The sequence below is a fragment of the Selenomonas oralis genome, assembly GCF_051603425.1.
GTDB classification, from domain to species: Bacteria; Bacillota; Negativicutes; order Selenomonadales; family Selenomonadaceae; genus Selenomonas; species Selenomonas sputigena_A.
On record NZ_CP194411.1, the window covers coordinates 247672 to 303442 of the forward strand.

At 55.2% G+C, this 55771-nt stretch carries 58 protein-coding genes and 1 tRNA gene (2 of these 59 running past the window's edge); 3 read left to right on the top strand and 56 right to left on the bottom strand.

The features are described from left to right. From ACRTGH_RS01260 to ACRTGH_RS01285, 6 genes are all read right to left on the bottom strand, one after another. Positions 1-891: the 5' portion of a menaquinone biosynthesis decarboxylase gene (locus ACRTGH_RS01260; protein WP_368847276.1), read on the bottom strand. Its footprint begins 570 nt before the window's first position; 891 of the gene's 1461 nt are visible here — the first part of the coding sequence; its start codon is at positions 889-891; the stop codon falls past the left edge of the window. A 12-nt stretch (positions 892-903) separates the two neighbouring features. Next, the gene (tatC, locus tag ACRTGH_RS01265; protein ID WP_368847275.1) at positions 904-1836 is read right to left on the bottom strand and encodes a twin-arginine translocase subunit TatC; all 933 of its coding nucleotides are present in this window, start codon (positions 1834-1836) and stop codon (positions 904-906) included. Beyond that, positions 1833-2036 carry a twin-arginine translocase TatA/TatE family subunit gene (tatA, locus tag ACRTGH_RS01270; RefSeq protein WP_368847274.1) on the bottom strand — a complete coding sequence of 68 codons (204 nt, stop codon included), beginning with the start codon at positions 2034-2036 and terminating at the stop codon, positions 1833-1835. The genes tatC and tatA overlap by 4 nt, the downstream gene beginning before the upstream one ends. A gap of 3 nt (positions 2037-2039) precedes the next feature. Beyond that, on the bottom strand, positions 2040-2375 hold the full coding sequence (locus ACRTGH_RS01275) for a twin-arginine translocase TatA/TatE family subunit (protein ID WP_368847273.1): 336 nt from the start codon (positions 2373-2375) through the stop codon (positions 2040-2042). A gap of 51 nt (positions 2376-2426) precedes the next feature. Then, positions 2427-3401: a polyprenyl synthetase family protein gene (locus ACRTGH_RS01280; RefSeq protein WP_368847272.1), complete on the bottom strand. Its 975-nt coding sequence runs from the start codon at positions 3399-3401 to the stop codon at positions 2427-2429. Between the two features lie 112 nt (positions 3402-3513). Beyond that, positions 3514-3945, bottom strand: coding sequence for an RrF2 family transcriptional regulator (locus ACRTGH_RS01285; RefSeq protein WP_368847271.1), 432 nt, complete (start codon positions 3943-3945; stop codon positions 3514-3516). A gap of 201 nt (positions 3946-4146) precedes the next feature. Between ACRTGH_RS01285 and deoD the strand changes: the two genes are divergently transcribed. Next, positions 4147-4863, top strand: coding sequence for a purine-nucleoside phosphorylase (deoD, locus tag ACRTGH_RS01290; RefSeq protein ID WP_368847270.1), 717 nt, complete (start codon positions 4147-4149; stop codon positions 4861-4863). Between the two features lie 117 nt (positions 4864-4980). On the opposite strand, the gene ACRTGH_RS01295 is transcribed toward deoD, so the two are convergent. The 13 genes from ACRTGH_RS01295 to ACRTGH_RS01355 all read right to left on the bottom strand — a co-directional run bounded on the left by ACRTGH_RS01295 (position 4981) and on the right by ACRTGH_RS01355 (position 18253). Beyond that, positions 4981-5607, bottom strand: a complete 627-nt coding sequence (locus tag ACRTGH_RS01295) for a hypothetical protein (RefSeq protein WP_368847269.1) — start codon at positions 5605-5607, stop codon at positions 4981-4983. A gap of 80 nt (positions 5608-5687) precedes the next feature. Beyond that, positions 5688-6857 carry a cation diffusion facilitator family transporter gene (locus ACRTGH_RS01300; protein WP_368847268.1) on the bottom strand — a complete coding sequence of 390 codons (1170 nt, stop codon included), beginning with the start codon at positions 6855-6857 and terminating at the stop codon, positions 5688-5690. Positions 6858-6864: 7 nt separating this feature from the next. Further along, complete coding sequence (locus ACRTGH_RS01305; RefSeq protein ID WP_368847267.1) at positions 6865-8259, bottom strand: aminopeptidase; 1395 nt, start codon at positions 8257-8259, stop codon at positions 6865-6867. Between the two features lie 81 nt (positions 8260-8340). After that, on the bottom strand, positions 8341-9297 hold the full coding sequence (gene dusB, locus ACRTGH_RS01310) for a tRNA dihydrouridine synthase DusB (RefSeq protein ID WP_368847266.1): 957 nt from the start codon (positions 9295-9297) through the stop codon (positions 8341-8343). Beyond that, a complete protein-coding gene (locus tag ACRTGH_RS01315; RefSeq protein ID WP_368847265.1) occupies positions 9294-10064 on the bottom strand; it encodes a type III pantothenate kinase in 771 nt (256 codons plus the stop codon). The genes dusB and ACRTGH_RS01315 overlap by 4 nt, the downstream gene beginning before the upstream one ends. 47 nt (positions 10065-10111) lie before the next feature. Then, positions 10112-11092: a biotin--[acetyl-CoA-carboxylase] ligase gene (locus ACRTGH_RS01320; protein WP_368847264.1), complete on the bottom strand. Its 981-nt coding sequence runs from the start codon at positions 11090-11092 to the stop codon at positions 10112-10114. An 80-nt stretch (positions 11093-11172) separates the two neighbouring features. After that, the gene (gene ftsH, locus ACRTGH_RS01325) at positions 11173-13164 is read right to left on the bottom strand and encodes an ATP-dependent zinc metalloprotease FtsH (RefSeq protein WP_368847263.1); all 1992 of its coding nucleotides are present in this window, start codon (positions 13162-13164) and stop codon (positions 11173-11175) included. A gap of 230 nt (positions 13165-13394) precedes the next feature. Next, positions 13395-13934, bottom strand: coding sequence for a hypoxanthine phosphoribosyltransferase (hpt, locus tag ACRTGH_RS01330; protein ID WP_368847262.1), 540 nt, complete (start codon positions 13932-13934; stop codon positions 13395-13397). A gap of 13 nt (positions 13935-13947) precedes the next feature. Continuing rightward, positions 13948-15384 (bottom strand): tRNA lysidine(34) synthetase TilS, encoded by a 1437-nt coding sequence (gene tilS, locus ACRTGH_RS01335; protein ID WP_368847261.1) that lies wholly within the window; start codon positions 15382-15384, stop codon positions 13948-13950. Between the two features lie 62 nt (positions 15385-15446). Further along, positions 15447-15896 (bottom strand): S1 domain-containing RNA-binding protein, encoded by a 450-nt coding sequence (locus ACRTGH_RS01340; RefSeq protein ID WP_368847260.1) that lies wholly within the window; start codon positions 15894-15896, stop codon positions 15447-15449. Between the two features lie 142 nt (positions 15897-16038). Beyond that, positions 16039-16938, bottom strand: coding sequence for an Rpn family recombination-promoting nuclease/putative transposase (locus ACRTGH_RS01345; RefSeq protein ID WP_438474507.1), 900 nt, complete (start codon positions 16936-16938; stop codon positions 16039-16041). A gap of 19 nt (positions 16939-16957) precedes the next feature. After that, entirely contained in the window at positions 16958-17833 is an 876-nt protein-coding gene (locus ACRTGH_RS01350; protein WP_368847258.1) for an Rpn family recombination-promoting nuclease/putative transposase, read from the bottom strand. Between the two features lie 183 nt (positions 17834-18016). Continuing rightward, positions 18017-18253, bottom strand: coding sequence for a PTS sugar transporter subunit IIB (locus tag ACRTGH_RS01355; RefSeq protein ID WP_368847257.1), 237 nt, complete (start codon positions 18251-18253; stop codon positions 18017-18019). Between the two features lie 109 nt (positions 18254-18362). Here ACRTGH_RS01355 and ACRTGH_RS01360 point away from each other — a divergent pair, with 109 nt between their 5' ends. Beyond that, positions 18363-18791: a cupin domain-containing protein gene (locus ACRTGH_RS01360; protein ID WP_368847256.1), complete on the top strand. Its 429-nt coding sequence runs from the start codon at positions 18363-18365 to the stop codon at positions 18789-18791. 88 nt (positions 18792-18879) lie between these two features. On the opposite strand, the gene ACRTGH_RS01365 is transcribed toward ACRTGH_RS01360, so the two are convergent. From ACRTGH_RS01365 to fsa, 10 genes are all read right to left on the bottom strand, one after another. Beyond that, positions 18880-19686, bottom strand: coding sequence for an HAD-IIA family hydrolase (locus ACRTGH_RS01365; RefSeq protein ID WP_368847255.1), 807 nt, complete (start codon positions 19684-19686; stop codon positions 18880-18882). Positions 19687-19700: 14 nt separating this feature from the next. After that, positions 19701-20057 (bottom strand): PTS glucitol/sorbitol transporter subunit IIA, encoded by a 357-nt coding sequence (locus ACRTGH_RS01370; protein ID WP_368847254.1) that lies wholly within the window; start codon positions 20055-20057, stop codon positions 19701-19703. Between the two features lie 12 nt (positions 20058-20069). Beyond that, the gene (gene srlE, locus ACRTGH_RS01375) at positions 20070-21059 is read right to left on the bottom strand and encodes a PTS glucitol/sorbitol transporter subunit IIB (protein WP_368847253.1); all 990 of its coding nucleotides are present in this window, start codon (positions 21057-21059) and stop codon (positions 20070-20072) included. Between the two features lie 46 nt (positions 21060-21105). Continuing rightward, positions 21106-21657 carry a PTS glucitol/sorbitol transporter subunit IIC gene (gene srlA / locus ACRTGH_RS01380; protein ID WP_368847252.1) on the bottom strand — a complete coding sequence of 184 codons (552 nt, stop codon included), beginning with the start codon at positions 21655-21657 and terminating at the stop codon, positions 21106-21108. A gap of 125 nt (positions 21658-21782) precedes the next feature. Further along, complete coding sequence (locus ACRTGH_RS01385) at positions 21783-22187, bottom strand: transcriptional regulator GutM (protein WP_368847251.1); 405 nt, start codon at positions 22185-22187, stop codon at positions 21783-21785. Between the two features lie 30 nt (positions 22188-22217). After that, the gene (locus tag ACRTGH_RS01390) at positions 22218-23606 is read right to left on the bottom strand and encodes a sn-glycerol-1-phosphate dehydrogenase (protein ID WP_368847250.1); all 1389 of its coding nucleotides are present in this window, start codon (positions 23604-23606) and stop codon (positions 22218-22220) included. A gap of 65 nt (positions 23607-23671) precedes the next feature. Beyond that, on the bottom strand, positions 23672-24130 hold the full coding sequence (gene rpiB / locus ACRTGH_RS01395; protein WP_368847249.1) for a ribose 5-phosphate isomerase B: 459 nt from the start codon (positions 24128-24130) through the stop codon (positions 23672-23674). Positions 24131-24155: 25 nt separating this feature from the next. Further along, a complete protein-coding gene (locus tag ACRTGH_RS01400; protein WP_368847248.1) occupies positions 24156-25103 on the bottom strand; it encodes a transketolase family protein in 948 nt (315 codons plus the stop codon). Continuing rightward, positions 25091-25933 (bottom strand): transketolase, encoded by an 843-nt coding sequence (locus ACRTGH_RS01405; RefSeq protein ID WP_368847328.1) that lies wholly within the window; start codon positions 25931-25933, stop codon positions 25091-25093. Before ACRTGH_RS01405 ends, ACRTGH_RS01400 begins: the two co-directional genes overlap by 13 nt. A 10-nt stretch (positions 25934-25943) precedes the next feature. Next, positions 25944-26597 carry a fructose-6-phosphate aldolase gene (gene fsa, locus ACRTGH_RS01410; protein WP_368847247.1) on the bottom strand — a complete coding sequence of 218 codons (654 nt, stop codon included), beginning with the start codon at positions 26595-26597 and terminating at the stop codon, positions 25944-25946. A gap of 512 nt (positions 26598-27109) precedes the next feature. Here fsa and ACRTGH_RS01415 point away from each other — a divergent pair. Continuing rightward, complete coding sequence (locus ACRTGH_RS01415; protein WP_368847246.1) at positions 27110-27757, top strand: PilZ domain-containing protein; 648 nt, start codon at positions 27110-27112, stop codon at positions 27755-27757. Between the two features lie 141 nt (positions 27758-27898). On the opposite strand, the gene ACRTGH_RS01420 is transcribed toward ACRTGH_RS01415, so the two are convergent. The 27 genes from ACRTGH_RS01420 to nirJ1 form a co-directional block, all read right to left on the bottom strand. Next, on the bottom strand, positions 27899-29239 hold the full coding sequence (locus ACRTGH_RS01420) for a M18 family aminopeptidase (protein WP_368847245.1): 1341 nt from the start codon (positions 29237-29239) through the stop codon (positions 27899-27901). Positions 29240-29368: 129 nt separating this feature from the next. Beyond that, entirely contained in the window at positions 29369-30217 is an 849-nt protein-coding gene (locus ACRTGH_RS01425; RefSeq protein ID WP_368847244.1) for a LapA family protein, read from the bottom strand. Positions 30218-30268: 51 nt separating this feature from the next. Beyond that, positions 30269-32245: a putative bifunctional diguanylate cyclase/phosphodiesterase gene (locus tag ACRTGH_RS01430; RefSeq protein ID WP_368847243.1), complete on the bottom strand. Its 1977-nt coding sequence runs from the start codon at positions 32243-32245 to the stop codon at positions 30269-30271. A 298-nt stretch (positions 32246-32543) separates the two neighbouring features. After that, a complete protein-coding gene (gene folK / locus ACRTGH_RS01435; RefSeq protein WP_368847242.1) occupies positions 32544-33143 on the bottom strand; it encodes a 2-amino-4-hydroxy-6-hydroxymethyldihydropteridine diphosphokinase in 600 nt (199 codons plus the stop codon). Beyond that, a complete protein-coding gene (folB, locus tag ACRTGH_RS01440; protein WP_368847241.1) occupies positions 33140-33502 on the bottom strand; it encodes a dihydroneopterin aldolase in 363 nt (120 codons plus the stop codon). Before folB ends, folK begins: the two co-directional genes overlap by 4 nt. Then, the gene (gene folP, locus ACRTGH_RS01445) at positions 33486-34433 is read right to left on the bottom strand and encodes a dihydropteroate synthase (protein ID WP_368847240.1); all 948 of its coding nucleotides are present in this window, start codon (positions 34431-34433) and stop codon (positions 33486-33488) included. Before folP ends, folB begins: the two co-directional genes overlap by 17 nt. Positions 34434-34437: 4 nt before the next feature. Continuing rightward, positions 34438-34995, bottom strand: coding sequence for a GTP cyclohydrolase I (folE, locus tag ACRTGH_RS01450; RefSeq protein WP_368847239.1), 558 nt, complete (start codon positions 34993-34995; stop codon positions 34438-34440). A gap of 75 nt (positions 34996-35070) precedes the next feature. Next, positions 35071-35145, bottom strand: a tRNA-Arg gene (locus ACRTGH_RS01455). A 174-nt stretch (positions 35146-35319) separates the two neighbouring features. Next, positions 35320-35958, bottom strand: a complete 639-nt coding sequence (locus ACRTGH_RS01460; RefSeq protein WP_368847238.1) for a DUF421 domain-containing protein — start codon at positions 35956-35958, stop codon at positions 35320-35322. Between the two features lie 13 nt (positions 35959-35971). After that, complete coding sequence (locus ACRTGH_RS01465) at positions 35972-36424, bottom strand: DUF3290 domain-containing protein (protein WP_368847237.1); 453 nt, start codon at positions 36422-36424, stop codon at positions 35972-35974. A gap of 66 nt (positions 36425-36490) precedes the next feature. Next, positions 36491-37330 (bottom strand): metal ABC transporter permease, encoded by an 840-nt coding sequence (locus ACRTGH_RS01470; RefSeq protein WP_368847236.1) that lies wholly within the window; start codon positions 37328-37330, stop codon positions 36491-36493. After that, positions 37321-38196: a metal ABC transporter ATP-binding protein gene (locus tag ACRTGH_RS01475; RefSeq protein WP_368847235.1), complete on the bottom strand. Its 876-nt coding sequence runs from the start codon at positions 38194-38196 to the stop codon at positions 37321-37323. Before ACRTGH_RS01475 ends, ACRTGH_RS01470 begins: the two co-directional genes overlap by 10 nt. Positions 38197-38218: 22 nt before the next feature. After that, positions 38219-38956 (bottom strand): ABC transporter permease, encoded by a 738-nt coding sequence (locus ACRTGH_RS01480; RefSeq protein ID WP_368847234.1) that lies wholly within the window; start codon positions 38954-38956, stop codon positions 38219-38221. Beyond that, entirely contained in the window at positions 38956-39822 is an 867-nt protein-coding gene (locus ACRTGH_RS01485) for an ABC transporter ATP-binding protein (protein WP_368847233.1), read from the bottom strand. The genes ACRTGH_RS01480 and ACRTGH_RS01485 overlap by 1 nt, the downstream gene beginning before the upstream one ends. A 138-nt stretch (positions 39823-39960) precedes the next feature. After that, on the bottom strand, positions 39961-41133 hold the full coding sequence (dnaJ, locus tag ACRTGH_RS01490) for a molecular chaperone DnaJ (protein WP_368847232.1): 1173 nt from the start codon (positions 41131-41133) through the stop codon (positions 39961-39963). A 98-nt stretch (positions 41134-41231) separates the two neighbouring features. Next, positions 41232-43088 carry a molecular chaperone DnaK gene (dnaK, locus tag ACRTGH_RS01495; protein WP_368847231.1) on the bottom strand — a complete coding sequence of 619 codons (1857 nt, stop codon included), beginning with the start codon at positions 43086-43088 and terminating at the stop codon, positions 41232-41234. 87 nt (positions 43089-43175) lie between these two features. Beyond that, positions 43176-43826, bottom strand: coding sequence for a nucleotide exchange factor GrpE (gene grpE / locus ACRTGH_RS01500; RefSeq protein ID WP_368847230.1), 651 nt, complete (start codon positions 43824-43826; stop codon positions 43176-43178). A gap of 64 nt (positions 43827-43890) precedes the next feature. Beyond that, complete coding sequence (hrcA, locus tag ACRTGH_RS01505; RefSeq protein ID WP_368847229.1) at positions 43891-44919, bottom strand: heat-inducible transcriptional repressor HrcA; 1029 nt, start codon at positions 44917-44919, stop codon at positions 43891-43893. A gap of 177 nt (positions 44920-45096) precedes the next feature. Next, a complete protein-coding gene (locus ACRTGH_RS01510; protein ID WP_368847228.1) occupies positions 45097-45279 on the bottom strand; it encodes a YjfB family protein in 183 nt (60 codons plus the stop codon). Positions 45280-45387: 108 nt separating this feature from the next. Continuing rightward, positions 45388-47259 (bottom strand): glycosyltransferase, encoded by a 1872-nt coding sequence (locus ACRTGH_RS01515; protein WP_368847227.1) that lies wholly within the window; start codon positions 47257-47259, stop codon positions 45388-45390. Further along, positions 47246-48409: a radical SAM family heme chaperone HemW gene (gene hemW / locus ACRTGH_RS01520; protein WP_368847226.1), complete on the bottom strand. Its 1164-nt coding sequence runs from the start codon at positions 48407-48409 to the stop codon at positions 47246-47248. The genes ACRTGH_RS01515 and hemW overlap by 14 nt, the downstream gene beginning before the upstream one ends. Before the next feature lie 95 nt (positions 48410-48504). Next, a complete protein-coding gene (gene lepA / locus ACRTGH_RS01525) occupies positions 48505-50301 on the bottom strand; it encodes a translation elongation factor 4 (RefSeq protein ID WP_368847225.1) in 1797 nt (598 codons plus the stop codon). 39 nt (positions 50302-50340) lie between these two features. After that, entirely contained in the window at positions 50341-51264 is a 924-nt protein-coding gene (locus ACRTGH_RS01530) for a hypothetical protein (protein ID WP_368847327.1), read from the bottom strand. A gap of 537 nt (positions 51265-51801) precedes the next feature. Next, a complete protein-coding gene (locus tag ACRTGH_RS01535) occupies positions 51802-52650 on the bottom strand; it encodes a histidinol-phosphatase (RefSeq protein WP_368847326.1) in 849 nt (282 codons plus the stop codon). A 92-nt stretch (positions 52651-52742) separates the two neighbouring features. Beyond that, positions 52743-53543 (bottom strand): HAD family hydrolase, encoded by an 801-nt coding sequence (locus ACRTGH_RS01540; RefSeq protein WP_368847224.1) that lies wholly within the window; start codon positions 53541-53543, stop codon positions 52743-52745. 53 nt (positions 53544-53596) lie between these two features. Then, positions 53597-54589 carry a putative heme d1 biosynthesis radical SAM protein NirJ2 gene (nirJ2, locus tag ACRTGH_RS01545; RefSeq protein ID WP_368847223.1) on the bottom strand — a complete coding sequence of 331 codons (993 nt, stop codon included), beginning with the start codon at positions 54587-54589 and terminating at the stop codon, positions 53597-53599. Then, positions 54586-55771, bottom strand: partial view of a putative heme d1 biosynthesis radical SAM protein NirJ1 gene (gene nirJ1, locus ACRTGH_RS01550; protein WP_368847222.1) — the 3' portion only. It continues 14 nt past the right edge of the window; 1186 of the gene's 1200 nt are visible here — the last part of the coding sequence; its start codon lies beyond the right edge, outside the window — the gene reads right to left on this strand; it ends in the stop codon at positions 54586-54588. The genes nirJ2 and nirJ1 overlap by 4 nt, the downstream gene beginning before the upstream one ends.

The window sequence follows — 55771 nt, forward strand, 5'->3', positions numbered from 1 at the left end:
ATAATCGTCCGCAAGCGAATAATATCCTGTGTGATCGCCGAAAGGCCCCTCGCGCCTGCGCTCGCTCTCAAGCACATATCCCTCGAGAACGATCTCGCTCGTCGCCGGCACCTCGATATCGACCGTCTTGCACTTGACCATCTCCACCGATTTATGGCGCAGGAAGCCCGCAAAGACCATCTCGTCAATATCGCGCGGCAGCGGCGCCGTTGCCGCATAGGTCAGCACGGGATCGGTCCCGATGGCAACGGCGACTTCGATGCGGTCCTTGCCCTGCGCCTTTGCCTCGCGGAAATTCTCCGCACCGTTCTTGTGAATGTGCCAGTGCATACCCGTCGTATTCTTGTCGTACTTTTGCAGGCGGTACATGCCGACGTTGCGCTTGCCCGTCTCCGGGTTCTTCGTAAAGACGAGCGGCAGCGTGATGAACGGCCCCCCGTCGTCAGGCCAGCACTTGAGGATCGGCAGGATGTCGAGCGACGGGTTCTCCATCTCCACGACTTCCTGGCACGGTGCTTTCTTCACATATTTGGGGAAATTTATCGCCTTGCGCATCTTTGGTATGAGCGTCACGAGATCCATCTTGTTCGCGAGCGAAATCTTCGGCAGGCGCATGAAAGCGCGCAGGTCCTCGGCGATATCGTCGAGCTTCTCCACGCCGAGGGCGATGCACATGCGTTCCATGCTGCCGAAAGCGTTCATGAGCACGGGCATGTTATAGCCCTTGACGTTCTCAAAGAGCAGCGCGACGTTCTTTTCGCCCTCCATCTTCGAGACGCGGTCCGTGATCTCCGTGATCTCGAGCTCGGCATCGACCTCCGTACGAATACGGTGCAAAAGGCCGCGTGCCTCAAGCTCGGCGATGAACTCACGTAAATCCTTGAAAGCCAAAATGATTCCTCCTTATTTGCGCAAGACAAAACGAACGATGAGATAGCTTGCCTCATAGAGCAAGATCATGGGAACGGCGATCATCGTCTGAGAAAAAACATCGGGCGTCGGCGAGATGACGGCTCCGATGACGAAAGACAGGAACACCACGACGCGCTGCTGCCGCCAGAGAAAGGCCGAACCCACGAAGCCGAGCTTGGCGAGAACGACGATGATGAGCGGCAGCTCGAAGACACAGCCAAAAGGCAGGATGAAGGCAAGCACGAAGTCGAGGTATTTGCCGAGGGAAAACAGCGGCTCTAGGGAGTCCGTGCCGAAGCCGACAAAAAACCGAATGGCGGCGGGCAGCACGATGAAAAAGGAAAAAAGCAGCCCCGCAAAAAAGAGCACGACGGATGTCGGCACGATGAGGAGCAGCGCCTTTCGTTCGCGCATGGTCAGCGCCGGCAGAATAAAGCGCCAGATCTGGTAAAAAACGATGGGCACAGCAAGCAAAAAACCGCCGAACACAGCGATTTTCAAATACGTGAAAAACGCCTCGGCGGGCTGCATGTAATAGAGTTTGCCCGCCGGGGCCGTCAAACAGCGCATGATATCGTCGATGTAGAAATAGGCGACGCCGCTGCCGACAGCAACGGCGATCATGGAATAGATGAGCCGCTTTCTGAGTTCCTCGAGATGTGCAATGATGGACATGCTGCCATCCTTGCGCTCCTCCTGCGGGGACGCCGTCAAAGGAGCGGCGTCCGGGAGCGCCGCCCCCGCTCCCGCCGTCCGCTGCAAACCCGCGGCTGTTGTTTCCGCCCCGGAGCCGGCGCCTTCTGCTGCGGCATTTTCCTGAGCCGCAGCGCCTGCACGCGCCAAAAAAGCGGCTTCTTCCGCCGTGCCGGGCTCCAGTGCAGCAGCACTTTCATTCAGCGGCTGCTCGTTCTTTTCATATGTCATTTTTCGCCCGTCTCATCTTTTTTTCCCATGGCCGGCAGCTCCGGTGTGACATCCACGGTATTGTTCTCCACCTCGGCCTTGCCCTCCTTGAATTCCTTCACGCTCCTGCCGAGCGCCTTGCCGATTTCCGGCAACTTGCGCGGGCCAAAGATGATGAGCGCGACAAGAAGGATCGCTCCGAGTTCATATATGCCTATCATCCGCTACCTCCCTTGCCCGTCTTCAGACTTCACGGCCGTATTCTGCTGCGCCTCGGCCGTCTTTGCGGCCCCTTCTTCCATCGGCTGCGGCGGCGCCGGCTCGGAAGCGAGCGGCTGCTGGCCTGCAGGCGGCTGTGCCGGCGGCGGCTGCACGGACTGCGGAGGAGCGCTGTTCTCCAGCGGTTTGTTCACATCGGACATCAAACTGTTCGTCGCTTTTTTGAACTCGCTGAGCCCCTTGCCGACAGCGCGGCCGATCTCGGGCAGCTTGCCCGGCCCGAAAACAACAAGGGCAATGACAAATATCAGAATGAGCTCCGGAAAGCCCAGATTAAACATAGCTTTTCCCCCTTACGGAAAGTCTGCTTCAACCCAAGCAGAAAGGACCCTCTAGGATTCGCGCTTGGCGATATAGTCAGCCGCCTGACAGAAGGTTTCGCGCACCTTCTTCGGCAGCCCGGCAGGCAGCGCCTTCTTGGACTCGCCCAAAAACTCCTGCACCTTCCCCTGTGCATAATCGATGCCGTCCGATGTCCGTACGATTTCCAGAGCACGCTCGACATCGGTGCGCGTCATCTTCTCATTCGTCACGATGGAAAGAAGCTCCTCCTTGCAGGTGCTTACCTCAAGGGCACGAATCACCGGCAGTGTCACGATTCCCTCGTGGATATCGTTGCCCGCCGGTTTGCCGATCTTCTTCTTGTCCGAGGTCAGATCGAGCAGATCGTCCGTAATCTGAAATGCCATGCCCAAATACTTTCCATAGGTATGGAGACCTCGCTCGGCCTCCTCGCCCAAGTCTGCGACAATCGCACCGAGCTCACAGCACGTCGCAAGGAAATTTGCCGTTTTCTTCGCGATGCGCTCGTAATACTCGTCAAGATCGCATGAGGCGTGATAAAGTTCCTTGTTCTGGATGAGCTCACCCGCGCTCAGATCCATGATGAGCCGCGCGACGCGGCCTGACACGCGGTCGCCGTAGCCATTTTCCACGATGAGCAGAAACGCGCGGGCAAACAGGTAGTCACCCGAGAGAATCGCCTGCTGGTTGCCCCACATAGAATTTGCCGTAGCCGCCCCGCGCCGCGTATCCGCATGATCGAGCACGTCGTCATGCACGAGCGAAGCCATATGGATGAGCTCAAGCGCCACAGCCAACGGCATCAAGCGGCGTATGTCGAAATCCTTTCCGCTCCGCGCCGCCAGGAAAAAGAGCGCCGGCCGCAGCCTCTTGCCGCCGGATTTCACGAGATGCGTGCCGATTTCCGTAATGCGTCCCACCGGCGAGACAACCGCCTGCAAAAGCTCTTCCTCCAGAAGCGCAAGATCTTTCTTTATCACATGAAACATCGAATTGATGAACATTCCATCACCTACACGTTTACGATTTCATAATGCTTTCATAATACACCATTCATGCTCTTTTGTCATGAACTTTCTTTGACCGCCGCCCTTTTCTCCGCACAAAAAATCATGCTCAAAGAAGCTTCTTGTCGAGTTCTTCCTGCCAGGCAACAAGATCCGAGAGCCGCACATGATCGATGACGTCCTTGAGCGCCTCATGCAGCTTCTGCCAGAGCAGAAGCGTCGCACATCGCTCGTGGCGCGAACAGTCGTTGATCTCCATATCCATGCAGGCAACAGGCGCAAGGCTCCCTTCGATAAGACACAGGATGCTGCCGACCGTATATTCCGACGGATCCCGCATCAGCCGGTAGCCGCCCTGCGGCCCACGGCTGCTCTTGACAAAGCCGGCCTTGTTGAGCACAGAAACAATCTGCTCGAGATACTTCTCCGAAATCTCCTGCCTGCGTGCGATGTCCTTGATGCGCACCGGCTCATCCTGCCCTTGCAGCGCAATATCCATCATGAGACGCAGCGCATATCTTCCCCTCGTTGAAATCTTCATATATTTTCCCCCGCTTGGTTAAAATTTTTCCGTATACCATTATATCATTCCTATATGATATATTTATATATTACCATTATAGCGCATTTTCGGCAAACCGGAAAAGTCGAAAAGAATGCGCGCCGCCCTTTGCAAACTTCCTTGAACCCCGTATAATACAAAGAGACATTTCATCCAAAAACACGCAAGGAGGAAAAGATCATGCCAACACCACATAATTCCGCCCAGCCCGGCGATATTGCCGAGCGCATCCTGCTGCCCGGCGACCCGCTGCGCGCAAAATACATCGCTGAAAACTTCCTGGAGGACAGCCGGGAATACACGCGCGTGCGCAATGTGCTCGGCTATACGGGCAAATACAAGGGCGTGCCCGTTTCCGTCCAGGGCACGGGCATGGGCATGCCGTCGATCGCCATTTATGCCCACGAGCTCATCCATGTCTACGGCGTCAAAAAACTCCTGCGCGTCGGCAGCTGCGGCGCACTGGCAAAGGACATCCACATCCGCGACATCGTCATCGCCCAGGGCACGACAACGGATTCTTCCATGCCGCGCAATATCTTCGGCGCTTCCGTCAACTTCGCGCCGCTCGCTGACTTTTCCCTGCTCGAGCGTGCCGTCAGCCGGGCGCGTGAAAAGGAACTTCCCGTACGCGTCGGCAATGTGCTCTCGCAGGATCGCTTCTACGATGATGAAATCGATTTCCAGAAGCTCCTTTCCTACGGCGTTCTCGCCGCCGAAATGGAAACAGCGGCGCTCTACCTGCTCGCCGCCAAATTCGGCGTGCAGGCGCTCGGCATTTTCACCGTCAGCGACCACATCACCTGCAAGGAAAAACCTTCAACGCCGGAGGAACGCGAGACATCGTTCAACGATATGATCACCCTCTCACTCGAAACCATCATCGCGGAAGAATGATCCGCAGCCCTCGTTGGCTGAGGCCCCCATCGCACATACGAAAACAACCCTGCGGAACCATTACCGCAGGGTTGTTTTATGCGAATCACCGCAAGTTTTTCATTTTCAGCATACCGCTTACTGATGCAGGGCGTCGTAGACCCAGTCGGAGTTCAGCTTGCGCATGGAGATGCGAAGCCCGGCGTCCGTCCTGTTCATGGACAGTGCGAAGAATTTCTCCGTGCCGTGGTCGTTGATCTTGAAAATGCTGTCGAAATGGTTGCCCCTGCCGTAGAAGCTCAAAAACGTCATCGGATAGGTATTGAACGTTCCGTTGCGGAAAAACGCCACCAGGTTGTTGTCGGAATCGTACCAATGTCCGTCGAGGTAATCATAGGCGCTGTCGGGTACAATAAAACGTTCCTTATGCACGGCAACGCCGTTCAGGCGGACGGACGGGCGAAAGAACGGATTGTTCTTTTCCTTGTCATTTTTCGCTTCGTTCGAGTACTCGACGGGAATGTTGCGGAAGCCGCCGGGCTCCTGCACCTGCACAGCCGCTGCGAAGTTGCCGGGCGTGCCCGTCATCGTGATCATTTCCATTTCATACGTGTTGAGATTGCCGTTGCGAACGATGGCGAACAGCGTGCCGTTCTCGTCGTACCAGCTGCCCTCGAGATAATCAAGCTCCGAATATGCCTCTGCCTGCGGTGCCGCAAGGAACAGGGAACAAGCAAAAAGAGCCACGGCCAGGAATTTCTTCATTTTTTCTGCCTCCTTAAATAACATTGCATGTCTATATTCTTCGTCTGGGCTTAAACTCCTGCTTTTAAGACCTAATTTCCTTAACAATAAAACCGGTCGATTTGGATAACGGGATAATAGCGTGCGTTCAGCTTCTTGATCTCGCGTTGGAGGAAGAAGCGAAGAGCCTCATCCGTCATCTTGCAGTCGGGCGCAACCTGTACATCAAAGATGAGCTTCCTGCCGCCTCCCTTTGCCGTCGTCATGCGGAAATCGTGAATGGAGCTGCCCAGCTTCTCCCGCTGCACCAGCGCCTCGATTTCCTCGCGCACGCGGTTTGTCTCCGGGTCGTCGACAACAACGGGATCCATATGCACGGTAACGATGATGCGATATTTCCTGCGCAGGAGCTCCTCGAGCCCATCCACGATCTCGTGCGCCTTGAGGAAATCCATCGAAGCCGGCACCTCGGCATGAACCGAGGCAAAGATACGTCCCGGTCCATAGTCATGGATAATGATGTCATGGACGCCCGTGATACAGCGATGCCGAAGGACTGTCTTCCCGATGCCTTGGACAAGCGCCTTATCGGGCGGCTTGCCGAGGAGCGGCTGCAGCGTATCGCGTGCCGACTCCCAGCCGCTGTGCAGGATGAAAAGGGCTACGAGGATTCCTGCCCAGCCGTCGATATCAATGCCGCTCAAGTAGTAGAGGGCAAGGCTCACGACGACGACAATCGTCGCAACGCAGTCGTTCAGGCTGTCTGCGGCAGCAGCACGGATGGCGGCCGAATCAATGCGCGCACCGATCGTCTTGTTGAAGCGTCCGAGCCAGAGCTGCAGGCCGATGGATGCCGCGAGGATGACAAGCATGGGCAAATCGACTTCGGGTGGACTCGGCTCTATGATTTTTTCAACGGATGCTTCCAGAAGCTTGAAGCCAATCAGAAGAATCAGGCCTGCGATGCAGAAGCCGGCCACATACTCAACGCGCCCGTGCCCGTAAGGATGCTCGGCATCCGCCGGCTTTGCCGCAAGGCGGAAGCCCAGCAGCGTCGCAATCGACGCTGCCGCATCCGCGAGGTTATGAATGGCGTCGGCAACGACGGAAACGGCACCGCTCATAAGCCCTAAGAGGAGTTTTACACCGCTGAGGATGAGATTTACTGCGATGCCGACGCGTCCGCTGAGGCTGCCGTAGGCATAGCGCACTTCGGGCAGCGTCGTTTTTTCATAATCTCGAATAAAACGACGGAAAAGAAATTCATACATCCCGTCTTTACGCCTCCGTCAAAAACGCCGTATAGCCTTTCTTCACTTCATAGACGTCGACCTTGCTCGTGACTTCCCACGGGGCATGCATCGAAAGGACGGCCACGCCGCTGTCGATGACCTGCATGCCATAGAGCGCCATGATATAGGCGATCGTACCGCCGCCGCCGAGATCGACCTTGCCAAGCTCGGCGGATTGGTAATGCACGCCGTGTTTATCCAGCATGGCACGCAGCTCGCCGAGGTATTCGGCGTTTGCATCGTTCGAGCCCGACTTGCCGCGTGCGCCCGTGAACTTGTTGAACACCATGCCATGCCCGAGATGCGCTACATTCCGCTTATCAAAGGCCTCTGCATAGAGCGCATCGTAGCCCGAGGAAACATCGGAGGAAAGCATCTTGGAGTTCGCAAGCGCACGGCGCACGGCAAGCTCGGAATACTGCCCGAGCGTGTTCATCAGTTCGGCCAACATATTCTCGAAGAAGTGCGACTGCATCCCCGTCGCACCGACACTGCCGATTTCCTCCTTGTCGACGAGCAGGCAGCAGGCCGTGCGCTTGAGCCTTCCCGTTTCGAGCATGGCGGCAAGCGAGGTGTAGGAGCAAACGCGGTCATCCTGCCCGTAGCCAAGGATCATGCTGCGATCGAGCCCCATTTCCCGCGCCGGCCCTGCCGGTACGAAGGAGAGCTCCGCCGACAGAAAATCCTCTTCCTCCATGCCGTACTTCTCCTTCAGGAGATGCAGCACATTTTTCTGCGCCGCCTCCTTCTCCTCGCCCTGCAGCGGCAGCGTGCCGACGAGCACGTCGAGCTTTTCGCCCTCGATCACTTTCGCCGCCGGCTTCTTGAGCTGTTCCTGCGAAAGATGCACGAGGAGATCCGTCACGCAAAAAGCCGGCTCCGACGCATCCTCACCGATCGTCACATCAAGCACCGTGCCGTCCTTCTTCACGACAACGCCGTGCAGCGCCAAAGGCACCGTAACCCACTGGTACTTCTTGATGCCTCCATAGTAATGCGTGTCGAGGTAGGCAAGACCGCTGTCCTCATAAAGCGGGTTCTGCTTCACATCAAGACGGCAGGTGTCAATATGCGCACCGAGAATCGCCATGCCGTTTTCGATGGGTTCCGTACCGACATTGAAGAGTGCAAGCGCCTTCTTCATATAGACGGCATAGACCTTTGCTCCCGGCGCGAGCTGCCTGCCCGACTGGATGACGGTGTCGAGGTTCTCATAGCCTGCAGCCTCAGCCCGGCGCACGATCTCCCTGACGCTTTCGCGTTCCGTCTTGCATTCCGACAGGAACCGGATATAGCCTTGGGAAAGCTTCTCCAGCTCCGCTTTCTCGGCTGCAGAGTAGGTAGTCCAAGGCAATTTCTTCTTGTCTTTTTCTTTTGCCATTTTTTATCACCTATTTTCCGGGATGACGAATTTTTTTCGCATCCCCGCCCTAAAACCGCCGCTCACTTCCCGGCGATTTTCCTATGCCAACTTTTCCAGGATCGAGGAAAAATCTTCCCTTGTCTCCGCACGGTTGAAGAGTTCCCGCAGCCGTGCGCTGTTTTTCATGCCCCGCGTGTACCAAGTCGCATGTTTGCGCATCTCGCGCGGCCCAATATGGCTCCCCTTCGTCTCAATGAGCATATCGAGATGACGCAGGATGAGCGCCCGCTTCTCCTCCACGGTCGGCGGCGCAGGCGTCTCACCCGTCTTGACGAATGTCGCCAATTCTCTGAAGAGCCAGGGATTCCCCTGTGCGGCGCGGCCGATCATCACGCCGTCTGCCCCCGTTGCCGCCAGGATGCGCGAAAGGTCTCCGGCATTCCGCACATCACCGTTCGCTATGACCGGGATGCGGACGCCCTGCTTCACAGCGCGGATAATATCCCAGTCCGCCTGTCCGCTGTAGAACTGCTCGCGCGTCCTGCCATGCACGGCAACGGCATCGACGCCGGCATCCTCCGCCAGGCGTGCGATTTCCACGGCGTTCACATGCGCCTCGTCCCAGCCCTTGCGAATCTTCAGCGTCACGGGAAGGCGTACGGCTCGCCGCAGCGCCCGGAGAATTTCCCGTGCGCGCTTTGGTTCGCGCATCAAGGCCGAGCCTTCGCCGTTTTTCACAATCTTCGGCGCAGGACAGCCCATATTGAAATCAATAACATCCGCCACGCCAAGGCTCTCGACATAAGCCGCCGCACGCGCGACGGCCTCCGGCGCATTGCCGAAAAGCTGCAGCGCCAGAGGCCTTTCGCGCGCGTCCGTCCGAAGCATACGGAGCGTCCTCTCATTGCGGTAATTGATGCCGTTCACACTGACCATTTCCGTATAGACAAGCGGGCAGCCAAGCTCATGCGCGAGGATGCGGTAAGCCATGTCCGTCACCCCCGCCATCGGCGCGAGAAAGACGGGCACGGGAAAATCAAATGCGCCGAGCCTCATTCCGAATTCCTTTCGTAGAGCACGCGCAGCCCCGTGAGCGTCAGAAAGTGATCGATCTTGTCGATGGTCTTTGATTCACGCGCCACCATGCGCGCATAACCGCCCGTCGCGACGACCTTGGTTTCATCCCAGCCCATTTCCTTCTTCATGCGCCGCACAATCTCGTCAATCTGTCCGACATAGCCATAAATGATGCCCGCCTGCATACCGCTGACCGTATTGCGGCTGATGATGCGCTTCGGCGTCACGAGCTCGATGCGCGGCAGCTTTGCGGCACGCTGGAAAAGGGCGTCCGCCGAGCTTGAAAGCCCCGGCGCAATGACGCCGCCCATGAAATCGCCGTCCGGCGTGACGGCATCGAAAGTCGTCGCCGTACCGATATCTATGACAATCAAGGGACCGCCGTACTGCTCAAAAGCACCCGCAACATTCACGATGCGGTCGGCGCCAATCTCGCGCGGATTTTCATAAGAAATGCGGAACCCCGTTCGGATGCCGGGCCCGACGACAAGCGGACGGATGCGGAAGTAGCGCTCACACATCTTGATCATCGGCACCATCAAAGGCGGTACAACGGATGAAATAATGATGGCCTCCACCTCGTCCATGCGGATGTTCTGATAGGCAAAGAGATTGTTGATGAGCATACCGTATTCGTCGCCCGTCTTCTGCCTGTCCGTGGAAATACGCCAATGCCGCAGCAGCTTTTTTCCTTCATAAGTGCCCATAACGATATTGCTGTTGCCAATGTCAAAAACCAGTAACATGCTCCATCCTCCCAGGTCTTCTCCGCCCAGCTGCAGCCGGCGGCGCCTCACCCTTGTTTTGGCCTGATCGATACATCGCCGGCAAGCACCCGGCGCATCCCTTCCTCCGTCTCGACGAGCAGGGCGCCCTCCTCGTCGATGTCAACGGCACGCCCATCGAAGGTCTCCTTCTTCGCGGCGCCGATTACATGAACCTCCTGTCCAAGCGTCACAGCATACTTTCGCCAGCGCTCGACGATGGGTGCGAATCCCTCGCGCTCCAAAAGTGCCCAAAGCTCATCCATCGCCTCGAGTACAGCTTGGAAAACCGCGATGCGCGGCAAAGGCTCCCCCTTCATCTGGGAAAGCGAGGTCGCCTTGTCCCGGATATCCTCCGGAAATTCCTCCGCAGCGATATTGACATTGATGCCCGTCCCAATCACGATATAGTTGATGCCGTCGAGTTCGGCGCTCATCTCCGTCAGGATGCCCGTAAGCTTCCTGCCCTCGTGCAGGATATCGTTCGGCCACTTGATTTCCGCCCTGAGGCCGAAGCGCTCCATGGCCATGGCAACGGCCACAGCCGCAAGAAACGTGCACTTCGGCGCTTCCCGCGGCAAGAATTGCGGCCGCAGGATTACGGAAAACCAGATGCCCTTGCCCTTGGGGCAGAAATAGGGACGTTCCAGGCGGCCGCGTCCTTTCCCCTGTTCCTCGGCCACGACGACGGTTCCCTCAGCAGCGCCCTGCGCCGCAAGCTGTTTGGCAACATTGTTCGTCGAATCGATTTCCTCGAGAAAAACGATGTCCCGACCGATCCGTTTCGTCCGGAGGCCGTTCTTGATTTCTTCGGGCAGCAGACGGTCGGGCGCAACCTTCAGGGCATAGCCGTTCCTCGATTGACTGACGATGTCGTAGCCCGCCTCACGCAGTTCCCTTATATGCTTCCAGACCGCCGTGCGTGAGACGCCAAGCCGCTTGGCAATCTCCTCGCCGGAAATATACGAGGCTCCCGCCTTGCGCAGGATTTTCAGAATCGTGGAGCGCAAAATCATCCCTCCTGACGAAAAGGGCTGTTTCCGTGAAACAGCCCTTTTCTTTGGAATCGCTGACCGGAGGCAGCTTTCCCTTATCCGTCATGCCGCGTCACATTGAGCTTGGGCGCGATTTCCTTCTCTTCCGCCTCTTCTTCCGCCGGCTCTTCCTCCGGTTTTGTGAGGTTCGTCAAAACCGGCGTGTGCAGCGGCTCAAGAATCACTCCGTCCCGATCGTCCGGGTCGTCCTCATCCGCCTCATCCTTCGCAGGCTTCTCCGTAATCTTGCCCGTCTCGACAAGCTCCTCAAGCTCGGAGGCGTCAAGGGTCTCGCGTTCCATCAAGGCCGCGGCGATAAGATCGAGCTTATCGCGGTTGTCTATGATGATCTTGCGGCAGGCCTCATAGGCCTCGTCGATATAGCGGCGAACTTCCTTGTCAATCTCGCTCGCGACTTCCTCCGAATAGTTGCGCTGGTGATTCAAGTCACGACCGAGGAACACTTGGTGCTCGGCTCCCTCACCGTAAGAAATCGGTCCGAGCACCTCGCTCATGCCATACTGCGTGATCATGCTGCGCACAATGCGCGAGGCATGCTGTATATCCTGCGAGGCACCCGTCGAAATCTCCTTGAGGACGACTTCCTCCGCAACGCGTCCGCCCATAGCGACCTTGAGCTTATCCATCAGTTCCGAACGCGTCGCATAGGAACGATCTTCTTTGGGCAGCATCAGCGTATAGCCGCCCGCCCTGCCGCGGGGAATGATCGTGACCTTGTGCACGGGATCGGCGTTCGGCAGGAGCATGCCGACGAGCGTATGCCCGCCCTCGTGGTAAGCCGTGAGCTCCTTTTCCTTGTCCGTCATGACCTTGGAACGGCGCTCGGGGCCTGCCATGACGCGCTCAATCGATTCTTCAAGCTCATTCATGCCTATGCGCTTCTTGTCACGCCGCGCCGTCAAAAGCGCCGCTTCATTCACAAGATTGGAAAGATCTGCGCCCGTGAATCCCGGCGTGCGCCGGGCAAGAATGTCGAGATCGACATCGCCCGTCATCGGCTTGCCCTTAGAATGAACCTGCAAAATCGCCAGACGCCCCCGCACATCCGGTTTGTCGACGACGATCTGCCTGTCGAAGCGGCCGGGGCGCAAAAGCGCCGGATCGAGAATATCGGGACGGTTCGTCGCCGCCATGATGATGATGCCCTCGTTCGCCGCGAAACCGTCCATCTCGACGAGCAGCTGATTGAGCGTCTGCTCGCGCTCGTCGTGTCCGCCCCCGACGCCTGCACCGCGCTGACGTCCCACGGCATCGATCTCGTCGATGAAGACGATGCACGGCGCATTCTTCTTGGCCTGCTCAAAGAGGTCGCGCACACGCGATGCACCGACGCCGACGAACATCTCGACGAAGTCCGAGCCGCTGATCGTAAAGAACGGCACACCCGCCTCCCCTGCGACAGCGCGCGCGAGCAGCGTCTTGCCCGTACCCGGCGGCCCGTAGAGCAGAACACCCTTGGGAATGCGTGCGCCGAGATCGTTGAACTTCTTCGGATGCTTGAGGAACTCAACGACCTCCTCAAGCTCCTGTTTCGCTTCATCCGCACCCGCCACATCCGTAAACGTGACCTTCATCTTGTCGCTCGCCGTCATGCGTGCCCGGCTCTTGCCGAACGACATCACTCGGCCTCCGCCGCCCTGCGTCTGCTGCATGATGAAGAACCAGACGCCGATCAGGAGCAGAATGGGCAGGATGGACGAAAACATCGTCGACCACCACGGCGTCTCCGGCGGACGCTCCGCTTTGATTTCCACATTCTTGTCCTGCAGCGTCTTGAGGAGATTCGTATCCTGGTTCGGCGCGTCGGGCGTGATCGTCAGGAATTCCGTGCCGTCCGCCAACGTGCCCTTCACAATATTATTCTCCAGCGTGACCTTCGCGACCTCGCCCTTTTGAACCTGCTGCAGGAATTCCGTATAGTTGACCTCCTGGCTCGTCGTTTCCCGCGTCTGGAAATAATCAATCGCGGAAATAGCGATCAAGATGATCAGCAGATAGAACACCACGCTGCGAAAAAGTTTATTCAATCGGTCATCCTCCTGTTCCAAAACGATGCCCTAAAGAAACGCCGTCCGCCCATGCGGCGGCGTTTTCCTGGTTTCCCCATAGCTGTGTCGGCAAAAAACTTCCCTTTTCCTGCCAACAAAAAAACCTCTACAGCGTTTCATTATAACATCATTCCGGGCGTTAGACAAATCATTTGCAGGCATTTGTGAATCATTTCCGCAGCCGGCAGCGCTTTGCTGTACAGGGGCGGTTATTTCTCGTAAACCTCGGGTTTCAAAACGCCCAGATAAGGGAGGTTCCGATACTTTTGATCGTAGTCGAGACCATAGCCGACAAGGAAAGCGTCCGGCACCTCGGCGCCGCAGTAATCGAGCTGCACAGCAACCTTGCGGCGCGACGGCTTGCTTAAAAGCGAACAGAGCTTCACACTCTTCGCCTTGCGATGCCGGAAATTTTCCATCAAATAGTGCATGGAAAGCCCCGAATCCACGATGTCCTCTACGAGAAGGATGTTGCGTCCCGCAACACTCTTCGCCAGGTCGAGGAGGATCTGCACATCGCCCGACGAATCCGTACCGCTCCCGTAGCTTGAAAGCTGCATGAAATCAAGCGTCACGGGAAGATCGATGGCACGCACGAGATCGGCATAGAAAAGCACCGCGCCCTTCAGGATGCCGACGGCATAGATCTCTTCGCCCGCGTAATCGCGTGTGATTTCGCGACCCAGGCGGGTCACCATCTCCGCCAGCTGCTCCTCGTTGAAGAGGATTGTTTCCAAATCTTTATGCATGGTACCTGCTCCTTTATATCGAAGTTGTCGTTTTTTCGTCATCCGGCAGAGGATCAGCGCGCAGCCGCACAATGCGCCCCGAGGCGCTTTCCACCCGGGCAGCAGCGAAGCGGCGCAGGCCGACAGCCCAAAGGACAGCCCCCGCTTCCGTACAGACGAGCGGCACCTGGTCGCGTTCCCTGCGCGGCACATGAGCGGCGATAAAAAAATCCTTGAGCTTCTTGCCGTCCTGTGCGGCTCCTATGCGGTCACCCGGCTTTCGCGTGCGCACGACAGGCGTGCCGAGAGACGCCGCATCCGCATAAACCTCCGTGATTCCGTCTGTGATGCGGCGCTCCTCAACAAACTCCGCCTCGATCACAAGGCCGAACTGCGGCAAAAGCGTCCTCCCGGGGACAGCAAGCAGCACGGGGCAATCCTCCGCTCCAGGGGCGCCCTGCCTCTCATCTTTCACGGAAAGACTCCGTGCAGAAGACGCAGGAAAAAAATGCGCCCTTTCCCAATCGATCTCCAGATGAATCCGTCCCGGCAAATCCCGGGAAAGCCCGCTTTTCTCGCCGATCAGCATACGGCGCACCGTTTCCACCTGTCCATAGTCCCAAGTGTGCGCCGGATTGGTAAAAAATCGGCCCGCCCTTTGCACCATGCGCCTCTGCACGGCCACAGGCTGTTCACGAAAACCGCTGCGGCAAATGCTGAGCCGATTCCCCTCGCGCCTCGTCATCCGCGCAAAAGCTCCTGCCGTCCATTCCTCGAGCGCCTCATCGTCGGCACGGCTCGTCTCCGCAAAACGCACAAGCGCGTTCCCCACGGCACTGTTGACCTGCGCCTCAAGGCGCGGCACGATCTCAAGGCGCAAGTAATTGCGCCGTCCATCCGCCGCATCATTCGTTGCATCGTGGCGCACTTCGATGTCACGCGCCGCACAATAAGCAACAAGCTCTGCCTTCCGCAGGCCGAGAAGCGGACGCACGATATCGCCTGCACACGGCCGCATGCCCGCCGCGCCATGCAGTCCCGCCCCCCGCAAAATATGCAGGAGCACCGTTTCCGCCTGGTCGTCCGCATGATGCGCCGCAGCGATGGCCGAAGCGCCGAGCGTCGCCTTCAGGCGGCGCAAAAAACGGTAGCGCATATCGCGCGCCGCCGTCTCGAGCGAAAGCTTCGCTGCCCGCGCATAGGCAGGCACATCCGCCGCCTCCACGGTGCAGGGAACGCCGCGCGCCTCGCAGAAGGCAGCAACATAGCGAGCATCCTCGCGCGAGGCCTCGCCCCGAATACCATGCTCAAAATGCGCCGCATGAAGCGAAAGGCGCAGTCTCTCCCGCAGGCGCAACAGGATGTCGAGCAGAGCCATCGAGTCCGCCCCGCCTGAAACGGCGACAACGAGAAACGCATCCGAAAGCCCTATGCCGTTTTCCGTGCAAAAACGCAAGACTCTGTCCAGCATCCCGCTCTCCTTTTTCCCATGAACAAAGGAAAAGCACTCCGATGAAAGAGTGCTTTTATCAATCAGTCCCTGCGCGAACCGCGTCCGCCGCGTTTCGAATCCGTCTTGCGGCGCAAATCCGTCAAACGCTCATCGCTGTCCTTGAGGAAGCGCGAGAGCTTGTCCTCAAAAGAGGCGCTGCCCGGGCTGAAGCGCCCCTGGCGTCTGAAATCGCCGCCCCGGCGCGGCGGCATCGGACGGCGCGGCGCTTCCGCCGGCCTTGCTTCCTGCGGCTTCTTTTCCTGCAGCTGTTTGATGGAAAGGCCAATCTTGCCGCGATCATCAACCGTCAGCACCTTGACCTTCACCTTATCTTTTTCTTTGAGGAAATCATGCACGTCCCTCACGTACTCGTCCGCAACCTCAGAAATATGGACGAGACCGACCTTCCCCTCAGGCAGTTCGACGAACGCCCCAAAAGGCGTAATCCCCGTCACAACACCTTCAACAATACTGCCTACTTCAATGGACAAATTATTTCCTCCTTAAATATACTTGTAGAAAAGCCCCCATAGCGCCTTTCCTTCTGTGCCCGGCAAATTCGCATCCGCCAAGCGTGCATTCCTATTATACTCTTGCGGCTTTCGCGCTGTCAAGGAATTCACAGCTTTTCTGCTATCGCAGCACCGCCTGCAGCTGCTGCAGGTACTCCAGCGTGCAGCCCGTCCGCCTGCTGATTTCTTCCAGGGGAACACGATTCCGGAGCAAAGGGAAGATTTCCAGCATCATCTGCTGGGTTTCCGTCCGTCCTTTATGTTCGCCCTCGGCACGTCCTTTGCGTTCGCCCTCGGCACGGCCCTTACGCTCGCCCTCGGCAATTCCCTCAAGTTTTCCTTCCCGAAAGCCTTCCTTGCGTTCTTCCATCATTTTCATAGCAAAGGTCATGTAGTTCACCTTCTCTCCTTCCTCGCGTCTGACTTTCTCAATCTCCTGCTCGATTTCCTGCACCAGCCTGTCCTCGCTGCTCACTCCGTTGACGTATTGCAGGAATGCCTTAACGGAACGGTCTACCTCCCCCACGCTGCCCTTGGTGTTGAGAAATATCTTTGTCGTACCGTCCTCCAGTTTCACTTCCTTATCTTCCAGGCAAATATTTTCAAAGGTATAGATATACCGGCCTTCTCCAAACGGATCGAACGGGCAGATGAAGATGATGATGCTCTTGTTCAGGTTGTCATAGTCCGCTCCCGCCGCCAGAAGATCCGCGTCCATCATCGACTGGTAGTATCGCGTCCTCTTGCTCAGCCCGTCCCCTTCCAGCTGCCTGACCTGCATCTCAATGTTATAGACGGTGTCTTTCTCATCCTTCACGTAGATGTCCAGACGGATTCCTTTCCCTTGGTATCGCGCTGTCATCGTTTTTTCCGCTTCAAGATAGACGATATCCCGAATTTTCATGCCGAGCGTACATTCCAGCATGCTCTTGCAGATGGGCTTGCGGCTCATGATGAGCTTGAACATGTAGTCATCTCGAATGGTCAGCTCTTCCCACGGTTTGATTCGATACTCCTTCATGCGCCCCACCTCTTTGCTTTTACTGCAGCACCGCCTGCAGCTGCTGCAGGTACTCCAGCGTGCAGCCCGTCCGCCTGCTGATTTCTTCCAGGGGAACACGATTCCGGAGCAAAGGGAAGATTTCCAGCATCATCTGCTGGGTTTCCGTCCGGCCTTTATGTTCGCCCTCGGCACGGCCTTTGCGTTCGCCCTCGGCAATTCCCTCCAGTTTTCCTTCCCGAAAGCCTTCCTTGCGTTCTTCCATCATTTTCATGGCAAAGGTCATGTAGTTCACCTTCTCTCCTTCCTCGCGCCTGACTTTCTCAATCTCCTGCTCGATTTCCTGCACCAGCCTGTCCTCGCTGCTCACTCCGTTGACGTATTGCAGGAATGCCTTAACAGAACGGTCGATCTCCCCCACGCTGCCCTTGGTGTTGAGAAATATCTTTGTCGTGCCGTCCTCCAGTTTCACTTCCTTATCTTCCAGGCAAATATTTTCAAAGGTATAGATATACCGCCCTTCTCCAAACGGATCGAACGGGCAGATGAAGATGATGATGCTCTTGTTCAGGTTGTCATAGTCTGCTCCCGCCGCCAGAAGATCCGCGTCCATCATCGACTGGTAGTACCGCGTCCTCTTGCTCAGCCCGTCCCCTTCCAGCTGCCTGACCTGCATCTCAATGTTATAGACGGTGTCTTTCTCATCCTTCACGTAGATGTCCAGACGGATTCCTTTCCCTTGGTATCGCGCTGTCATCGTTTTTTCCGCTTCAAGATAGATGATATCCTGAATTTTCATGCCGAGCGTGCATTCCAGCATGCTCTTGCAGATGGGCTTGCGGCTCATGATGAGCTTGAACATGTAGTCATCTCGAATGGTCAGCTCTTCCCACGGTTTGATTCGATACTCCTTCATGCGCCCCACCTCTTTGCTTTTATTTTACGGTCTTTTCCCGTGCAAAGCAAGAAAAACCGCAGCAGATTCTTTCTCCGCTGCGCTTCATTTCCACATAAGGTCACTTCAGTATCCAAAAACAAAAAGCGCCGTATATCCTGCTGTTTCCAACATGAATAAACGACGCTTTTCAACTATAATTTTTTATTCCTTGATCGTGTCGAAATACGCAGCGATATCTTCGATTACTTTGTCCATCCCAACGCCCGTGATAAACGGCAGTCCTGGGAAACGCTGTATTCCCCGAAGCACGGAATCAGAAATCGTTGTCGTCGGCACCACAACATGCGGCAGAAAAGTATCCAGCTTTGCAGGGACATCCAAAGCATTACACTCTACCACATCTACATCATATCCCTTGTCATTGAGCATCTGACGCATTTTTATTGACATTCACGGTATAATATACTTATTGAATATATACCTTATTGCTTCAACGATGTGCAACTTACAATACACAACATCTTCGTCAGAAAGGATTACACTCTTCATGAAATCATTTTCCATCTTGCAAAACAGCGAAATCATGAATGCCCTTCGAAATCATCATAGACAGTACCTTGTAGGAACTCTCCAAAACCCACAAGATCTTAATCATATTTCAGATACAGAAATTGAAGTCGGTATTACTTCATATCAGGAATGGGCGATTGAACCAACACATTTTCACACACGAAATACCGAATATATGTATATGCTTGAGGGTGAAACAAAGTACCTTAATTTGGAAACAGGCGAGGAACATCATTTTACGCAGGGAGATTTCTTTGTTATACGAAAAAATATTCGTTATGCACAAAAATCTCTGCCTCATACCAGTCTGATTTTCTTTAAGTATCCAGGGGGAAATGATAAAGTTATTACAGAATTAGATGAAAAAACTCGTTCTTGGTTAGCTTCTTGGCAAGCCGATATTTAGACAAAATATCAGTTCTCTCCATAATCTATCAAAACATCAAAAGTTGAAAGCCCCAGGCAAAAAGCGTGGGGCTTTCAACTTTTGATATTTAGACATGTGTCTTATCATATTCAACCAGCGCCTTGTAGATATCTCCCACTCCATCAACAACAAAAGTTGCTTCGATACCATTGCTTTTCAAATCATCCACTGTCGATTCTCCTGAGAGAACCAGAATGGATGTAATCCCTGCATTAACACCTGTGCGAATATCTGTGTAAACACGATCGCCAACCATAGCAAAATCCTTCTGTTTAAATTTTTCACGTCTCTTGAAAGCGCAGGCGATAATCTCGGCATTTGGTTTGCCAATGACTTTAGGAACTTTTCCCGTCGAGGCTTTGATGAGCTCAATCATCGAGCCAGTGTCAGGAATGAATCCATTCTCTACCGGACAGTTGAAATCCGGATGTGTCGCGATATATGTCACTCCATCACGTACAAAATCACATCCTTTACGAAGCTTTTCATACGTCAATGTCATATCAAATCCCAAAACAACAAAATCAGGATTTTGATCTGTCAACGTAATGCCAGCCTTACGAAACGTCGCTTCAAGTTCCGGTGTCCCCATAAGATAAACGCGCGCATGTTCTTTTTGTTGGTTGAGGTAAATGACCGTTGCATCCCCTGATGTGAGCACATGATCCGCATCACATGGAATCCCCAAGTTCGTCATCTTCTTTACATAATGAGAACCATCTTTAGAGGAATTATTTGTCAGAAAAAGATACTCCCTACCGCTTTCAATGATGTAATCCATGAACTCTTTCGCCCCAGGCAAGAGCACCTGCCCGAGATTAATTGTCCCATCCATATCCAACAAGAAACAACGGATTTCTCCCATTTTCCTCATACCGAACCTCCTTTCTAGAAAATAACAATCTTGTCCCCTATGGTAAGAGCTTCTGGGGCTTCTTCGCCCTTGAGAGAGATTTGTCCAGGCAATTCGACATCTGTTCCGCCATGAAAGCAAAAGGTGCAATGACCGAGTTCTGCGAGTGTCTGCAAAGCCTCTTCTCCAATAGCTGTAATCACAAAATTTTTCTGTCCGAGAACAACTGTATCGCCAACTTCAATGTCCCCGCAAATCTCTCCATGCGTATGCATAAAGCAAACTTCTGCCAAAACCTCATTTGGGGTATCACCAAAGATGATCAGATGGCCGCCCGCAAGCAAATCAGCGGCCATCTCACCAACACGAATAACTTCAACTTCAAATTTCATGGCTTCCACCTCTTAGGCGAAGAGTCCAATACCAACAAAGTAGGCAATAACCACAGCGACAGGACCAGCAATCGCACGGGAAATCAGAATGGCGGGCACACCAATCTCTACCGTTTCCGATTCTGCCTCCATCAGGCTCAAACCAACTGGGAGGAAATCGCAGCCAACTTGCGTATCAATCGCAAAGAATGCCGGCAGTGCAAAGCTCGGTGGAATAGCACCTGCCGCAATCTGTGTTCCAAGAAGCACACCGATAACCTGTGCAATAACAGCACCAGGCCCCAGAAGTGGAGAAAGCACTGGTAATCCGCAAATAATCGAGATTACGACGAGTCCAACGAGACTTCCCGCATAAGGAGAAATAGTCTGAGCAATGAAGTCGCCCAATCCAGTCTGAAGGATGATCCCAACAATCATGCTGACGAATGCCATAAACGGCAGAATCGTCTTAATGCACATATCGATGGTATCCCTGCCTGCCTGGAAAAAGATGTTGATGACACCGCCAGCAGCCTTACCAAACTTCGCCAAAAAACTTGTAGACTGTGGTGCTTGCTCCGGAACACTCGATTCCGTTTCGCTTTGTACAGAAGCAGCTGATGCAGCAGAAGTTACTGCAGCCTCTGCAGCCTCGCCTTCCAGTAAGAACATTGTATTTTCTTTCACATCAGAAACATAAATATCCTCGTGGATAAATTTCGCCATAGGTCCAGATTTACCAACAGGTGTAAGATTGACCGTTGGTATTCCCTTCTTTGGATAAATGCCGCAGCGAAGCGTACCGCCACAATCGATAACAGCTACGGCAACTTCATCATCAGGAACACCTGTCTTGAAACCGTCAACGACCTCTGCGCCCAGAAGTTGCCCCAGTTTCACAGCAACCGGACTCAATCCGCCGCCTGTAATGCAAACAACCTTCGTTCTCTTTCCTTCAACCTTTACTGTAAGCGGGCCGCCCCATCCATTTGGTCCCTTTTCTATTTTTACCAAATTTGCCATTTTCGCACCTCTTTCTTAGTTTTCCGCTGCATGGTTGAGATGAAAATTATCCATGAATCGTATCATCGGTCAGAAGTTTGCTATTATTTTTCTTCAGCATATAAAGTGTGATACGTTCAGTGAGAAGCCCACGGATAAAGATGGCTATGACACCTGCCAAGAAATAGCGAACTGCAAGTTCTGCCGTTGGCAGCCCCAGCGCAGCCACACCCTGTGCAATTCCCAGCCAAACAAAAAGTTCTGCTGGATTCGCATGTGGGAATAAACCTGTAATCGGATGACAAAAACTAATAGCAGAGTCCATATAGGCCGGCTTGTAGCGTTCCGGAAGAAAGCGCCCCAAGGTATAGGCCATCGGATTTCCCAAGAAGAACATCGCCAATACAGGAAGAACCGTATAGCGAAGCAAAATATTGCGGGCAGTAAATTTCGCAATAATGTTGATCCGTTCTTGTCCAATGATATTGATCAAAGCGTTGACAGCTGTAATCAACACGATAATCATCGGTAACATTCCTGTCACCATGCCAGTGAAGCTTTCACCGCCTCTCTGGAACAAAGAAATAAATCCTGCCGCCCAATTCCCTAACATTTCCATTTGATAACAACCCCTTCTTTTTTAGATTTTTATGAAAACATTTCCTGTTTTCATAATAAGACAGGTGGGCATGAAACATGCCCGAGGATCTTGTTGCATATCATAAGAAACACTCGATCGTGAATTCACATCACCTCCAAAGGAACCGATGTATTACCCGCAATATCTTTCTTCTGGAGTTTTTCACGTATTTGTGTCAATGCTTGCTGTATTGCTTGTCTCTCATTTTTGCTCTTGAAGTCTCTATTGTAAAGCTCTTCAATCTCATAGCCACAAAATTCTTTTTTTTCTCGGAATCGAGCGAATACACTGATACCCGACATCATGCGTGCGATGATAATCTTACCCGTCTCATCACTGACAAGCACAACGACCTTGCCTGGGCCAAGCTTGCTTTTTTTGACGCCAAGACCAGGAATCCCCTTGTCTTTAACTTCGAGAATCGTTCGTTTGAAGTGGTTCATCTGTCGATAAGCCATAAAAGACTGCAAGATGTAAAAAGCAACAAGAATAGCAACATATTTCCACATAAACGTCAGCTCCTGATTTCAAAACGACTCTTATTTCTCTTCATGCAAGAACGCATCAACTTTTTCCGCATACTTTTCGAGCATTCCTAAATCATGGAGGAGATTCAAGATCGTATACCGCTGGCGAACTTCGTGTGCTACAAGCACACTATTGTGAACAATCTCATCCGAAATCCCTACTTCAATGGGACGAAGCGGTGCTCCAGCTTTCTTCATGATATTTTCCACGACCGTATATGGTTGTGCCGATGCAGCAATCTCTTGAATTTTTGCTATATTCTCCTTAATGAAGGACAATCTTTTCAAGCGTAAATCCACATCATTGCGCTTATCCTTCGCTGCATTCGCAATAATGCCCGGCGCAGCCTGTTGATAAAAGCATCTCATCTTATCTTCCCATGCTACCTGATCGAAGGCTCGAATTTCCTTTTCAGCATGTGCAAAATCAAAGTCTTTCTCTTTGGACAGCCACTCGTATATCTTTGCAATAATGATGCTCGTCAACCCAACCTTCGTGCCATGCAGCAAAGCCTCTTTCCCTTGGAAAAGAAACATTGTTTCCCAATAGTGGGACATGTGATGTTCTGAACCAGATGCCGGACGCGAATTACCGACATAGCTCATGGCAATCCCCGTACGAATAAGGCCATCCATGATATCCTCGATACCCTCATCATCAAAATTTCCATCAGCGGGTAAGCGATTGACACTGTCAACACATTTCTCAATAGCCTTAACAGAAAGATGTGCTGACGGTTCGCAGAAGTATTCACCATTGATGAATTTGCTCAGATTCCAATCCGTCAATGCCGAATACTTGCCAATCATATCACCAAGACCAGCAAGAATCATCCTCTTAGGAGCTTTTTTCAGAATATCGATATCACCTATAATAACCTTAGGCAAATCACATCTGACACTCGATTTCAGATTGTTCAGCGTCAACGCTGACGTATCAGAAACAAAACCATCCATCGAAGGTGCTGTAGCCACAAGAATTTCCGGCAACTTCGTCTTACGCGCAACGAATTTCGTTACATCATTGATAACGCCCGATCCCACTGCCAAAAGGAGATCTGTTGAATCCTCAATCTGAGCCAAAAGCGTTCCCAATGCCGCTTCATCCGGCACCAAACTAGCTTTTGTTTTATAACAATAGGCCGTGTAGCCGACGCCTGCTTCTTCAAGAATCTTGAGAACCTGTTCCCCTGCTGCAGCGAAAGTATTCGCGTCACTAATGACAAGAGGTTTCTTGTAGCCGCGCTGTTTTACAACCTCAACAACGCGTTTTAAGGCACCCTTGGCAACAACGACTGAGTCAACATCCATGCAATGTTCCTTGCCACAAGAGCATTTCAGTGATACACCCAAAAGATCATTTAAGCCTAGCTGATCCACATTTTCCATTGATAAATCCATGCTTTTGGCCTCCAATCACCACGAAAAGCATTGACAAAAATCAGGTGCGCCCGAGAGAATTGCATTTACTTTCTCAAATGTTCTTGCTCCAATTCAATGATGCGCTGAACCTTAGGTTGGGAGCGTGACTTCTCCGAGAATTCCGCCTCGAGCCAAACATCGACAATTTTTTTGGCCAGTTCAACGCCGATGACGCGTTCTCCCAGGCAAAGAATCTGAGCATTGTTGCTCATTCTTGCCCTCTCTGCCGAGAATGGATCGTGGCATACTGCCGCACGCACGCCGGGAACCTTATTTGCACATATGCACATACCGAGACCCGTACCGCAGAAAAGAATGGCTCGTTTGTACTTTCCCTCGGCCACCGCATCCGCTACCTTGAAGGCAACATCCGGGTAGAGAATGACTTCGCCTGCGGCGGCGCCGAAATCGTCGCACTCAATCCCTTTCTCGTTCAAATACTTTATAATCTCGACCTTTAAATTATACGCCGCTTCATCACATCCAACAGCAATTTTCTCCATAGATATACCCCCCGTCAATTTTTCTTCACATTTTCAAGCCTTCCCGTATCTGCTCATAGACCCCGACATCATCCAGCCTGTATTTTTTCAGCAGCTCCACGGCCGGACCCGATTCGCCGAATACGTCGCGAACGCCGATGCGCAGGATGCGTTTTGGCGCTTTTTCGGACAAGAGTTCTGCCACCGCACCGCCGAGTCCTCCCAAGATGGAATGTTCCTCAGCTGTCACAACGAGCTTCGCATCCTTTGCCTTCGCCAAGACAAGCTCCTCATCCAGCGGCTTAATGGTATGGATGTTGACGACACTTGCCTCAACATGCTGCTCTGCCGCAAGTTTTTCAGCCGCAGCAAGCGCCGGGGCGACCATAAGGCCTGTAGCAAAAACAGTGATATCGCCGCCTTCACGGAGCGTCTTGCCTTTGCCCCATTCGAAGCGATAGGAGGCGGGATCATTGACCGCAGGCACGGCAAGACGGCCAAAACGCATGTAGACAGGACCTTCGTGGGCGTAGGCGGCCTCTACCATTGCTCTCGCTTCCACATCGTCTGCCGGGCACATGACCGTCATGCCCGGAATCAAGCGCATGAGTGCAAGATCTTCCAAGCATTGGTGAGAAGCGCCGTCCTCGCCGACGGAAATGCCCGCATGGGTCGCCGCAATCTTGACGTTCAGATGCGGATAGCCGATCGTGTTTCTGACCTGCTCATAAGCGCGCCCCGCCGCAAACATCGCAAACGTGCTTGCAAAAGGGATCCTGCCCGTCAGAGAAAGCCCCGCCGCTATACCCATCATATTAGCCTCAGCAATGCCGCAGTCGATATGCCGCTGAGGAAACTCCTTGCGAAAAAGACTCGTCTTTGTCGCTTCTGCAAGATCCGCATCGAGAACAATGAGATCATCATGCTTCCTGCCGAGCTCCACAAGAGCATGGCCGTAGCTTTCACGCGTCGCGACTTTTTTCAGTTCCGGCATAGTGCCCTGCCCTCCTCTTCCAGCTCTTCCATGGCCACACGATACTGCTCATCGTTCGGCGCACTTCCATGCCACGCCGCCTTGTTTTCCATAAAGGAAACACCCTTTCCCTTGACGCTTTGCAGGATGATGGCCGTCGGCATCCCTTCCGTCCTGCGCGCCTCGTCGAAGGCCTTGCCCAAGGCTTCGAAATCATGCGCTGGAGCCTTAATAACATGGAAGTTAAACGCTTTGAATTTATCGCCGATCGGATACGGCGAGCAAACATCTTCAACGAAGCCGTCAATCTGAAGCCCGTTGTTGTCCACGATGGCCACAAGATTTTCAAGATTGCGCGCCCCGGCAAACATCGCTGCTTCCCAGATCTGCCCTTCTTGAATCTCGCCGTCGCCCAAAAGCGCATAAGTGCGATAGCTGCGCCCGGAAAGCTTGGCCGACAGCGCCATGCCGACAGCCACAGAGAAGCCTTGCCCTAGCGAACCGGAGCTCATGTCGACGCCGGGAATGTGCTTTCTGTCCGGATGCCCCTGCAAATAAGAACCCGTATGGCGAAACGTCTTGAGATCTTCCACCGGGAAGAACCCGCGTTCCGCGAGAACGCCGTAATAGCCGGGAGACACATGGCCTTTGGAAAGAACAAAGCGGTCGCGCTCCTCCATATCCGGATTTTTCGGATCGATTTTCATTTCCGCAAAATACAGATAGGTAAGAACGTCCGCCGCCGACAGAGACCCGCCTGGATGACCAGACTTCGCGGCATGGACGGCTTCGATGATGTTTTTGCGCACGCGGTTTGCCGCCTGCTTCAGTTCCTGGATTTCCACTTCCATCCCGTCCTTTTCATGCGCCGAAAACGGCTTCATAGTCTTTGCGGAATTTTTCAATCCCCTGTTCCGTTAGCGGATGCAGCGTCATCTGCTCAATGACCTTGTAGGGAACCGTCGCAATATCCGCCCCCGCCAAAGCGCAGTCAATGACATGGACCGGGTGGCGCACGCTGGCCGAGATGATTTCCGTCTCGATTCCATGCGTATGAAAGATCTCCGATATGGTGCGCACGAGATCGATTCCCGGCACGGATATATCATCAAGACGTCCCAGGAAGGGAGATACATACGAGGCGCCGGCCCGCGCAGCCAAAAGCGCCTGCGCCGCATTGAAAATCAAGGTCACGTTCGTCCGGATTCCTTCCGCCGAGAGCACCTTCACAGCTTTCAGACCTTCGACGGTCATAGGGATCTTCACAACCATGTTCTTATGGATGGCAGCAATCTCCCTTCCTTCAGCAATCATGCCCGCAGCATCCGTCGTCGTCGCCTTGACCTCGCCGCTGATCGGGCCGTCGACGATCGAAGCAATCTCTGCGATGACCTCCTTGAAATCCCTCCCTTCCTTGGCGATCAGCGACGGATTCGTCGTCACACCCGCAATGACCCCCATATCATTCGCCTTGCGAATATCCTCGACTTTCGCCGTGTCAATAAAAAATTTCATCAACATCCCCCCTGTTGTTTATGATTAGATAGAACTTTTATATATCGTATTATATCATTTGATATTCTTTAAAGCAATATATCTTTTGAAAAATCTTACAATTCATCATATTGTCCTAAATCAGCAGAAAAAGTTTGCTTAATTCCTATGGAATTACCATCCTGTATGAAAAATCTCCCAAAAAATCATCAATAAACAATATCAGAATCTCTGTTTCGTAAAAGAACATCAATAAACCATATAATAGGACAGGATGGCAGCTTCCCCCTTCTCGATATAAACCACACCCTGCCGTTTCTTTACATAACAGAGGGCAATTGATTTGTGCCCTTGAGGCTTGGCCTTTTAAGCTTCCAGAAAATCGTTTCTACGTTAAATAGGACAAAGACATTTTTAATGATATTGACAGGACTTTTTATCTATGGTACTATAGGTTCAGATGAACGGATATGAAAAACGGTTCCCTTTTTAAAATTCCCGGAACTTGAACTGCTTTTTGGAGGAAATGTCACATGATTTGCACCATTGTGCCGGAGGCGGCGCTGGAAGCGGGACAGATGCTTTATTTTCAGGAAGAGAATCGCCCGCATCTATGGGAAGGGCGGCTTCTTGAAATCACGGAGGATAAACTCCTCGTCAGCATCTGTCCCGCTTCCGATTCCTCGTCCCACGACATTTCTCCTCGGACGCGCCTGCGCTGCTCCGCCCCTCTGGAGAACTGCACCTACCGCTTCTCTGCTGCCTTTTGCGGCAATGCGCCGCTTGACGGACGCATCTGGTACGTCGAGAAGCCCACGACGATTGTTTGCCAACAGCGTCGTTCTTGGCGGGTTCCTGTAACTCTGCCCATAAACCTGCAGCCGAAAGAACAGGAAGCTTTCCCGGTGCTGCCGCAAAAGGCGACGCTCGTCGATATCGGCGGGCACGGCCTCTGCTTTGTCTCGCCTATTCCATTCCCTGAGGGCATGCGCCTTTCCATCGAGATTCCCGCCCTGCCCTGGGAGAGCAAGCAGGCTGTCGTCCGGCGCTCCGCTGCACTCAACAGCCTTGCAGGTCCCATCCACCATATCGGGGCGCTTCTGGAGCAGCCCCTTTCCCGACAGGAACAGGAGGAGCTCTTGCATCATGTCCACTCGCTCCAAAAAGAATATCCCATATAAGACCGCGGGCTTTTACCTCTTCTGCACAAAAAAATCCCCCGGAAGCAGTCCATGACTGTACCCGGGGGATTTTTATTACAGTTTTACGACGCACGGTGAAAAGGCGCTTCCCGCAAGACGAACACCGCACCCACCACTTTTTCAGGCAAAAAATGCCTGCAGCAGCTTTTCGAGCGCGGCCTGGTCGCCAATGCCCATGGTCTCGCATGCCGAATGCATGGCGAGCACAGGGAGGCCGATGTCCATCGTGCGCACAGGAACGAACGATGAGGCAATCGCGCCCAGCGTCGAGCCGCCGCGGCTGTCCGAGCGGTTCACGAACATCTGGCACGGGATCGCCGCCGCCTCGGCCAAGGCACGGATGACAGCCACTGCCTCCGCATCGCCCGCATAAGCCTGCGAAGCAGCCTGCTTCAATACGATGCCGCCGCCAAGCACAGGATGCGCACTCGGATCGCTCTTGTCACGATGCGAAGGATGAAGCCCATGCGCCACATCAACGGAAAGCAGAAAACCTTTCGCCAGATCCTGCGAAAGCACCTCTTCCGTCAAACCGCAGGCGCAATATATACGCCGCAGCACCTCGTGCAGGACAGTCGAGCCCGCCCCCTGCTTCGTGCGGCTGCCGACCTCCTCGTTGTCAAAAAACGCGGCGAGGCGGACCCCCTCCGAAGCCCTTGCCTTCTCCATTCCCTTGAGGCAGGCAAGCACGGAAGTTAGATTGTCAAGACGCGGCGCGGAAACAAATTCTCCGGAAAGACCCAGCGCACAGCCTTCTTCCACAGGGTATGCGCCAAGCTCATAGGAAAGGACGTCCTGTGTCTCTGCGCCGCAGGCTTTCGCCAGCCACGTGAGGAAGAAGCCCTGCTCCTCTTCCGTATGCCGCATCTCTTCTTCCTTCGTTTCGCACCTCTCTTTTCCTTCCGCTCCATCGAGCAAGGCTGCCAGAGGCAGCATGTCCTTCTGTGCATTGAGTGCACCTGCCTCATTGACTTCGCGGTCCATATGGATGGCGAGGCTCGGTATCACCAACAGCGGTTTACGAAAGTCCACAAGTCGTACTTCCGGCTGAAACGGGCTCGCACCGCGCAGAACGACCTTGCCTGCCAGCCCCAACGGACGATCAAGCCATGTCCGGAGGATGAGCCCGCCATACGGCTCGACATTCAGACTGCCATAACCATCCTGCACCATCGCCGCCAGCGGCTTCACACGAAAGCACGGAAAGTCCGTATGAGCCGCCGCCATGCGCAGCGCGCCCGGCAGAGCGCCCACAGAAAAAGCGATCAATGACGAACCGTAGACGTCGACGAAATAACGTCCGCCGCACGCCAGCTTCTTCTCCCAGCTCTCCTCTCGCCTGAGCTCCTGGAATCCCGCCCGCCGCAGCCTCGCTGCGATCTCCGTCACAACATGGAAAGGCGATGTGCACCTGCCGATAAAAGCCAGCAGCTCATCTGCCGGATCGTTTGCTTTTCTCATCGAATGGCTTCCTCCGTTCTCCTGTATTTCACAAATTTTTCACAAATACAAAGACGCGCCTTCCCCACGGGCGAGCGCGTCTTTGTATTTGCCGGGCAAAAGCCCTCCTAGAAACTTCCGCCGCGCTCATCAGGGTTCGCGTTCGCCCGAGAGCGTGATCTTTCCCGGGCGCAGCGGCGCCCATATCTCACCCATGCGGTTAAAGCGGGCGGGAGCATCGAGCTCCAGATGCGTATATTCCTTGCCTTCCTCGTAATTCGAGGCAAAGGCTTCCTTCATTCCCCTGAAGCGATGGCGTTCCTCATTATATATGAGGGCAGGATTCGGTACAACATGGTAATCGTCGGAACCTTCCTGCTGTATACCCCAAAAATCACCGCCCTCCATCGTCTGGAAGGTCGGAGGAGTGTTCGGGTTTTCCTTGCGTACCTCCGGATTGGTGCAGGAAAAGGTTTCCACCTGGTACTCCTGCAGGAGATTGCTCGTACGCATCTCGCGCAAACTTTTATCCTCAATGGCATTGACTTTGCCATACTCGTCTACAAAACGGTCGAGCAGCGGCACCTCCGGAGCCGGCGCCGGCTCCGGCTCCGGCTCAGGTTCCGGCTCCGGTTCGGGTTCCGGCTCAGGCTCAGGCAGCGGCTCGGGCATGACAGGCTCGGGCCGCTTTTTTTTCGATGCATCGCTGTTTTCCAGCTTCCAACGCAGATCCCCGAGTTCATTTTTCAGTTTCATGTAACCAACGAGCCCGACAACGATCAAAGCAACAAGCATAAAGATCAGGAAGGCTTCTATCATAATCGTCAGATGATAGAAGTTCTCGACCGTTTCGAGAAGATTCCCCACATTGCCGCGAATCTGTTCAAGTTCCTGCGGATCGACGCGTGCGGCAAGGACGCATTCCCCTGCTGCCGCAAAAGCAGCCGCTGTCAGAGCGGCGATACGCACGCCTGCACGGCTCCCCAGCCTCTTTGCCATTTCCAGCACCCTCTCATCCCGGCAGGCCAGTGCCCTGCCGCACCACTGATCTCATCCGAAGTATTTTGCCTCAAACTCCTCGACAGGCATGGGCTTCGCAAAGAAATATCCCTGAAACATGTCACTGCCGAGCTCCCTGAGACAGTCGACCTGCTCCTGCGTTTCCACGCCTTCCGTAATGACGCGCATGCCAAGGCTTTTGGACATGGCGATGACGGAATCGAGAATGACTGCGCTGCGCCGGGGATTTCCCGTCTGGCGCAAAAAGCCCATATCGATCTTCAATATATCGGCCTCTATATCCTTGAGCATGGAAAGCGAGGAATAACCGCTGCCGAAGTCGTCAATCTCAACCTCGAAACCCGCGTCCTGCAGCTGACCGATCAAAGAGCGGTATCGTTCGATATCGCTCATAAGCGCTGTCTCCGTGATTTCGAGCTTGAGCTTTCGCGGCTCAATCCCATGCCTTTTGACAATATCGAGCATTGTCTGGTAGATATCAATATGGAGCAAATCGCGCACGGAAATATTAACGGAGAGATGCAGCCTCTCCTTTTCCGTGCCCTGCCAACGCCCCAGAAGCGCTGCCGCCTCTTCCCAGACGTAATGGTCCAGGAGATGCACAAGTCCTGCATTTTCCAAGATGCCGATGAACTGTCCCGGCGTGAGAAGGCCTTTTTCCGGATGCTTCCAACGCACAAGCGCCTCAGCCCCCAGAAGCGCACCCTCCACCGATACCTGCGGCTGCAAATAGACGGCGAACTCTTTTTTCGCCAATCCCGCATCAAAACCGCCCAAAATCTCTTTTTCACGCAGGGTACGTTCCATCAGGGCATCGTCATAGTAGGCAATCCTGCAGCTGTTCTCATTCCGCAGCAGAGTGAGCGCGAGATGCGCCCGATCGCACATGACAGAAACAGGCATCCCGGGCTCTTGGATCTCGTAAATGCCGAGATGGATATTGAGCTTGTAGGCTTTGCTGTCGATACATTTTGCAATCAGCTCCAGGCGTGTGAGAAGATTTTTCTCGCTGAAGCGCCCCTTTTCGACATAGGCGGCGAAATGATCCCCGTGCAGCCGTCCGCAGACGCCGGAATCCATGGCGATTTCCACAAAAAAGTCCGCCAGTCCCTTGAGGATCTCATTGCCCTTTTCCTGTCCAAAAAGCTCGTTGACAAGCTTGAAATCCTTGATATTGGAGCAGACGATGCAGCGCTCTCCCTTGAGACCGTAATCCAGCTCCTCGCGCACAGCCTCATAGAAGCCCTCGTCATTGTAGAGCCCCGTGAGCTTATCAAGTGCCCAGCGCGTATCCTGCTGCCCCGGTTCCTCCTGATTTTTATCGTAGACGGAATAATAGTAGCCCTTGTAGCGGCTGTCCACATCGAAGAGCTTTTCACCCGTCACGACATAAGTAAACTTCTCCCCCGCGATAAAAAAATCCTGCTCCCATGAAGCGCTATTTTTCTCAGGATCTTCCGCGCTCTCGTCCTTGACCCACGCATTGAAAAAACGCTGCAGCAAAAGCAGTTCCCCAGGCGGCACCTGGAAAAGGCGGTACGCCTCGAGATTGGCATAGATGCATTCATCTTCCACATTGAAACAAATTGCCCCGGCGTTCGCCCGCTTGATGCTGCGCGAGAGAAGCTGCAGCAGGTCGCGGTCGCGCATCTCACGCAGCGCTTCGTTCCTTGGGTACTTCGTCACAAGCTCCATCGCGCAGGAGACGACATCTCCTCCGGCAAGCACGACCTCGACAGGCGCCGAAAGCACATGGAAAACCTGATCGCCCATGATCTCGTCCTTTTCCAATTTCGACTGCGTCTTGCTCGCACAGAAGCTCGTGCAGTGGCGGCAGCGGCGTGAACGCCCCCATGTGCTGAAACAATGCCCTTCAAGCTGGATGCTCCCATCGTCCTCGAAGTAGATCTCAGCGCATGCCGCCACATCCACGAAACGCACGATGTCGTAGATCGGCGCAAGGTTTTCCTTTAGACGGCGCACCTCTTCCACAGTGAATCTCGCCATGCGTCTTCCCCCTTGTACCGCGGTATAGATAGTACGACCATCACCCCGGGTCTTTTCTCTTAAATCTCATTATTTTCTCCGTCTATTTTACCATGTATACGGGCGGTGCACAATATCCATAAAGTGGATCATTCGACCTCGCAGCATCTATTCTCATCATTATATCATGACCGGCTCATTCTCGCTCAGCGAGGCGGAAATCCTTCTTTTTATTATTCTTCATTCTGATATCCTCTCCATGAAATAAGACCTCTGCCGTAAAAGCGGGCAAAGCCGTCATCTAAATGCTTTTCCGGCATTACAACACATGACGTACAGCAAAGGACGGCGGCGCGCAGAGGCGACGGCAGGCAGCCGCTTCGGGCAGGCATTCCATGCAGGAAGACAGGGATTTTCCTCCGACGAGCATCCCGGGCGCAATCTCCAGAAGGGGCAGAAGCACGAAAGCGCGTTTCTCAAGATAGGGATGCGGCAGGCAGAGATCGGGCAGCTGCAGCACAAGGTTTCCGTCCCCCGTGCCGTCGTCCGCACAGAGTAAATCGATATCGATCGTGCGCGGCCCCCAATGCGTGCGTCGAACACGCCCCAGGGCGCGCTCGACGGCCTGTGCCCGACGCAGCAGAACGAGCGGCAGAAGACGCGTCCTGAATACGGCGACGGCATTGATGAAATCGTCCTGTTCCGTATCGCCCCAAGGCGGCGTACCATAAAAAGAGGATACACGAACAAGCCGGGTATCCTCCAGATGCGCGAGCAGGCGCAGGGCCCGCCGCAAGGAAGCGCGCCGGTCGCCCATGTTTGCGCCAAGACCGATATAGATGAGATAGGGAGCGGACGCAAGTCCGGGACGCATTTCCTCTCCCGTCTTCAGTATACGAGAGCACGTCCTGCGGCTCATGTGCGGCTCCTCTCGATACGCACGCAAACATCTTGAAAATCGCCGCCTATAGGCGCCATGGGCTTGTGCACGGCGACTTCGATGCGCTGCAGGGGATACTCAGCGAGAATGCGGGAAGCGATTTCCTCCGCCACCCTTTCTATGAGGTTTCGCGGCGTCCCCTCGACAATGCTGCGGATCGAGTCAAAAACAGCTGCATAGTTCACCGTATGGCTCAGATCATCCGTCTTCCCGGCTTTCTGCATATCGAGATAAAGCACGGCATCGACGAGAAATTTCTGTCCTTCTCCCCGCTCCTCCGGCAGGCAGCCATGAAAGCCGAAAAAGGCCATCCCCAAAAGTTCAATCCTGTCCTGCATACTTCCTTCCCTCCAATATGGCATCCGCCATGCGGCACATGCGCACGACCGGTTTCACATCATGCACGCGCAGAACGGAGCATCCTGCCGCCATGCCGAGCACGCAGGCCGCCCCTGTCGCCTCCAGACGCTCCTCGACAGGAAGCCCCAGCGCATATCCGATAAAGCTCTTGCGGCTCGCGCCAAGAAGCAGAGGATAACGCTCGCCGTCAAGCTCCGCAAGCTCTGCGAGGCGATGCAGTACGATGAGATTCGCCGCCGGTTCCTTGCCGAAGCCAATGCCGGGATCGAGCAGCAGCAACTCTCTGGAAAGCCCTGCCGCATCGGCAATAGAAATACTTTCGCGGAAAAAATCCTTCATTGTGGCGATGATATCCTTCGCGTAATGCGTGTCCTTCCGGTTGTGCATGACGACGACCGGCGCACCCTTTTCCGCCGCAATGCGCGCCATCGCCCCGCGCGTCTCTTGCGCATACTGCAGCCCCCATATATCGTTGAGGATATCCGCACCGAGACGAAGCGCCTCCCGCGCCGTCTCGGCCTTGAAGGTGTCGATGGACAGCGGCACGGGAATCTCGGGCGCAATGCGCTCAAGAAACGGCGCCAGACGCGAAAGCTCTTCTTCCGCGCCTACGGGAACAAAACCGGGGCGCGAGGACTCCGCGCCGATGTCGATGATGTCGGCGCCGTCCTCCACCATCTGCAAGGCGTGAGCGAGCGCCTTGTCCAATGTATTCCATTTGCCGCCGTCCGAAAAGGAATCGGGCGTCACATTCAGTATGCCCATGACAAGCGATTTTGCACCAATCGTCAGCTCCTTGCCCGAGGGCAGGCGATAGATGCGCCTAGGACGCGCCGAGGGCAGGGCAAATCCGCCTTCCTGCCGCAAAGCCGTGTCCGTGCACGCCCCGTCCGTCGCTCTTCTTTCCATATCATCACCCCCTCCGCAGCAGCTCCCATGCTTCGCGCCTAAGCCCAGCGTCGTCGGCAATGCAGCCGTCTGCCTCAGAAGTCAGCGTCCGCGTCCCCGGCGCGGCCTCGCTGCGCATCATCATGCAAAGCTGCTGCGCCTCAACAACGACGAGCACCCCCTCGGCGCCCAAACCCCGGGAAACGGCCTCCGCGATTTCGCGCGTGAGGCGCTCCTGCAGCTGCGGCCGCCGCGCCAGGATATCGACGACGCGCACGAATTTGCTGAAGCCTGCAATCTTCCCGTCTCCCGGCAGATAGGCAATATGCACCTCGCCGAAAAACGGCACGAGATGATGCTCACAAAGCGAATAAAACGGAATATGCTGCACAGCTGTAAGCCCCCGCGTTTCTGTCTCAAAAAGTTCTCCCCAGGCCGCATCCGCCGTCTTCCCACAGCCGCCGAAAAGCCACTCGAACATTTCCGTCACCCGTTCCGGCGTACGCTCCATGCCCTCTGCCGCAAGATCAAGTCCCATAGCTGCAAGAAATTGACGCATCGCCGCGCTTGCCTTTTCGTTCACCGAATCCCCTGCCTTCCTGCAAACGATATGAAAATAAGGGCGCGAAATCCGCGCCCTCGTAAAATCCTTTCAAAATGGTGCGCTCGGCGGGAGTCGAACCCACGCTTTCAGCTCCGGAGGCTAACGTCCTATCCACTGGACTACGAGCGCATTAAGGACAATATATCATCTTTTCATGGGAAATGTCAATTCTTATTTGCATCTCGCCGTCGCCGGGGAAGATTGCTGGGTTAAGGCCACGCTAATAATAGATTTCTGTAAGACGTGAGGGCCGCGCCGATGTGTGAAAATGGGGGCTGAATTTATCCGTTTCCTTGCCACCTCTCATTTGAGAACTTCATACGGATAGACCGCCAGCGCCCCGTCCCTGTATTCACCGATGAACACATCCTTGAGGTTATAGCCCATTTCCCTGAGAGCTGCATCGAGCCAGATGCGGTTCTTGTCAATAAGGTCGAGAGCGTCGTCGTCAATCTGCCCGTCGAGAACAATCGGGTAACGCGCATTCTGCTCACCGTACTGGATGACCGTGATCTGTCCGTTCGGCTCAAGCACGGCGCGTTTCACGTCCTTGATGAAATAGACGCCCGCCATGCGCAGCTTCAAGTGGATGTCATGCGCCAGAAGCCCATGCCTCATACACTCCTCCACATCGAGCTTACCGCGTTCGATGAGCACAGAGGGATTGCCGTCGATGAATGATTTGACGGAACCGTTCGTCGCCTTCAAGTATTTCAGGATCAGGACAAGCATCGTCCAGGCGATGAGCACGAGTATGAATTCCAGCACAGAAATGGCGTCATTGTAAATGACGCCGCCGATGATGCCGCCGAGGACATAGTTCTGCACTTGGTCGGTCGCGGAACTCGGCGCAAGATTTCCCTTCCCGAGAAGATTGATCTGCAGAACAAGGCACAAAAGTCCAAGCGCCAGCTTCAAGAGCACTGCAGAATATATCAGCATATGGATTGCCCCCTTACATATCCTTGTCGACAATTTTTACATCGCGTGTCATCAGATGTGTTTTCTCATATTTGAAAGAGGTATAGTCCGCATTGAAAGTCACCTCGTAGTAATCGCCCCCGGTCTCAACGAGCATTCCCTGTTTCAAATGCGTGGAATTCGTGCGGATCTCCTCGGGAGAAAGCTGCATCTCCTCGGCCAAATTATTCAAAAAAGAGGCCATGCGCGAGGTCTGCTCTGTATCATCCCTTGTTTTGCTGTAGTTGTTCCACTGATTGCCGCCAAGAAATGCGACGGCGAGAAACAAAATGACGATGAGATCGCGGTAGCGCGTGACGAGGCGGTTCCTGAAATACTTGAGAATCATGAAGAGCAGCGCTGCAAGTGCCAGGAACGAGAGAATATACTCCACAAGATTGTTGAGCTGACTGTGAGCAACGATATACGCATACGTATAAAACTGCAAAAAAGCACCTCCTCTAGAGGAAACAGGCATTGCCGGCAATCTTGCGGGAACCCCCGCCGGCAAAAATCAGCGCACGAAGTACGGTTTCAGCGCTAAGGTCAGAAAAAAAACGACGGCGGAAACAACGACGATGGTCGCCCCTGCCGCCATATTGCAGTAATAGGCGGCGACGAGGCCCGTGACGCCGGAAAAGAGTGCGATGGCGACGGAGAGCAGATGGTAGCCCTTGACATCCTGCGCGATATTGCGGGCAGCGGCAGCGGGCAGCACGAGAAGTGAATTGATGATGAGGAGCCCGACCCACTGGATGCTGACGGCGACGACGACGGCAAGCACGGAAGCGAAAAGCGCCTCAACGAAGAAGGCCGGTATCCCTCGGCTTCTCGCAAAGGACGGGTTGATGGAGAGCACGAGAAGCGAATTGAATACCACGGCCCAAACGAGAACGACAGCAAGAAACACGAAAAAGAGCGCCTGGATTTCTTCCGGCGAGATCGAAAGCAAATCCCCGATCAAATACGAGGAAAATTTATTGAACCCTCCGCCATAGCTCATAAGCATGAGGCCGAGGGCGATGCCCGTCGAGGAGAAAACGCCGATGATCGTATCCGTCGAGGCGCTGCTCCGGCTTTTGATATAGGTGATGAGAAACGCAAAAACGACGGAGAAAATGACGAGAGAGAAGCGCGGCGAAAACCAGCCGAGCAGCACGCCGAGGGCAAGTCCCGTAAAGGCTCCGTGGCCCAAAGAGTCCGAGAAAAAAGCCATGCGGTTGGAAACAACCATCGTACTCAAAAGCCCGAAGAGCGGCGTCACGAGGAGGACGGCGAGAAAGGCGTTCTGCATGAAGCCGTGCTGCAGCCAGGCAGCCGGCAATGAGCCGAGAAGCGTATAGATCATTTCCATCCGCCTTCCTCCCCTCTCCCGCTTTCAGGCAAGGCATCGGCCCCTGCGGTTCCCGCCTCATCCAGCGCCCCCGTCTCCAAGGAGCCGTCCGCAATTTCCGCACCGGCGAGCATACCGAAAATCTTCTTTGTACGAGCATCGGAAAAAACCTCGGACGGCGTGCCGCTTGTCACGACTTCATGGTCGAGAAGCACGACTTGATCGGCGTACTTGGCGACGAGGTTCAAATCATGCGAAATCAGAATGATGGCCATGTCCTCCTGCGCGCGCAGTTCAGCCACAATATTATAAAAAAGCTCGAGACCGTTTTGGTCGACGCCCGAAACAGGTTCGTCGAGAAGCAGCAAATCCGGCACGGGATCAAGCGCCAGCGCCAGAAGCACGCGCTGCAGCTCCCCGCCCGAAAGCGCGCCGAGGCGACGGTCGACGAGATGCTCGGCGCGAACGCGAGCCAAGCTCTTCATGACGCGCGGACGCAGCTTTCCGGCTGAGCAGAGCCAGACAGGACGCCGGGAAAGACAAGCCATGAAGATATCCATGACACTCGTCGGCGAGCTCACGTCAAAGTGCAGGTACTGCGGCACATAACCGATGACAGGATGACCTGTGCGCTTTCCCTCAGCATCGGTGTAATGCAGCGTACCGCCGTGCGGTATCTCGCCAAGGATGGCCCGCAGAAGCGTCGACTTCCCGGCACCGTTGGGCCCGATCAGCGCCGTGAGCTGACCGCAGTGCACATGCAGATTCACATGGGAAAAAATCTCCACACGTCCGAAAGAAACCGAAAAATCCTCGATTTTCGTGCAGCAGAGATGGCCACAGTCATCGGCTGAACGGGCACGATGATGCAGAATGGTTTTGAACAAAGGAATTCCCCTTTCCGAAAGGTCAGCGCGTCAGAGCGCGAAAGGCACGGCTCGAGAGAACGAAGCAAAAGAGCGCATAAAAGGCGAGTACGGCAGCGGATCCCCAGGCCACCTCCGTACCGGCGCCCAAACCGCGCAAGAGATAACTCGCATGCGTGAGCGGCAAAAGCTCGATGAGAAGCCGCACCGCATCGGGCAGAGCCTGCGTGGAGAAAAACGTGCCGCAAAGAAACGACATCGGCAGCAGGACATAGGTGTTGACCTGTCCCATCTCCTCATACGTCTCGATCTTCATCGCCGCAAAAAAGCCGATTTCAGCAAAGATCACGCAGTTCAGGACGAGTACGAGCAGAAAGAACGGTGTGATTTCAATATGCGCTCCGAAAAAAAATGCCAGCACCAAGATGATGGCGGACGATATAAGGCCGCGCAGCACGGCCGCGAGCACCTTGCCGATGACGAAGGCCTCGGGCTGAAGCGGCGCCACAAGATATTCCTCCAGGCTCTTGTGGTAAATCCTTTCGGCATGCACCGGTATCACGCTGTTGAAGCTGATATTCATCGAGTTCAGCGCCAAGATGCCCGGTACGAGAAAATCGAGATATGTACCCGAGGATACCGTGATGCTTCGCCCAAGCCCCCAGCCGAAAGCAACGAGATAGAGGAGAGGCGCAACCATGCGGCTCAGAATGAACTTCGCAAGGCGACGCTTCAGAACAATCCAGTCGCGCCAGAAAACCGTCCATATATCATAAAGCACTACAGCCCCTCCTTTCGCCCCGTGATTTCGATAAACGCATCCTCCAGGCTGGAGCGGCGGATGCCTGCCGCAGCTTCGAGCCCCGCCGCAAAGGCGGCAGCCTCCTCGCGCAGCGGAAAATAGCGATACTCGCGTCCCTCCGCGCCGTCCCACTCAACGACGAAGCGCCCGAGCCTTTCCGTCAGGGTGTGAGGCGCATCCAACGCACAGAGACGGCCGCGGTTCATGATGGCAACACGCGCGCAGAGGCTCTCCGCCTCCTCGATGTAATGCGTCGTCAGAAGCACCGTCACGCCGTCATGCGCCATACGGCGGATGACCTCCCAAATGCGCCGCCGCACCTGCGGATCGAGCGCAACCGTCGGTTCATCGAGGAAGAGAATCCGAGGCCGATGTATGAGGGCGCGCGCAATCAGCAGCCGTCGCTTCATGCCGCCCGAAAGGCGGCGCACGGGATCGCGCCCCACGTCTTCCAATTCGACAAAATGCAGAAGCTCGGCAATGCGCTCACGGCGCTCCCTCGCCCCTATATGGTGCAGACGGGCATGAAGCTCGAGGTTCTCGCCCGCCGTCAAATCCTGATCGAAATTCACCTGCTGCGGCACGACTCCGATCAACTTCTTGATTCGCGCCTCATGGCCCGCAAGCGGTTCCCCTCCGTAGAAAATCCGGCCTTCCGTCGGCTGTGTGAGCATGGTCAGCATGCGGATCGTCGTCGTTTTTCCCGCACCGTTCGGACCCAGAAGCCCAAAGATCTCTCCCGGCTCGACAGCAAAAGAAATTCCATCAACGGCCCGCTTCGCGGTTTTTTTCCCCGCCGTGTCCGTATGAGGGAATTCCTTTACAAGATTTTCTACGCGAATCAAGATTCTGCCCCCCAGATTTCTCCCATTTTCCTCTTTATTTTTAGTAGATTACTACAGAGAACGCCGCCCGTCAACCATACGGAGGAAAAATATCCAAGCGCGCAAAAAGGAGCTGCTGCAGCAGCTCCTTTTATGCTATCATCCTTTAAAAAATTTTTTCAGCGTATCCGTAAACGTCTGCTGCTCGGGATTGACACTTTCGCCGCAGAGATCGCCGAACGCCTTCAGGGCTTCCTTCTGCTTCGCCGTAAGGCGCTGCGGAGTCAAAACCTTGATGCGCACATGCTGGTCGCCGCGTCCCGAGCCGCGAAGATGCGGGATGCCCTTGCCGCGCATTCTGAGCACCGTGCCGGACTGGATGCCTGCCGGAACCTTGAGATCGGCTTTGCCGTCGATGGTCGGTACGGCCACGGTATCGCCGAGCGCCGCCTGCACAAAGGAAATCGGCACCTCGCTGATGACATCGGCGCCGCTTCTCCGGAAAAGCTTATGCTCCCGCACATAGATGTAGACGTAAAGATCGCCGCTCGCGCCGCCGCGCCGGCCGGCCTCGCCTGCGCCGGGAATTCGCACGCGCTGTCCCTGATCTATGCCGGCCGGAATCTTGACCTTGACCTTGCTGTTCGTGCGTCTGTGCCCCGAACCGCCGCACTTTTTACAAGGATTCTTCACGACCTGTCCCGTACCGCCGCAGCGGCTGCAGGGGCGTGAAGTCATGAAATTCCCCAGCGGCGTGCGCTGTGCCTGCTGCACCTGCCCCGTGCCATGGCACTCGGGGCAGGTCTCCGGCTTCGTTCCCTCCGCCGCGCCCGTGCCGTGACAGGCATCGCAGTTCTCCGTACGCGGGATGCTAAGCTCGACTTCCTTTCCGAAAGCCGCCTCCTCGAACGTAAGCTCAAGGTCATAGCGCAGATCGTCGCCGGTCTCCGGGCCGGCCGGACGCCGCCCGCCACCGCGCCCGCCGCCGAAGAACATGTCAAAGATGTCGCCCATGTCCCCGCCGCCGAAACCGCTGAAACCACCGCCGCCGAAACCACCGAAGCCGCCGAAACCACCGCCGCCTGCGCCTGCGCCGCCGCCTTCAAAAGCCGCGTGTCCGAACTGGTCGTACGTCGCTTTCTTCTGCGGGTCGGAGAGCACCTGATACGCCTCATTGACTTCCTTGAACTTTTCGGCGGCTTCCTGCGGCTTGTCGCGGTTCAAATCCGGATGGTACTTGCGCGCCATTTTTTTAAAGGCTTTCTTTATATCCGCCTCCGAAGCGCCTTTCTGGAGGCCGAGCACCTCATAGTAATCGCGTTTCTCACTCACAACAAACACCTCATAGCGCCCATGGCGCCCATAACATCTATAGCAACAAAGGTGTGGAGCATGAACCCCACGCTCCACACCCTCCGTCGTTCATACGCTTATTTCTCGTCCTTGACTTCCGTGTACTCAGCATCGACGACATTCTCATCATCGGCCTTCGCACCGGAAGAAGAGTCAGCGCCCGGCTGCGGACCCGCACCGGCTGCGGCTTCCGGGCCGCCCGCCTGCTGGTATGCCGCCGCGCTCATCTCGTAGAGCGGCTTTTCAAGCTCCTCGGTCGCCTTCTTGATGGCGTCGTTGTCCGTGCCCTTCAAAGCCTCCTTGACCTTGTCGGCAGCGGCCTGCACTTCGTCCGCCTTCGCCTTGTCGACCTTGTCGCCAAGATCCTTGATCGCCTTCTCCGCCTGATAGACGGTCGAATCGGCGCGGTTTCTGATCTCTACGGCTTCCTTCTGCTTCTTGTCCTCAGCCTCATGCGCCTGGGCTTCCTTGACCATGCGGTCGATGTCGTCCTTGCTCATGCCGCTGTCGGACTGAATCGTGATCTTCTGCTCCTTGCCCGTACCGAGATCCTTCGCGGAAACATGCACGATGCCGTTCGCGTCGATGTCAAAGGCGACCTCGATGCGCGGAACGCCGCGCGGCGCAGGAGGAATATCGGAAAGCTCGAAACGGCCGAGCGTCTTGTTGCCCGCAGCCATCTCACGCTCGCCCTGCAGGACGTGGATGTCGACAGACGGCTGGTTGTCCGCTGCCGTCGAGAAGACCTGGCTCTTCCTGACAGGAATCGTCGTGTTGCGCTCGATGAGCTTCGTCGAAACGCCGCCCAAGGTCTCGATGCCCAGGGAGAGCGGCGTGACGTCGAGGAGCAGCATGTCCTTGACCTCGCCGACGATGATGCCTGCCTGGATCGCCGCACCGATGGAAACGCACTCATCCGGATTCACGCTGCGGTCCGGCTCCTTGCCGAAATAGCCCTTGATGGCTTCCTGCACGGCAGGAATGCGCGAGGATCCGCCGACAAGCAGCACCTTGTCGATGTCCGAAGGCGAAAGACCCGCATCCGACATAGCCTGACGCGTCGGTCCCATCGTGCGCTCGACGAGGTCATGCGTGAGCTCGTCGAACTTGGCGCGCGTGAGCTTCAGATCGAGATGCTTCGGCCCCGTAGCATCCGCCGTGATGAACGGCAGGTTGATCGGCGTTTCCATCATGCTCGAAAGCTCGATCTTTGCCTTTTCCGCCGCTTCGAGGAGGCGCTGTGCGCTCATCTTGTCGGCAGAGAGATCGATGCCGTTTTCCTTCTTGAACTCCGCGACCATCCAGTTCATGACGGCGTGGTCAAAATCATCGCCGCCGAGGTGCGTGTCGCCGCTCGTCGCCTTGACCTCGACCATGCCCTCACTGAGCTCGAGAATCGAAACGTCGAACGTACCGCCGCCGAGGTCAAAGACGAGAACCGTATGCTCACCGCCCTTGTCGACGCCGTATGCCAAAGATGCCGCCGTCGGCTCGTTGACGATGCGCAGCACATCGAGGCCCGCGATCTTTCCCGCGTCCTTCGTCGCCTGACGTTGGCTGTCGTTGAAGTACGCCGGCACCGTGATGACCGCCTGTGTCACCGTCTCGCCGAGGTAGGCTTCCGCATCCGCCTTGAGCTTCTGCAGCACCATCGCCGAAATCTCCGGCGGCGTATAATCCTTGCCGTCGATCGAAACCTTGTAGTCTTTCTCGCCCATGTGGCGCTTAATCGACGCGATCGTGCGGTCGGGATTCGAAACGGCCTGGCGTTTTGCCAGCTGGCCGACGAGGCGCTCGCCCGTCTTCGTGAAACCGACGACGGACGGCGTCAAGCGGCTGCCTTCCGGATTCGTAATGACGACCGGCTTGCCGCCCTCCATAACGGAAACGACGGAATTAGTTGTTCCCAGATCAATACCGATTGCTTTTGCCATGATGAAACTCCTCCTATTGTTTGCGGAAAGCACCAAAAATCCAATGCTTCCCTGAAAATCTATGCTAAGGATAAATCCTCTGTTGTCTTAATTCGAAACGACCTGCACCATGCTCGGGCGCACGACACGCCCCTTGACCATATAGCCCCTTTGCAATTCCTGCTCAATCATGTCGTCCTCCTTTTCAGGATCCTGAACGCGCATGACGGCCTGATGAAAGTTCGGATCGAATTTCCTCCCTTCCGTCTCGATGGGCTCAAGCCCATTTTTTGCCAGCAGCTCCTGCATCTGCTTATAGATCATGGAAACGCCTGTGCGGAAGCTGTCCAAATCGGGAACTTCTGCGGAAAGAGCTCGCTCGAAATTGTCCAGAAGCGGCAGAAGATCCGTGATAATGCCTTGTATGACGACATCGCCAAGCTCCTCACGCTCCTTTTGGGAGCGGCGCCGGAAATTATCGAAATCCGCGCGCAGGCGGAGCATCTGGGCATCCTTCTCCTGCAGCTCATTTTCGAGCTGCTGAACCCGTCCGCTGAGTTCCCCGCCTTCAGCCTCTTCGGCCGCCTCGGCATCCTCGGGATTCCCTTCGGCCGTTTCTGCCTCTCCAGGCTCGAAAGCCGGTTCATCATCGCTTTCTCCGCCAGCTTCCGCCGCTTCCGCCTCGTCAATCTCCCGCTTCATTTCCTCGAGCTTTTCCTCGTCCTTCTTCTTCATCTCATCCTTCATGAATGATGGCATTTCCTTCACCTCTTATTCCATGCCCGTCCGCTGCCGGCGGAAAAGCACGTCCTGTATTGCGCCGCTACCAGCGGAAAGGCTCGACGACCCTGGCTATATGGCAGTTCAGATACTCCAAAAGCGCCATAGCCTTGCCGTACTCCATGCGCGTGGGGCCGAGAACGGCAATCGTGCCGAGACGCTCGCCGTCCAGATGATACGTCGCCGTAATGACGCTGCAGTCCTGTATGCCGCTGTACTCATTCTCACGTCCAATCGTGACGGCAAGTCCCTCCCGCGCCTGTTTTTGCAGGATTCCTTTCACAAGCTCTTCCTCTTCCAGTAGGGAGAGGAGCGAGCGCACACGCCCCACGTCGTGGAATTCCGGCTGCTCCAGCATCTCCGTCGTACCGCCGAGGTAGAGCCGCTGCTCCTTTTTCTCCTCATCCAGCGCCTCATGAATCAGTTCCAGCGCTGCCTGATAAAGCGATTCGTCCATCACTTCCGCGCGGATGCGCTTCAAGACCGCAGAACCGATCGAAGCCAGGCGTTCGCCCGTCAAACATCGGTTGATGATCTCCGCCATACGCTGGAAATCATGAAAGTCAGAACCGGACGGCATCTTTAAGACACGGTTTTCCACAAAGCCTGCATCCGTCATGAGAACGGCAATGACCCGCTCGGCATCAAGGGGCAGAAACTGCAGTGTGCGAAAGGACACCTGCGCAAGCTGCGGCGCAAGCACAAGCGCGAGATTCCTCGTGACGCGTGAAATAACTTTCGCCGTCTCCTGAAACACACTCTCGATGCGCCTCACCCTTGCCTTGTACCAGCGATCGATCAGCACCTTTTCTCTCTCGCCGATCGGCGCAGGAGAAAGAAGATTGTCCACATAAAGACGATAGCCCTTCGAGGAAGGGATGCGCCCGGAGGACGTGTGCAAATGCTCCAGATAGCCCATCTCTTCAAGATCCGCCATCTCGTTGCGGATTGTCGCCGGACTGACGCCGAGGTCGTGCCGCCGTGCAACCGCACGCGAGCCGACCGGCTCTGCCGACGAGATATAGTCATCGATGACCGCCTGCAGGATGCGCCGCTTCCTTTCATCAAGCATTTTCACACCCCCCAACAAGATTCATAGCCATGCTGTTAGCACTCAATCCGCTTGAGTGCTAACCCATGACTAAAATATACACGACAAAGGTCAAAAAGTCAACATGTTTTTTTGACCTTTGCAAAAAAGTTTTGCTCTATGAAAAAGAAAAGAGAGGAGGCTCTGCGCCTCCCCTTCTTATACCGCAATATCAATATTGTTTCCCAGCGTGGGGTCAAGGCTTCCGCCCAATTCTTCAAGAAGCTCGCCGACAGCCTCCTCGGTCGTATCCATCGCCATCTTCATGACCGAAATGCCGAGCTGCTGCGTGTAGCGCGCCTGGCTCATATCAACCGACATCGCCGCAATGCTCATATCCATACCCATGCCCCCTTCCTTTGTTTCTTTTATCGTGATCTTCGGCGAAACGCTTAAGTTTCACCCCGATCTTCCACACCTTGCAGTGCGCACATATCATCCGTGATTTCTTCATGCGAGTACGATGCCGCACTTCTCCACGCCCCAGTTCCCCAGATCTTCCAAAGCTTCATAAAGATCCGCCACATGGGAAGCCACTAAAATTTCATACGTTTCCTTTTTCTGCCGCAATTCTTCGCCTGCGATCAACGGAACGCCCTCCCATTGTTCGCCCTTGCCGTCTATGTCTTTCACAGCGATAAAAGCTGCATTGCCCCCATTCTGCTGCACGGCAAAACGAGCATACTGCTCGTCATAGGCGTAAATGATCAACGGCTTCCGGCTCTCAAGAAAAGCAATCCTGCGAAGTTCCGGCAGATATTCATAAAAGATCTCTTTTTGCTCTTCCTGCCATTCATGTGCGACAAAACCATGGCAGAAAAAAAGCACTGTCAAAGCACGATCTTCTATGATTCGCGGCACAATCTCCCGCAAATGCTTGCAACGCGCTTTGAAAGACTGTTTGGCGACCTCGTTTTTGCGTGTTGTCGTCAGACTCCCCGCATGTTCGCGGTAATGATAGAGAACCTCCTTGATATGCCCTATGCGTCCATAACGCAGCATGATGCGCATCCAGTATTCGTAATCCTCGATAAGAAACATCTCCGGATCATAGCCGCCAATCTCTTCCGGAACCTCTCTGCGATAGAGAAAGCACGCTCCGATACGATTGTCGTAAAACGACATCACGGGATCCGCATCAAATCGATCGCTTTCATCATGCGTCACATTGCCTGCTTCATCCATCATATCCAGAGAAGCGTTCACCATCATCGTTTCGGGAAAACGGTCGAGATAGTCCGCCATACGCATAAAAGCTTCCGGTAGATACACATTATCATCCGACGTCCATGTCAAATATTTTCCCCGCGCCTCGGCAAAGCCAATATTGAGAGATCGCGGCAGCCTCTGGTTTTCTCTGTTGCGGATGATGTGGATGCGCGGGTCGCGTGCAGCATATTCTGCAAGAATCGCCGGCGTCGTATCCGTAGAGCAGTCGTCCACGACGATGAGCTCAAAGTCTTCCATGGTCTGTGCCAACACACTGTCAAGAGATTCGCGAAGATATCGTTCGCCGTTATAGACAGGAAGGACGACAGAAATCTTCGGCGCTGCCTCATTCTCAGGATGCCCTTGATCGCCTCTTGTATGATCGCCCACAGTCAGAAGCAGGTAGCCTTGTCCCATGATGCCTGCCTCCGGCTCTTCCGTGAACCATCGTTCCAATGCCGTGCGAAGATAATGCCCTTCCGGCAAAAAAGCACGCACCGCATGCATTGCGTCCAAAGTGCTTTCGCGCACATTTCCATAGCCGGCCAAAAGAAATTCATCGAGCAGCGAGTCCTGCGGCATCTCCAAGCCCCACGGCCAAGCCCCCGCTTTTTCCAGCAGATATTTTCCTGCATGATAGGCAAGAGAGTGCGCATTCGGTATCATGGAAACCATCGTACGGCAAACGGGACGCCAGAGAGCAAGCAAACGGATGCGCTCCTCTTTTTGAAAATGTTCCAAGAGCCCTGCCTGAAAGGCAAAATCAAAGCTATCATCGGGAAACGGCAGCTTCTTTGTCGCATCGACGAGCCGCACATCAAGGGAAACGCCGAGCACCTCGGCCGCACGTCGTGCCAAAGCAACGCTTGACTCCGAATAATCAATCGCCGTAGCACGCCGCCCCGCCAAAGCGAGCGCCAGGGATGTTTCGCCGCTGCCGCAGCCAATCTCCAGTACGCGATCCCCGGGCTGCGTCATTTCAAGCATCTTGCGGCTCCACGATACGAGCAAATTATTTTTCACCGTATGAACAACCTGCTCCAACATAGATTCATTGTAAAGTCCGCCCCAGCCCTCTGCATCCAACGGCGTATCGTAATTATTCTTCCCCATAAATCCCATTCCTCTCTAATAAGAACTCCTCAAAAACGCGGTTGCCGAATTTCATGCCTTGTTTTGTCAGGCGGATCGCTGAGGCTGTTTCCTCCAGCAGTCCCGCTTTTTTTAAACGCCGGATCGCCTCCCCGTAGATTTCTCCGATATCCGTCTCAAACTTTTTCCTGAAGCGATGCTTGTCGATGCCTTCAGCTGTGCGAAGCGCGAGGAAGGCGAATTCTTCAATATGGTTTTCACGCGAAGCGGGCTCTTCTTCTCTTGCGGGTGCACGCCCTTCCTCGATGCACGCGATATAACGGCGTATGTCCTCCTCGTTCTCCGTGCGCCGCCCCTGCCAATACGAGTGCGCCGCCGCGCCGAGGCCGATGTAAGGCACATCCTGCCAGTAGGCAAGATTATGGCGGCTCTCCTCCCCCGCCTTCGCGTAGTTCGAGATTTCATAGCGGCGATACCCTAGGTGCGGCAGCTGCTCTGTGATGTAATCGTACATATCGCCTGCCGCATCGTCTGTCGGCAGTGCGAGCCTGCCTTCCGCTTCCATTCGTGCAAAGGGCGTCCCCTCCTCGACGGCAAGGCCGTAGACAGAGATATGGCCGACAGCGAGAGCAGCCGCACGTTCGACGCTCGCCTTGAGATCGTCAAGCGTCTGCTGCGGCAGCCCATACATGAGGTCGAGGCTCACGCGAAAGCCTTCTCCCTGCGCCATGCGCACGGCCTCCTCGGCCTCCCCTGCCGTATGGATGCGCCCGATTGCACGCAGAAGCGGTTGGGAAAACGACTGCACACCGAAGCTCAAGCGGTTGACGCCCGCTTTTCGCAGATGCGTGAGAAGAGCTGCATCGACCGTACCGGGATTCGCCTCAACCGTGAACTCCTCCTCGCCCGTCAGACGAAAGGCAGAGCGCACGGCGGCGACAACAGCGAGGAGGTCGGAGGCGAAAAGCGCCGTCGGCGTGCCGCCGCCGATGTAAACGGTGCGCGCCGCCCCCTCCTGCAGACAGCGAGAGCCCTGCGCCGCAATCTCGCGGCACAGGGCTTCTCGGTAACGCCCCATCAGCGCCTCTTCCCCCGCATAGGAAGGAAAGTCGCAATAAAAGCACTTGCGGCGGCAAAAGGGAATGTGGATATAAACGCCAAAATGCTCCATCCTGTCGCCTCTTTGCTTTCCGCATCCTCCGCGCAGCTCCTGCAGATGCTTTGCGCTCTCCCGCAGCGAAACGGGCGTGCAGGATGCCGCGAGAATCAGTCGATCTTCAAGATTGCCATGAAAGCTTCCTGCGGCACCTCGACGCTGCCGACCGCCTTCATGCGTTTCTTGCCTTCCTTCTGCTTTTCGAGCAGCTTGCGCTTTCTCGATATATCGCCGCCGTAGCACTTGGCGAGCACGTCCTTGCGCATGGCGCGCACGTTCTCGCGAGCGATGATCTTGTTGCCGACAGCCGCCTGGATCGGGATTTCGAACATCTGCTGCGGAATGATCTCCTTGAGCTTCTGCGCCAGCTGACGGCCGCGTGTCGCGGCCCGGTCGGCATGAACGATGGTCGAGAGCGCATCGACAGGGTCGCCGTTCAGCAGGATGTCGAGCTTTACCAGACGCGACTGGCGATAGTCGGCAAGCTCGTAGTCAAGCGAGGCATAGCCGCGCGTCGCGGATTTCAGGCGATCGAAATAATCGTAGATGATTTCACTCAGCGGAATGTGATAGATGATCATGACGCGGTTCGTATCGAGATAGTCCATGCTCTCGAAAGTACCGCGCTTTTCCTGTGAGATCTCCATGACCGGCCCGACATAATCCTTGGGCACGATGACCGTCGCCTTGACAAACGGCTCCTCGATGAAATCGATTTCCGTTGCCGGCGGCAGCTTCGAGGGATTGTCAACCTTCAGCATCGAGCCGTTCGTCTTGTGAACGTGGTAGATGACGGAGGGCGCCGTCGTGATGAGCTTCATGCCGTACTCGCGCTCCAGGCGTTCCTGTATGACATCCATATGGAGAAGCCCCAAAAAACCGCAGCGATAGCCGAAGCCGAGCGCAATCGAGGTCTCCGGCTCGAAAATAAGCGCCGCATCGTTAAGCTGCAGCTTCTCGAGCGCATCCTTGAGGTTGTCATAATCGGCACTGTCCACGGGATAGAGGCCGCAGTAGACCATCGGCGTCACGCCGCGATAGCCGGGCAAAGGCTCGGGCGCAGGTTTCTTTGCACTCGTTATCGTATCGCCGACGAGCACGTCGCGCACATTCTTCAAGCTGCCCGCAACGAAACCGACCTCCCCTGCGGAGAGTTCACCTACATCAACGGGCGCCGGGCGGAAGCAGCCAACGTCCGTCACCTCGAAGGTCTTGCCCGTCGCCATCATCTTGAGCTCCATGCCCTTCTTTATATATCCGTCCATCAGCCGAATATGGGCGATGGCGCCCTTGTAGGAATCGAAATAAGAGTCAAAAATCAGTGCGCGCAGCGGCGCCTCGTCCTCACCGGAGGGGGGCGGCACGCGCTCAACGATTGCATCAAGGATCGCCTCGATGCCCTCGCCCGTCTTGGCCGACGTAAGGATCGCATCCGAGGCGTCAAGGCCGATGGCCTCCTCGATCTCTTCTTTGACGCGGTCAGGCTCGGCGCTGGGCAAATCAATCTTATTGATCACAGGAATGATCTCGAGATCATGTTCCAGAGCCATGTAGACATTGGCAAGCGTCTGCGCCTCGACGCCCTGCGCAGCATCGACGACGAGCAGCGCCCCTTCGCAGGCCGCAAGGCTTCTCGACACCTCATAGGTGAAATCGACATGTCCCGGAGTGTCGATGAGATTCAGCTCGTAAACCTCACCGTCCTTGCCCTTGTAATGCAGTCGAACCGTCTGCGCCTTGATCGTAATGCCGCGTTCGCGCTCGAGCTCCATATTGTCAAGAACCTGTGCTTCCATTTCACGTTCTGTCAACGTCCCCGTGCTTTCGATCAAGCGATCGGCCAGCGTTGATTTTCCATGATCGATATGGGCAATGATCGAGAAATTGCGAATATACTTGTTCTGCATCAAAAAATCCTTCCTTGCGGCGCACAGCCTGCACGCGCCTTAATCCTCGTCGCGCAGAATCCGCCGCTGCGCTCCCGGCTCGAGACTGTAGCGATAAAGCCAAGCCATATGGCTCGCCGTATATGTCCTGAGACGCATAAGGCCCGCATATTCCTTGCTTCCCTGCGGGATGCCGCGGAACGTGAGGTCGGTTTCCTCCAGTCCCTGCCAGCCGCCTGCAGGCGTCCAGACTCTGCCGGACTTGATGCTGACCGTTCCCATCGGCACATTCAGCGCTTTTTTCAGGAACTGCACTTCCGTTACGGTACCGGCCGCATCCTTTTTGGAAATCCATTCCCAAAAAATCAGATGTTCGCCCTTGATGCGCATCGTCGACGTATCGGCAATAGCGCTCTCTTCGGCGCCTTCGTTCGTCTTCACCTTCCAGAGATCGAGCCAGCGATCATCAGCCGTCAGCCGATCAAGTTCGCCCATGCCAAAAACGTTGTCGACAATCGCTGCGTAAAAAGTCTCGTCGTATTGCTGGGAATTCATTTCCTTTTCCGAACGCGCCGTATGGTTCGACCAGATGATATTGCCCGCGCCGTCATAGAAATCCTCTTCCAGATAGCGCAAGGTGCGGTTCTGCGGATTGACCTCGACGAGTGCAAGGCTGCAGGCGAGAGCCGCAGGATCCGGCACAATGTCCTGGATGCCGTAATTGGCGATAGTCTCCTGCGCTCCGCCGTAGCTGAACCCCGTCTTGACCCAGCCCTGTATGACGGTCGGGATGGGATTTTCCATCCCTGCAATATTCAGGCTCTTGATGACACGAACTTCCTGCGGCGCAAAGAATTTGCTGTATTTTGCATCGGAATTGAGCCAATACCAACCTTCATCCGTAGGGGGCGCCGCCATCGCAGCAGACGACAGTGCAGCAAAAAAAAGCACGGAACAGACGATGCCGATAAAATTCCGGAGCATCTTTCCCAAAATAATTTCCTCCTTTTCCCTTCTTTCCTTAAGAACTCCTCAATAACTCCACATATTCTATTTTACCATGAAACCCCAAGAGGTCAAGCTGAAGGCGCAGACCGATTGGCTAGGTTTCTGTAAGGGCGGCGCACAATGTCCACAACGTGGACGTTTGTGCGTGTAGCTTAGCGTGAAAGCCCAAGAAGGCAAGCTCCCAAGGGCGCAGACTGATTGGCGGGGAAGTGCTGATAAAATGAAGTCCGTCAGATCGGGGCAGATTTTTCGTTCGATCAAGAAGACAAACCGGACGCATAGCGGGGCTATGCGTCCGGTTTGTCGACGCCGAGCGAGCGGAAAAGATGCGCTGAGATGGCGGGCTGAATTTATCAGCGCTTCCCCGGGTTTCTGTAAGGGCGGCGGACAATGTCCACAACGTGGACGTTTGTGCGTGTAGCTTTTTAAAAGTCCCTTACCGTGCCCATAGCCGGAAAGCAGAACTTCCCCCGCGAACGGGGGAAGAAAAACAGCCGATTTCGCATCGCGGGTTTACCCCAGCGGTACGACTTCACGCTCCCTGCGGCTGAAGCGAAGCGTCGTTTCGTAGCCGAAACGGCGCGCATAGGCGACGGCCTCGTCGTTGTATGCGCCGGCATCCTCCGGCTTATGTGCATCCGAAGTGGTGATGACGGGCAGATGATGCGCTGCCGCCAAGCGCATGAAGTCCTCATAAGGTGAGATTTCCTTGACGGGGTAGCGATAGAGCGTCCCCGTATTGATATCGACAGCCATGGATGCCTTTTCCATAGCATTTACGGCACGCTCCAAGAACGGCACGGCATCGAAATCGGGGAAATGGCAAAAGAGGCGGATGTTGAACGGATGCCCAAGCACATCGTAAAGCCCCGAGGCACAGAGTTTCTCGATTTCTTCCGTATACCATTCGTAAATGTCCCGCAGCGAAAGCTCCTCCCAATGCGATTTGATCTCCGAAGAATCGTACGCCCAGCCCCGGATGAAATGAACCGAACCGATGACATAGTCGAAGTCCCAGCGACCGAGGATTTCCGCCACTTTTTTCTGATCTTGGAAGTTGCAGACCTCGATGCCCGTCTTGACCGCATGGTTCTTTCTAAGCTTTTCCATAAAGGAAAAATACTCGTCAAGCGTGTACTTGAACTTGTTCTTTTTCAGCCATTTCTGCTGGAAACTGCCGATAAAGGAATCGTCCAGCACGAGATCCTCGTAGTAGAGCGCCTCAAATTCGGGAAAGGTATGGCTGTGCTCGGAAAAACCGATTTCCGCCACGCCGCGCTCCCCTGCCGCACGAAAAAAACCCTCCGCCCAGTTTTCATCATAGGAGCCGTATTCCAGATGCATGTGATAATCGAGTTTCATTTGCTTCGCTTGCCTTTCTTTTTTCTTCCCTGCCGAAAGCAGCGTCTCGGCTCTTTCGTCCTGACGCTTCCCTGCATGACGGCCGGCCCGCACTAAATCCTTCCTTCATCCAACAGGCGGCGCAGGACGCGCATCACGCCATGCTCACGATTGGAAGGTGCGATATGCTTTGCCGCAGCCTTGGCCTCCGGATGCGCATTCTCCATCGCATAGCTCTCTCCCACGGCCCCGAGCATTTCGATATCGTTGAGATAATCGCCGAACGCCATGCACTCCTCAGGCTTCACATCGAGGAGCTCCTGCACGCGGCGCACGGCCGCCCCCTTGTTCGTCCTCTTGTTCATGATGTCGATCCAATACTCCGAGGACACGACGACCTTGACATCCTCCCCAAGCGTGCGCAGACCGGGATAAATCGTATGCTCGGCATCGGCATGCAGGGGGTCGCAGAAGGAGAACTTGATCGCCTCATCCCGCACCTCGGAAAAATCCGCTACGATGCGGTATTCCGTGTAGTAATACGTCATCTGGCGGAAAAATTCCTCGTTGCGGCTCGTCACATAAGCGCATTCCTTGCCGCACCAAACGGCATAAGCTTCCGGAATCGCCGCCGCACGGCGCAAAATCTCCCTGCAAAAAGCAGGCGCTATGGTATCGGACGAAATCTCCTTGCCTTGCCGCACGACATAGGCGCCATTTTCTGCACAAAAGAGCAAATCGTCCGCCCATGGACGAAAATGGCGCAAAAGCGCTGCATACTGACGGCCGCTTGCAGGCGCAAAAATCACGCCGCGTTCCTTGAGCTCCGCCAAGACGCCGCCCAGCTCCTGCGGGAGGTCGCCCGCCTCATCGAGCAGGGTGCCGTCCATATCGCAAAATATCAGCTTTATCATACCATCAGCCTTTCCCGCCGCTGTTTTTCATCCTTCTTCCCTGCAATTCCACCCTAACCGCGGCGTCCATGGTAGAGACACCACGGCTCTTCCGCCATGTAGTCCCCGTCGTTGTAGTAGGCGGCGCGTGCGCGGCAGCCGCCGCAGGCTCGCTTGTAATCGCAGGTGCCGCAGCCTCCCGAATACTCGAGGGTGCGCAGTTTGTTCAGCACTTCGCTGTTCTTCCAGATTTCATCGAACGGCGTCTTCCTTACATCGCCAAGCTCCATGTTGAGATAGGCGCAAGGCTGCACCTTGCCGCGCGGACTGATGATGCAGTAGCTGAGTCCCGCGAGACAGCCGCGCCTAAAGCGCGTCTTTATGCCCATCTGCCCCGCGATGCGCAGGAACTGCGGCGCACATGTCGGCTTGAGCTCGATATCGACCTCTTCCGACTTCTTCATGATGCGCGTCAGGACACTCTCATAAGCCTCGGCGCGCAGGGATTCCTCCTCGATGCTTTCGGCGCGTCCCGTCGGCACGAGAAAAAAGAAATGGTGCGCCACAGCGCCGAGCTCGACGGCAAAATCCGTGATCGCCTCCAGTTCCTTCTCGTTCCAGTCCATGACCGTCGTATGAATCTGGAAGGCCAAGCCCGCCGCACGGCAATTCTTCATGCCCTCGACAGCCCCCGCCCAGCCGCCCGGGAAGCTGCGGAAGGTATCGTGCTTCCCGGGATGCATGGAATCGAGCGAAATGCCCATGCCCATGGCACCCGCCGCCTTCAAATCACGCGCCATCTCAGGCGTGATCAGCGTACCGTTCGTGCCGAATACCGAGCGCAGGCCGAGTTTCGTCGCATGAGCCACAAGCTCCAAAATATCGGGGCGCATCAAAGGCTCCCCGCCCGAAAAAATCATGATCTTGAATCCCGCGCGCGCAATCTCGTCCAGAAGCTTCTTCGCTTCTGCCGTCGAAAGCTCTTCCTCCGCCTTGCAGCCCGCATCGCGATAGCAGTGCTTACAGTACATATTGCAGGCGTTCGTCGTGTTCCAGGAAATAATCAAATCGCCGCCTCCTCCCGCACAAAGCCGATCTCCTCATCTGTCAGATAACAGGATGGGTCGCTTGCCCAGAAGTCTCCCGTGCGTGCCTCCGCCCGTGTGCGGAAGTTGCCATTACAGCACGGGAGGTATTGACAGACGGCACATCGACCTTTCAAAAGCGGCTTCCTGTCCTTGAGCCCCGCCAAAATATCGTTGTTTTCCGTATCCGTCCATATTTCACCGAACTTCCTCTCGCGCACATTGCCGAAGGTATGGTGCTGCGTGAACTGGTCTGGATGCACATAGCCCAACGGATCGACCTCGCCGAAGGCGATGCCCGAACGGTTGCCGCCATTCATCGAGACATATTTCCAGACTTTCTCTGCCGCATCCTCGCCCTGTTCGGCCAGCGTCTTGAGATAGATGTAGATGCCGTCGCAATGGTTGTCCACCGTCAGGATCTCTTTTTCCAGTCCGCGCTCCTCGAAATCGCGCGTGCGGCGAATGATGATATCCATGGCGCGGCGCGACTCCTCAGCTGTCACATCCTCATCCATCATCGCATTGCCGCGGCCGGAATAGACAAGGTGGTAGAAACAGACGCGGTTGATGCCCTTCTCCTCGATAAAGTCAAAAATATTCTCCAGCTCCATGATATTGTGATGGTTGATCGTAAAGCGGAGTCCCACGCGCTGGCCGACTGCCGTACAGTTTTCAATGCCGCGCATCGCCGCCGCATAGGCGCCGTCCACGCCGCGGAACTTATCGTTGACATCCTTGAGGCCGTCCAGAGAGATACCGACGTAGCCCACGCCGATATCCTTGATGCGCTGCGCCGTCGCGCGATCGATCAAGGTGCCGTTTGTGGAAAGCGTCGGCCGCACGCCCTTTTCCGCCGCGTATGCCGCAAGCTCGAAAAAGTCCGGGCGGATCAACGGCTCACCGCCCGAAAACAGCAGGACGGGCACGCGGAAGTCGGCGAGATCGTCAATAAAACGCTTCGCCTCCTCCGTCGTCATCTCGTCCTTATACTTCTTCGCATCCGAGCTCATGTAACAATGACGGCACTTGAGGTTGCAGGTCTTCGTCGAGTTCCATACAACGACGGGGCCCATGCCCTCCGCCGCACCGTTTCTCATGCGGTGCGCATTTTTCGTATAGCGCAGCGAATCGCCGAAGTATTCGCGCGCAAAAAGAAGTTTT

What these genes read in the sequence shown, in the direction of transcription:
- fsa (WP_368847247.1), bottom strand. Translation starts at nt 26,597, where the DNA reads ATGAAATTTTTTATTGACACGGCGAAAGTCGAGGATATTCGCAAGGCG.
- rpiB (WP_368847249.1), bottom strand. Translation starts at nt 24,130, where the DNA reads ATGGAGAAAATTGCTGTTGGATGTGATGAAGCGGCGTATAATTTAAAG.
- ACRTGH_RS01400 (WP_368847248.1), bottom strand. Translation starts at nt 25,103, where the DNA reads ATGCCGGAACTGAAAAAAGTCGCGACGCGTGAAAGCTACGGCCATGCT.
- ACRTGH_RS01405 (WP_368847328.1), bottom strand. Translation starts at nt 25,933, where the DNA reads ATGGAAGTGGAAATCCAGGAACTGAAGCAGGCGGCAAACCGCGTGCGC.
- tatC (WP_368847275.1), bottom strand. Translation starts at nt 1,836, where the DNA reads ATGACATATGAAAAGAACGAGCAGCCGCTGAATGAAAGTGCTGCTGCA.
- ACRTGH_RS01510 (WP_368847228.1), bottom strand. Translation starts at nt 45,279, where the DNA reads ATGGATATGAGCATTGCGGCGATGTCGGTTGATATGAGCCAGGCGCGC.
- ACRTGH_RS01370 (WP_368847254.1), bottom strand. Translation starts at nt 20,057, where the DNA reads ATGAAATTTGAAGTTGAAGTTATTCGTGTTGGTGAGATGGCCGCTGAT.
- ACRTGH_RS01305 (WP_368847267.1), bottom strand. Translation starts at nt 8,259, where the DNA reads ATGGCAAAAGAAAAAGACAAGAAGAAATTGCCTTGGACTACCTACTCT.
- ACRTGH_RS01360 (WP_368847256.1), top strand. Translation starts at nt 18,363, where the DNA reads ATGAAATCATTTTCCATCTTGCAAAACAGCGAAATCATGAATGCCCTT.
- tilS (WP_368847261.1), bottom strand. Translation starts at nt 15,384, where the DNA reads ATGCTGGACAGAGTCTTGCGTTTTTGCACGGAAAACGGCATAGGGCTT.
- tatA (WP_368847274.1), bottom strand. Translation starts at nt 2,036, where the DNA reads ATGATAGGCATATATGAACTCGGAGCGATCCTTCTTGTCGCGCTCATC.
- ACRTGH_RS01350 (WP_368847258.1), bottom strand. Translation starts at nt 17,833, where the DNA reads ATGAAGGAGTATCGAATCAAACCGTGGGAAGAGCTGACCATTCGAGAT.
- ACRTGH_RS01535 (WP_368847326.1), bottom strand. Translation starts at nt 52,650, where the DNA reads ATGAAACTCGATTATCACATGCATCTGGAATACGGCTCCTATGATGAA.
- ACRTGH_RS01460 (WP_368847238.1), bottom strand. Translation starts at nt 35,958, where the DNA reads ATGCTGATATATTCTGCAGTGCTCTTGAAGCTGGCGCTTGGACTTTTG.
- ACRTGH_RS01315 (WP_368847265.1), bottom strand. Translation starts at nt 10,064, where the DNA reads ATGTTACTGGTTTTTGACATTGGCAACAGCAATATCGTTATGGGCACT.
- folK (WP_368847242.1), bottom strand. Translation starts at nt 33,143, where the DNA reads ATGAGCCGCAGGACGTGCTCTCGTATACTGAAGACGGGAGAGGAAATG.
- hemW (WP_368847226.1), bottom strand. Translation starts at nt 48,409, where the DNA reads ATGGAGCATTTTGGCGTTTATATCCACATTCCCTTTTGCCGCCGCAAG.
- ACRTGH_RS01470 (WP_368847236.1), bottom strand. Translation starts at nt 37,330, where the DNA reads ATGGAAATGATCTATACGCTTCTCGGCTCATTGCCGGCTGCCTGGCTG.
- lepA (WP_368847225.1), bottom strand. Translation starts at nt 50,301, where the DNA reads ATGCAGAACAAGTATATTCGCAATTTCTCGATCATTGCCCATATCGAT.
- deoD (WP_368847270.1), top strand. Translation starts at nt 4,147, where the DNA reads ATGCCAACACCACATAATTCCGCCCAGCCCGGCGATATTGCCGAGCGC.
- ACRTGH_RS01355 (WP_368847257.1), bottom strand. Translation starts at nt 18,253, where the DNA reads ATGCGTCAGATGCTCAATGACAAGGGATATGATGTAGATGTGGTAGAG.
- grpE (WP_368847230.1), bottom strand. Translation starts at nt 43,826, where the DNA reads ATGCCATCATTCATGAAGGATGAGATGAAGAAGAAGGACGAGGAAAAG.
- ACRTGH_RS01285 (WP_368847271.1), bottom strand. Translation starts at nt 3,945, where the DNA reads ATGAAGATTTCAACGAGGGGAAGATATGCGCTGCGTCTCATGATGGAT.
- ACRTGH_RS01425 (WP_368847244.1), bottom strand. Translation starts at nt 30,217, where the DNA reads ATGGCAAAGAGGCTGGGGAGCCGTGCAGGCGTGCGTATCGCCGCTCTG.
- folP (WP_368847240.1), bottom strand. Translation starts at nt 34,433, where the DNA reads ATGGAAAGAAGAGCGACGGACGGGGCGTGCACGGACACGGCTTTGCGG.
- ACRTGH_RS01345 (WP_438474507.1), bottom strand. Translation starts at nt 16,938, where the DNA reads ATGAAGGAGTATCGAATCAAACCGTGGGAAGAGCTGACCATTCGAGAT.
- ACRTGH_RS01365 (WP_368847255.1), bottom strand. Translation starts at nt 19,686, where the DNA reads ATGAGGAAAATGGGAGAAATCCGTTGTTTCTTGTTGGATATGGATGGG.
- ACRTGH_RS01430 (WP_368847243.1), bottom strand. Translation starts at nt 32,245, where the DNA reads ATGGCGAGATTCACTGTGGAAGAGGTGCGCCGTCTAAAGGAAAACCTT.
- ACRTGH_RS01540 (WP_368847224.1), bottom strand. Translation starts at nt 53,543, where the DNA reads ATGATAAAGCTGATATTTTGCGATATGGACGGCACCCTGCTCGATGAG.
- ACRTGH_RS01295 (WP_368847269.1), bottom strand. Translation starts at nt 5,607, where the DNA reads ATGAAGAAATTCCTGGCCGTGGCTCTTTTTGCTTGTTCCCTGTTCCTT.
- hpt (WP_368847262.1), bottom strand. Translation starts at nt 13,934, where the DNA reads ATGCATAAAGATTTGGAAACAATCCTCTTCAACGAGGAGCAGCTGGCG.
- ACRTGH_RS01390 (WP_368847250.1), bottom strand. Translation starts at nt 23,606, where the DNA reads ATGGATTTATCAATGGAAAATGTGGATCAGCTAGGCTTAAATGATCTT.
- ACRTGH_RS01515 (WP_368847227.1), bottom strand. Translation starts at nt 47,259, where the DNA reads ATGGGGAAGAATAATTACGATACGCCGTTGGATGCAGAGGGCTGGGGC.
- ACRTGH_RS01280 (WP_368847272.1), bottom strand. Translation starts at nt 3,401, where the DNA reads ATGTTCATCAATTCGATGTTTCATGTGATAAAGAAAGATCTTGCGCTT.
- ACRTGH_RS01385 (WP_368847251.1), bottom strand. Translation starts at nt 22,187, where the DNA reads ATGTGGAAATATGTTGCTATTCTTGTTGCTTTTTACATCTTGCAGTCT.
- ACRTGH_RS01420 (WP_368847245.1), bottom strand. Translation starts at nt 29,239, where the DNA reads ATGAGAAAAGCAAACGATCCGGCAGATGAGCTGCTGGCTTTTATCGGC.
- ACRTGH_RS01300 (WP_368847268.1), bottom strand. Translation starts at nt 6,857, where the DNA reads ATGTATGAATTTCTTTTCCGTCGTTTTATTCGAGATTATGAAAAAACG.
- folB (WP_368847241.1), bottom strand. Translation starts at nt 33,502, where the DNA reads ATGCAGGACAGGATTGAACTTTTGGGGATGGCCTTTTTCGGCTTTCAT.
- hrcA (WP_368847229.1), bottom strand. Translation starts at nt 44,919, where the DNA reads ATGCTTGATGAAAGGAAGCGGCGCATCCTGCAGGCGGTCATCGATGAC.
- ACRTGH_RS01530 (WP_368847327.1), bottom strand. Translation starts at nt 51,264, where the DNA reads ATGCTCCGGAATTTTATCGGCATCGTCTGTTCCGTGCTTTTTTTTGCT.
- srlE (WP_368847253.1), bottom strand. Translation starts at nt 21,059, where the DNA reads ATGGCAAATTTGGTAAAAATAGAAAAGGGACCAAATGGATGGGGCGGC.
- srlA (WP_368847252.1), bottom strand. Translation starts at nt 21,657, where the DNA reads ATGGAAATGTTAGGGAATTGGGCGGCAGGATTTATTTCTTTGTTCCAG.
- dusB (WP_368847266.1), bottom strand. Translation starts at nt 9,297, where the DNA reads ATGAGGCTCGGCGCATTTGATTTTCCCGTGCCCGTCTTTCTCGCGCCG.
- ACRTGH_RS01415 (WP_368847246.1), top strand. Translation starts at nt 27,110, where the DNA reads ATGATTTGCACCATTGTGCCGGAGGCGGCGCTGGAAGCGGGACAGATG.
- ACRTGH_RS01275 (WP_368847273.1), bottom strand. Translation starts at nt 2,375, where the DNA reads ATGTTTAATCTGGGCTTTCCGGAGCTCATTCTGATATTTGTCATTGCC.
- dnaK (WP_368847231.1), bottom strand. Translation starts at nt 43,088, where the DNA reads ATGGCAAAAGCAATCGGTATTGATCTGGGAACAACTAATTCCGTCGTT.